Here is a 43,836-nt window from a genome sequence, read left to right as displayed (position 1 = left end):
CAGAGGGGGGTGTGACGGAACGCCATCATCTCAGATCATCATCTCAAAACGCCACCCTGTCGCCACCCTTGAGCGCCAGCATGTCGCGCGCTTCGGTTGGCGTGGCAACCTCCAGCGACAGCCCATCGAGAATGCCACGGATACGGCGCACCTGATCGGCGTTGGATTTCGCCAGCTGGCGGCCGTCATAGAGACTGTCTTCCAGCCCGACCCGGACATTGCCGCCCATCGCCGCCGCGATGGAAATCAGCGGCATCTGCTGGCGGCCGGCGGCGAGCACCGAGAACTGGTAGCTGTCGCCGAACAATTTGTCGGCGATCCGCTTCATGTGGACGAGATTGTCCGGATCGGCGCCGATGCCGCCCAGAATGCCCAGCACGAACTGGATGAACAGCGGTCCCGACACCAGCCCCCGGTCGCGGAAATGCGCCAGCGAATAGAGGTGGCCGACATCATAGCACTCGAATTCGAAGCGCGTGCCGCAGCCCTTGCCCAGCCTCTCCAGCACACCTTCCATATCGGCGAAGGTGTTCTTGAAGATGGTGTCGCGCGTCGCCTCGAGCAGCTTCGGTTCCCACTCGTGCTGCCACTCCCTTGGTTTGTCGAGCATGGGAAACAGCGCGAAATTCATCGAGCCCATGTTGAGCGAGCACATTTCGGGTTCGGCCCTGAGCGGCGCTGCCAGCCGCTGGTCCAGGGTCATCAGCGACGAGCCGCCGGTGGTGATGTTGATCACCGCATCGGTCGCCTGTTTGATGCGCGGCAGGAACTGCATGTAGACGTCCGGGTCGGCGGTCGGGCGGCCATCGCTCGGGTCACGGGCGTGCAGATGCAGGATCGAGGCGCCGGCTTCCGCCGCGGCGATCGCCTCCGCTGCGATCTGGTCCGGCGTCACCGGCAGATAGGGCGACATTGACGGCGTGTGCACCGAGCCGGTGACGGCGCAGGTGATGATGACTTTTCTCAGGCCCATTTTTTACCCCTGGCCTTCGACCGGCAGGTCGAGTTCGGAGGCCAGAACCTCCAGCGAGTCGCCGATGATGGCGACGATCTCGCCGACCTGTTCCCTGGTGACGATCATCGGCGGCGCGACCATGAAATTGTCGCCGTCGACGCCGCCCTTGACCCTGCGGCCATAGATGATCAGCCCGCGTTCATAGGCGAGGTCGAGCAGCCTTTGCGTGGCCTTCTTGTTCTGGTCGATCGGCCTCAGTGTCTCGGGATCGGCGACCATCTGGGCGCCGGTGAGCAGGCCCTTGCCGCGCACGTCGGCGATGAATGGAAACCGCTTCGCCAGCCTCTTCAGCCCGTCCATCAGCACGTCGCCCATGGCAGCCGCATTGGCGATCAGATCGAGCCGGTCCATTTCACCGAGCACCGCGAGCCCGGCGGCGCAGGCCAGCGGGTTGCCGGCATAGGTGTGGCCGTGCTGGAAGCCGCCCGCGTCGAGCAGCGGTTGCACCAGCCGCATCGGGGCGGCCAGCGCGCCAAGCGGCGCATAGCCCGAGCCCAGCCCCTTGGACAGAGCGACGATGTCGGGCTTGCAGTTCCAGTGGTCGCCGCCGAGGAATTTTCCGGTGCGGCCGGCCCCGCTCATCACTTCGTCGTGGATGAGCAGGATGCCGTAGCGGTCGCAGATCTCGCGGATGCGTGGATAATAGCTGTCCGGCGCCACAAGCGCTGCGGTCGCAGCACCCCCGATCGGCTCCATGATGAAAGCGACCACGCTGTCCGGGCCTTCGGCCAGGATCTTCTCCTCCAGCATGTCGGCATAGCGGATGCCGCGCTGTTCCATCGAGAGATTGTCGCGGTCGCGCCAGGCGTTCGGCGCCGGCACGCTCGGCATCACCCGCATCATCGGCTCGAACGTTTCGGCCAGCGCGTCGTCGCCAGTGATCGACAGCGAACCCAGCGTGCCGCCATGATAAGAGGGGAAGCGCGTGATCACCTTCCAGCGGCTGGCCTGGCCGGTGGCGACGGCCCATTGCCGCGCCAGCTTGATGCAGGATTCCGTCGCTTCCGAGCCGCCCGAGACGAAGAAGATACGGTCCATGCCTTCCGGCAGCTTGCCGGCAAGTTCCCGCGCAAGCTCCTCGGCCGGCTCGTTCTCGAAATGCAGCCGGTAGGCAAAGGTGGCGCGGTCCATCTGCCGCTTCATGGCATCCAGCACATTGCGGTTGGAATGGCCGATATTGGCGACCATCGGGCCGCTCGAGCCGTCGATGAAGCGGCGGCCGTCCTGCGTCCACATGTAGATGCCTTCGGCGCGGTCGATCAGCGGCCGGCGCAGGCTGGACAGATAGAACAGATGCGACTCTCGCCGGGCGTCAGTGTCTTGCGTGGCGGTCTGGACTTTCGACATGTCAGGACTTTCCGAGGTAACGATCGAGGACATTCTTGGTGACGCGTTCGACCATCGGGTCTTGTCTTAGCAGGCCGGCGACCCATTCGCAGCTTCCGGCATGGAACACCTCGCCCTTGCCGCGCGGGAAATTGACGATCATGCCGTTGCCGCGTTTGACTTTTTCCAGATTGGCGTCGCTCGCCTCGCCAAAAAGCGTTTCGGCGGTGAAGCGGCCGTCCTCGTCGGTGAGGAACTGGTCCTCGATCGGGATATCGGCGCTTTCCTCGACCTGGCTCGCCATGCCGACGGCGAGAACCTGCAGGCCGTCTGGTGCCCCGCTGGTGGCGGTCGGGTAAGGCAGGCCGCCGCGTATCTCGAACTCGAGCCCGTCGACCTCATAGCCATAGACATGGCTGTCGGCGCCGAGCAGGTCGCCATAGTAGATGCCAGTGCCGGCGAAGGCCCAGTGTTCCGGCCGGTAGACCGGAAAGCCGCGCACGCCGCGCGGCGCGCAGCCGCCCCAGCCGGCATAGAGGCCACGGGTCGCATTGAGCCCGAAGGTCGCCGAACCCGGCCGGCCGATTTCCGGCGCTTCCCAGGAATTGGTGGCGCGGGTGACGTCGCCGCCTGGGCGATAGGCCGGGTCTTCGGCACGCGAGCGATATTTGTAGCAGACCTGCCGGCGGCCCTCGTCTTCCAGCCGCGTCTGCCACATGAAATTGCCGGCAAAGCGCGCCGCATGGCCGCCGCGCTCGACATAGGCGTCTACGGCGTCGCGCATCTCCCAAGTCCAGTATTCGTCATGGCCGACGAAGACGGCGCAGTCGTAGCCGTCGAGAATCTCAGGCGAGACATGCAGATCGTGCTGGCTGGCGAGATCGACTTCATAGCCGGCGCGTTCGGCGAAGCGGAAGAAGTGGCTGTCGTAGCTGGCCCAGCCGGACGAAGCGTATTTCTTCGAATGGCCGGTGGCGAGCGCCCATTCCATATGCGGATAGCGCGGCACCGTCTTCGGCGGCACGGCGACTTCCAGCGGGACGCGCGGCGCATCCTTCGGCAGCACGACGAAGCCACGGCACCAGGGGCGTTGCGTCGACACGATGGGCGAATACTGGTTGCGGTCCGGCCCGGTGATGCCCTGGTAATGGTTGGAACCGCCCCAGGTGTTGTAGGCGAGCCAGGTGCCCGTCGCCGCCACCTGCAGCACGCGGCCGGGCTTCTTGCCGGGCTGCGGGCTCACGATGATCAGGTGATGGCAATGGATCGGCTGGCCGTCGTGGCCAGCGGCTGTCAGCGTCACCCGGTAGGCTCCCGACGGCCAATCGGCCCCGACGCGGAGTTCGAAGGACACCTCCCAGCCGCAGCCTTCGGCCGAGCACTGGTCGGGCGTGTCCTGCCAGTGCGCCGCGATGCCCGATTTCTCGAATACTTTTGTCTCGATGCCGCCGTCGCGGACGATCGCCATGTTGAATGCCGGAGCTGTCGAACTGACATGCAACGCCACCGTTTCGCCGGCGCGATAGGAAAACCGGTCGCTGTAGCACCAGATCTCGCCGCGCTCGCCATCCATGCCAGGCCATTCGTAGTAGTGGCCGCGCACCGCGTGGCGGCGCTGCTCCGGCGTCAGTCCGAAATCGGGGAATTCCGTGTTTGGTCTGGTCATGGTCATACTCAGGCGGAAAGGTATTTCTTGAGGAAGGTGCGCGTGCGTTCCTTCTGCGGCGCGCGGAACATGTCGCCGGGCGGGCCTTCCTCGACGACAACGCCGCCATCCATGAACAGCACCCTGTCGGCCACTTCGCCGGCAAAGCGCATCTCATGCGTTACGATGAGCATGGTCATGTGTTCGGCGGCAAGCTGTTTCATCACCGCGTTGACCTCGTCGACCAGTTCCGGGTCGAGCGCCGAGGTGGCTTCGTCGAACAGCATCACCTTGGGCTGCATCGCCAGCGCGCGGGCAATCGCCACACGTTGCTTCTGGCCGCCCGAAAGCCGCGAGGGATAGGCGTCGATCTTGTCGGCGAGCCCGACCTTCGACAAGAGGCTGTGCGCAAGCGCATGGGCGTCACTCCTCGTCATGCCTTTGAGGATGATCGGTCCCATGGAAATGTTCTCGAGCACCGTCAGATGCGGGAACAGATTGAAGTGCTGAAACACCATGCCCATCTGCTGGCGCACCTTGTTGATGTGCCGCTCGAAAGCCTGGCCGTGCAGCTTCTGGTTGACCTGCACGCCATCGAGCCAGACTTCGCCGCTGTTCAGGGATTCCAGATGGTTGATGGAGCGCAGCAGCGTGCTCTTGCCGGAGCCGCTCGGTCCGATGATTGCGACGATCTGCCCTCGGTCGACCGACAGGTCGATACCCTTGAGGACCTCGACCGCGCCGAACGATTTGCGCGCGCCGCGAACCTCGACCATTGGCAGCTGTGTGCTCATCGGGAAGCCTCCACATGTCTTTCGAACAGGCGCAAGGCCGCCTCGAGCACAAGGTTGAGAATGTAGTAGAGCGCCGCGGCCGTGATGTAGAACTCGAACGGGCGGAACGTTTCGCTGATCGCCAGCTGGGCCGAATGGACCAGCTCGGCGATGCCGATGACCGAGACGATGGAGGATTCCTTCAACAGCGCGATCAGGTTGCCGCCGATCGGTGGCGCGGTGTTGCGAATGGCTTGCGGTATCACGACATGGCGCAGCGTCTGCCACTTGCCGAAACCGATGCTGCGCGCGCCTTCCGTCTGGCCGACATCGACGGCCACGATGCCGGCGCGGATGATGTCGGCATTGTAGACGGCAAAATGCAGGCCAAGCCCGACAATGCCGGCGGCAAGGGCAGGGATGTCGATGCCGATCTGCACCAGGCCGAAATAGATCAGGAACAGCTGCAACAGCAGCGGCGTCCCCATGAACACCCACATGAGGGCGCGCACGGGATAGGCGACGATCACCGGGGCATAGAGCACGATGACCGCAAACAGGATGCCGCCGACGAAGCTGAGCGCGCCCGCCGAAACGGTCAGCACCGCGGTCCACCAGGCGCCAATCAACAGAAGGTCCCAGTAGGGCGCGACGACGGTGAAATCCAAACCTTGCATCGTGCTCTCCGGTCAGACGATGGCGAAGCGTTTGTCGAGCAGGTCGACGACCCGCGCGACCGCATAGACCATGATCATGTAGAGCAGGGCTGCAACGCCGAAGATCTCGAACGGCTTGTAGGTGGAGCCGATGAAGCTCTGGGCGGTGTAGGTCAGTTCGACGACTGAAATGGTCGACACCAGTGCTGATCCCTTCAACAAAGCAACCGTGTTGACCCCGAGCGGTCGGATCATCAGCCGCGCCGCCTGCGGCAGCACGACCTTGCGCAGCGTCTGGAAACGGCTGAAGCCGATCGTGCGGGCAGCCTCGGTCTGGCCCCTGTCGACCGCGACCAGCGCGCCACGGATCGATTCTGCCATATAGGCGCCGATGTTGAGGCCGAGGCCAATGACGCCGGCCGCGAACGGCTCCAGATTGATGCCGATCTGTGGGCCGCCGAAATAGAGCACGAAGAGCTGGATCAGGCACGGCGTGCCGCGAAACAGGCTGACATAGAGCGTGCCGATGGTCCGCAGGATTGCCGACCTCGACATCTTTGCGGCCGCGGCCAATGAAGCAACCGCAAGGCCCAGGATCAGGGCCAGCACCGTGATCTCGATCGTCACCAGGGCGGCTTCCACGAAGAACGGGAAGACGCGCTGCATCAAGGAGAAATCCATGAAAGGGTCCAGCAGGAGTGTCGCTCGGCCCCAGACGGCTTTGGCCGCCTGAAGCCAGGAGGGATCAGCGGATGTCGCTGCCGACCCACTTCGTGGAGATCTTTTCGTAGCTGCCATCCGCCAGCATGTCGTCCAGCGCCTTCTGCATGGCGGCCTTGAGCTCCGGATTGTCCTTGCGGATGGCGATGCCGATAGCAACAGCGCCGCCTTCAATGTCGGGCGTGTTGAGCTTGCGGACCTTCTCGCCCGTCTCCTTGACGGCAACCATGACCGGAATGTTGTCGACGACGATGGCATCGACGCGGCCAGCCCTCAACTCCAGCAGCAGTTCCGGCAGGCCCTTGTAGGTGCGGATGTCCCAGCCGCCCTTTTCGCGCGCCCATTTCTCGTGCGTTTCGCCCAGCGTCACGCCAATGGTCTTGCCCTTGAGGTCGTCGAGGCTCTGCACCTTGGACGCCTCGTTGACGAAAACGGCGCGGCCGGCATGGTAGTAAGGCCCGACGAAATCGACCACCTTTTCGCGCTCCGGCGTGATCGTCATCGAGCCGACGACGGTGTCGTATTTGTTGGCGAGCAGGCCGGCGATGATGCCGTCCCAGGCAGTGGTGATGATGGTGCCCTTGACGCCGATGCGCTCAGCGATGGCCTTGCCGATATCGGCGTCGAAGCCGACGACTTCGTTCTGGTCGTTGACGAAGTTGAAGGGCGGATACTGACCGCTCATGGAAATCTTCAGCTCACCGGCCGCCTTGATCTTCTCGAGGTCGTCGGCCCTGGCCGAAACGGCCGTGAAGGTCGACGCAAGCAGCAGGGCCGCAACGGCGATGCCGGAAAATACTCTGTTCATCTGATTTCCTGTCCTCTGGATGGAGCGCAAGGTCTTGTTCTTGGGAGGCGCGGGGATGCTTTCCTGTGTTCAATGATTGCCTTTGCGGCATCATTGCGCAAATAGATAATGGGAATAGGGAGCATAGATATCAGGAATGGCTTTGCCGCGCCCCGAACGACTGGTCTGGGATCTGGACTGGAACCTTCTGCGGACATTCGTCGTCATCGCCGAAGTGAAGAGCATCACCCGCGCCGCCGAGCGGCTGAACCTCAAGCAGCCCAGCGTCAGCAATGCCCTGCGGCGGCTGGAAGACCGGGTCGGCCGGCGGCTGGTCGAGCGCGACGCGACGCGTTTCGAACTGACCGAGGTCGGGCGGCTTCTCTACGAGCAGAGCGTCGAGGTGTTCGGCACCATATCGCAGCTGCCGCTGCTGATGCGCGGCATCAGCGACGACGTCACCGGCCACGTCATGATCGCGACGGCCAGCCATGTCGTCTCGCCATTGTTCGATCAGGCGCTGGCGGAGTTTCACCGCAACTACCCGCGCGCCAGCATCACCATTTCGGTGGCGGCTAGCACCGAAGTCGCCAAGCAGGTCAGGGAGCGGCGTGCCTCTTTCGGCATCTGCCTGGTCAGCCAGCGCGATCCGGCGCTGGAATATGCGATGGTCTACCGCGAGTTCTTCGGCTTCTTCTGTGGGCCGCAACACAGGCTTTACGGGCAAACCGGACTGACGCTGGCCGATCTCCGGGGCGAACCCTCGGTATCGTTCCAGACCGACCATATTTCGGACGCGTTGCGGCCGGTCGCGCTGTTGCGCAGCGAAGCCCGGCTGAACGCCGATGTCGTCGGCGTGTCCTCGAGTCTGGAAGAGGTGCGGCGCATGATCGTCGCAGGGTTGGGCATCGGCCCGCTGCCGTTGCATGTCGCACGGCGCGATGTGGCGGATGGAATGCTGTGGCGGCTGCCGCCCTACGACGCGCCGCCGGCCATCGACATCTTCCTGCTGGTCAACCCCGACAAGGCGATGAACCGCGCCGAGAAGGCGCTGCTGTCCGGGTTGCAAGCGCTGATCGCCGAGACACCGCTCGAGGAGCGCATCTACCAAGGCTGACCGGTCTTATTCGATCAGCAAGGCAGCCGCGCGGTTTCGCATTGCCTCGTCCAACGCCACCGAGGCGCGCGCGGCGAGGTCGAAACGCACGCTGGTCGTCCGGCTCGATGCACGGACGATGCCGTCGAGCGAGCCCGACATCACCTGTTCCAAGGTGATGGAGGTGCGGCCGATCTTCGCGACATGCGAGCGGATGGTGATGAGCGCTCCGGCTTTCGTTTCGTGCCGATAGTCGATTTCGGTGCGCACATCGGCCCATCCGATTTGCGACGCCTGATTATCGTCCTGTCCGGCGATACGGCCGAGAAGCTGGAAGCTGGCATCGTCGAACATCGCCGCGTAGTGACGCACATTCACGTGCCCCATCACATCGCACATCCAGGGATGAGCGACGCCGACAAAGGTGACGAGAGATTTGCTCATGGGGATTTTTGCCTCTGTGGCCATCGACGATCGCGCAGACGCAATATCGAAACTGGCGACGACAGGCAAACGGTCTGCTGTCATGGCATCTTCAGGCCCAGAATGGCCTTCGCGCCTCGTATTCGTTAGCCGCACCCTTGGCCGCCTCCATCAAACGGACTATCTCAGGGGAGGCGGCGTTTCCGCCACGGGGGTCGGCATGCTCAGAGTGCAAAAGGTCAAAGTCGACGAGATCTACGTGCCGACGGCGCGCAAGAAGACGCTGCATCCCGAGACCGTCCGCCATCTGGCCGAGGACATCCTGGAAAACGGCATGAAGACGCCGATCCAGGTCCGCCATGACGGCAAGCGCCATATCCTCGTCGAAGGTCTGCATCGGCTGGAGGCGGCAAAATGGCTCGGCGAGACCGAGATCGAGGCCTATCTGGTGCAAGCCAAGCGCCACTGACGCGTCGACAGAACACCCAGTTTCTCGATCAGATATGCTGCTTTGATAAGCCGAATGCCTCGGCGATTGGCGGAACGCGCCCATCGCTTCGTCATCCACGGGTCTCGGCGACGGAGCTGCGCTCCTGCTTCGCCTGTGGATGACGAAGGTGGGTGACGCCTCGGGCCAATCGAGACGGTGCCGACATTTTTTCGCCGGCGGTGTCGGTTCGTGTTTGATCCGTTCGTCCTTGGGACGGAAGCCAGATCAAACCGACACCCGAGGACACCATCATGACCACCAAGCTCGACATCGCCCCCGCCAATGACCGCGAACTGGTTCTGGCCCGCATCATCGATGCGCCGCGCGAAAACGTCTATCGCTGTTGGACCGACCCGAAACTGGTCACGCAGTGGTTCGCGCCAAAGCCGTGGACGACGCCGCGCGCCGAAATGGATGTGCGCACCGGCGGCTCGAGCCTTGTCGTCATGGCGGGTCCCGACGGCAACGAATTCCCCAACCCTGGTGTTTTCCTCGAAGTCATTCCGGGCAAGAAGATCGTCTTCACCGACGCCTACACCCAGGCGTGGGAGCCGTCGGAAAAGCCGTTCATGACCGGGGTGTTGACCTTCGAGGACGAAGGCAATGGCAAGACCCGCTACATCGCTCGGGTCAGGCACTGGAGCGCCGCCGACCGCGAGCAGCACGAGAAGATGGGTTTCCACGAGGGCTGGGGCCAGTGCACCGACCAGCTCGAAGAGCTCGCCAAAACGCTTTGATCAGCCAAAACGCTTTGATCAGCCAAAACGCCTTGATCAGCAAGACGCTTTGATATCGGCAGGACGAGAGGAGATCGATGTGTCCAAAACCCTGTTTTTCGCAATTTTTGCTTCGGCCGTAGTGCTTCTTGGCTACCCGGGCGCCACCAATGCAGAGGAGACAAAACCTGCCATGACGACAGAAACGAAGACACTGCCGAAACCGGAAAAGTCCGGTCTGCTGCCGATCAACGGCCTGAACTATTACTATGCCATCTACGGCAAGGGCGAGCCGCTGCTTCTGCTGCATGGCGGTCTTGGCACCACGGACATGTTCGCGCCGATCCTGCCCAAGCTTGCCGAGAACCGCACTGTTATCGGCGTCGATCTGCAGGGGCATGGCCGCACGGCGCTCGGCGACCGGCCGTTCAGCGTGGAGGCGATTGGCGACGACATGGCTGATATCGTCAAGGCGCTCGGCTACGACAAGGTCGACGTCATGGGCTATTCGCTGGGCGGTGGCGTCGCCTTCCGCATGGCTGTCCAGCATCCTGAAACGGTGCGCCGGCTTGTCCTGGTCTCGACCGGCTATGCCACGGACGGCTTCTATGACGAGATGCGTCCGCAGCAGGCGCAGGTGAGCGCCGCCGCCGCGTTCATGAAGGACACGCCGATGTACAAATCCTACGTCGCGGTCGCGCCTCATCCTGAGGATTTTCCGAGACTGCTCGACACGCTCGGCAATTTCATGCGTCAGAACCGCGATTACTCCGCCGACGTCGCCAAGCTGAAGATGCCGGTCATGCTGGCCTATGGCGACAGCGACATGTACAAGCCCGAGCACGAGATCAAGTTCTACCAGATGCTCGGTGGCGGCCTGAAGGACGCCGGCTGGATGCGCGAGAACCTGTCGCAGAACCGCCTGGCCATCATTCCCAACCGCACCCACTACGATGTCTTCTTCGCGCCGGAACTGACGGCCGCGGCACTGCCCTTCCTCAACGGCGAGACCAAGGTGAAGACCTGGGACCAAGTGGTCAGTGAGACGGAATGACCGCCTGCCTGCTCCAGCTGGCCGTCTCCCATGAGACGGCCGGCGGTTCTGTTTATGAGGACTTGGCGCGGCGCGGCCACCTGAGATGTTTGATGCCGCTCATCTCGACAAAATTGGTTGCCGCCTCCCATAGATAGTCGCCATAGAGAAACGGCTCGAAGGGCTCAGCGCCCGCCAGCGGCAACGGCGCGATCTCTGCGTCGACGCGCGGTTCGTAGAAGAACGGGATCGAGAAGCGCGCCGTCTTCGGCGCAATCACCCGGTGCCGCGTCGCCCGGACGCGTCCGCCGGTCCAACGCTCCAGCAACTGCCCGAAATTGACCGCCAGCGTACCGTTCGCCGGCGGCACGTCGATCCATTCGCCGGCAAGGGTCTTGGCCTGCAAGCCCTCGACGCCGTCCTGCGCCAGCAAGGTGACGAAGCCGGAATCGGCATGCTCGCGGCCGATGATGGTGCGCGTCTCGCCCTTGTGGACAACTGAAAATTCCGGACCGCTGGTGTCGACCCCGGCATTGGCGTCGCGCAGGGGATAACGGATCAGCCGCAGCGTCGAGATGCCATGCTCGAAATAGGCATCGAAGATCGTTTCCGGCAGGCCAAGCCCGCGGGCGATCGAGCGCATCAGCGCGTTGCCCACCGTCTCCATCGCGCGGTAATAATCCGCTGCCGCCGCGCGCCAGCCGGGCAGGGCGTCTTCGGCCGGCAAGGGTGTCGGCTCGCACAACGGATCGTCGGAAGCCGGGGTACCAGCCGCATCGGCGATATCCGGTCCCATATCGATGCCTTCCTTGTAGGAGACGGCTGTCGGCTGCAGCGGGAACCAGCCGCGATAGACATTCTTTTTCGTGCGGTCGAAATTCCAGCGCAGCAGTCTTTGCTTCTCGGCGTCGGCAAGCGCGAAGATGCGCAGCAATTGTGCGCGTTTGTCCGGCGTCAGCCAGTCGTCGCCGGGAAAGTCCCGGACCGCCATGAAGCCGATCCCGGAGGCCGCAGCCATGATCCGGGCGTCGGTGCGGTCGCGAGCGGGCGACGGCGGTCCGAACAAATCCGCAATGCCGATGGTTTCGATGTCCGGCGTCATGGCTTCAGCTCCACCCGCATCACCATAATCGATGACGTTGTATCAAAGCTTTTCAATTGACCCAATCGGCCCCGCCGCTACCTTGCCGCTTATTCTCTCCACCAATGGATCCGGGCGATGGCAAGATATGAGGGCGGATGCCTGTGCAAGGCGGTGCGCTACCGCACGGACGCGACCCCCATCAACGAACGCGTCTGCCACTGCCGGGTTTGCCAGAAGGCGATCGGTGCCGCCTTCAACGCACGCGTGCTGTTTCGCATCGACGACGTGACGGTCGAGGGGCCACTGGCGACGATAAACTCTTCGCCGGAGCTCAAGCGCGGCTTTTGCCCGAGTTGCGGCACGACGATGTTCTCTCGGCGCGATTCCGCGGGGATCATCGGCATCACCACCGGTTCGCTCGATGACCCCACAGTTTTCAAGCCGCAAATGCGTATTTTCACGGCCTCGAAGCAGCCTTGGCTGGTGCTCGATGACGGCCTGCCGCAGTACGAAGGCGCCCCGCCGCCGAGCTAGTTTTTCCTTCTCCCGCAGGGAGAGAAGGAAGAGCGTAACCATGACCAAAATTTAATCCAAATCAACACGAGATAGCCGGCAAAGCGTCATTGGCGGGCCATCTTTGTCTCCCTATTTAAGGGGCGCGGGCACGGCATTCGAGGAGACGACGGATGAACGACAGCATCAGCACCCTGGACGAGCTTTTGAGCGATCCGATGGTCCTGCTTGTGATGGAGCGCGATCGTGTGCGCCCCGAACAGGTGCGCATGCTGCTCGAACGGGTTCGCCGGCCTTCCGTCGATGAACCTGACGTGCCGCCGGCACATGTGATCGCCAGGGCATGCCAGAAACTCTGGCTCTGCCCATAAATGGTGTTGAGATTAACCGCCTTGCGGTTTTCGCTATGAATCTCAAGCCGGTCCCAAGGTGGGTCGGTTTTGAATCGCGTGCATCCCGGCGCCAGCTTACAAATCCGTAAATTGATTATCCGACCCATGACGATAAGGCTTGCCCGGGATTGACCGATACTGGTCGGTCCGCGCAAGTCCGATCTCTCATGCATGGAATTCAACATTGGCCGACATCTGCACTCAAGGCCTAGACACGGGCTTCGTCGGCCTGGGATTTGTCAAGGTGGCGTTCCTCGGTGTGGTGCAAGGCATCACCGAATTGCTGCCGATTTCCTCGACCGCCCATATGCGCATCGTGCCGGCCGTGCTCGGCTGGCAGGATCCCGGCTCCGCCTTCTCCGCCGCCATGCAACTCGCGGCCCTTGCCGCGGTGGTCAGCTATTTCTGGAGTGACGTCAGGGATATCCTGTTTGGGTCGCTCGACGCGCTGGCGCGACGCGATTTCGCGGACCGGCATTTCAAGCTGGCGCTCTGGATCATATTGGCGACGATCCCGATCGTCATCGCCGGCGTTTCACTGTCGGGCGTGCTCAACGCCTGCAATTCGCCGCTGCGCAGCCTGACGGTGATCGGCTGGGCCTGCATCGCCATGGCGATCCTGCTGGCGCTGGCCGAGATCTTTGCACGCCACCGGCGCAGCATGGGCGAAGCCTCACTGACTGACGCGCTGCTCGTCGGTGTCGCCCAGATCGGCGCACTGATCCCCGGCGTGTCGCGCTCGGGCTCGACGCTGACGGCAGCACTGGGGCTCGGCTTCAAGCGGGCCGAGGCGGCGCGCTTCTCGTTCCTGCTCGGGCTGCCCGCGATCGCGCTTGCCGGCCTCAAGGAGCTTTGGGAACTGCACAAGGTCCATCTCGACGCCCATGGCTGGTCGATCCTCGCCGTCGGGCTGGTCGTCGCATCGATTTCCGCTTTCTTCGCCATATGGGGGCTGATGCGCGTGCTGGAGCGTTTTTCGGCCTGGCCGTTCGTCATCTACCGCGGCCTGCTCGGTGTCGTTCTGCTGCTGAGCGTTGCGATGGGATGGCTCGTTTAGGGCACTTTCACAGTATCGCTTGAAACGGGCTATATCCGTGCCGGATCATCGAACTGGATTCCGGTACGCGCATGGATTTCTTGACCCTTCTGCAATCGGTCCCACTGCTGCTGGCGCTGGCCAAGGGCGCGCTTCCGTCGGTGGCGGCGCTCGGCATGGGGTTTGGCCAGTGGGTTGCCTCGCTGCCGCCATGCCGGGACTTCGTCTTCGAGGCGACCAGCTATCTCGTTTGCGAGGTTGATCCGAAACGATATCAGGTCGAGTTGTTCTGGAAGGATCGGGCGGGCAAGCCGTTTCAGTCGCTGCACAATCTCCATGCCGCGCAGCAGGCGGCCGGGCGCACGATGCTGTTTGGCATCAATGCCGGCATGTATCACCCGAACCTCGATCCGGTCGGTCTCTATATCGAGCATGGCCAGGAAATGGCTGATGTGAAGACGGGATCGGGAAGCGGCAATTTCTCCCTGCAGCCGAACGGCATTTTCTACATGCGCGACGGCAAGGCCGCGGTCCGCGCCACCCGGGATTTTGTGAAAAGGCGTCCGAGCGTCGACTATGCGACGCAATCCGGGCCGATGCTGGTGATCGATGGCCGGTTGCATCCGAAATTCCAGGCCGACAGCACCTCGCGAAAAACTCGCGACGGGGTCGGGGTGCGAAGGGACGGCGTCGCGGTCTTTGCGATTTCGAACGGCACGGTGACCTTCCATGCCTTCGCCCGGCTTTTCCGCGACGCGCTCGGCTGCGACAATGCGCTGTTCCTCGACGGCACGATATCAAGCCTGTTTGCGCCTGCCATCGGCCGCAATGACGACTACTGGAATCTGGGGCCGATGATCGGGGTCTTCAGGAAGAATGGCTAGCGCTCTCTTCCCGGCTCCCGCTTGGCCGTTGCGACCCCGTTCGCCAAGCCTCGCTCCGACTAATAATCTTTGATTCAAACTTTATTGGTAATTTCTCGTTCATAACTGATCCGGTTTGTCCGTTGGCTGTCGTTTTGCCCTCGGTCTGTTGTGTTTTGAGTACAGGTCCAGATGCGGATTCCGGGCGTCGTCAGTTTTTTGATCGCATCGCTATGCCTTGCCGGCTGCTCGTCGACGGCCGGCGTCGACGCGCTGGATTTGCAGAAACCGTCCAACGAGACCACCAGTTCCGTGATACGACCGCCGGCACCGATCGCCGCTGCTCCGGCGGCAAGGGGTAACAGGGCGGCAAGGGCCGAAATGGCTCCCATGTCTGACAACGGTCCGGGGGAAAAAACGCGCCCGTTCGGCTTGGCGGAGGAGGAAGAGACGGCGGTGTTTGCCGCGCCCGATGTGCCTAATCCCCAAGTTCCTGATGTCGGCGGGCTGCCGGTCGAGCCGGCGGCCCTGGTATCGCCGCCGAGGCTCTTGAGCCGCGCGGCGCCTCCGATGCTTGCCGGGCCGGTCACCCGCTATGGTTTTCGCGATGCCAAGCCGATCAATTTCGGCAAGGGTTCGCCCCGCCACCTTGCTGTGCACGGTGTCGACGTCTCGCGCTGGCAGGGCAACGTGAACTGGGACAAGCTGCGCGCCCAGGGTGCCAACTTCGCCTACATCAAGGCGACAGACGGCGGCGACCATCTCGATCCGATGTTCATGAAAAACTGGCGCAATGCCGACGCTGCCGGCCTGAAGCGCGGCGCCTATCACTTCTTCTACTGGTGTCGTACGGCCGGCGAGCAGGCCGACTGGTTCATCCGCAACGTGCCTAGGGTCGAAGGCGCGCTGCCGCCGGTGATCGACGTCGAGTGGAATGGCGAGTCCAGCTGCAAGCGGCGGCCGTCGCGCGAAAAGGTGCTGGAGAAGATGCAGGTGTTCATGGACAAGCTGGAACGCCACTACGGCCAGCGGCCCATCATCTACACCGCGCCTGATTTCTACCGCGACAATCTCAGGGGCGAATTCCTCGATTATCCGTTCTGGGTGCGCGCGGTGGCGCGGCATCCATCCAAGGTTTACCCCGACCGCAAATGGCTGTTCTGGCAGTATTCCGGCTCCGGCCTGTCGCATGGCGTCACCGGCCGCATCGACCTCAACGTCTTCCATGGCGACGAACGGCAATGGCGCGCCTGGGCTGGCGGACGGCAGACCGTCGCCGACGCCGACTGAGACAGCCGTCAGGTCCGGCGTGCTTCGCTCTCCCTGATATCCGCCGTCTGGGCCAGCACCCAGTCGCGGAACACCTTGATCTTCGGCGTGTTGCGGCGGCTTTCCAGGTGTACCAGCCAATAGCCGTCGCCGTCGGAGCCGAGGACTTCGAACGGCTGTATCAACTGGCCTTTTGCCAGAAGGGCGCTGTAGATGTTGCGGGTGAGGATTGCAGCGCCCTGATCGGTCAGTGCCGCCATCGCATCGTAAGCCTGCGAACCCAGCATCGGACCCGCGATGACGCGATCGGGATCGAAGGGCACACCGGCTGCTTCGAACCAGATTTTCCACCAGGGATCGGTCGCGCAGCATAGCGCCACCTTGTAGAGATCCTCGGGGTGGTGGATGCCGCCGACGCTCTCGGCCAGCTTGGGGCTGAGCATTGGCGTGTAGTCCGCCTTGAACAGATAATGCGCTGTCAGGCCGGGCCATTTTCCGGTGCCGGTTCTAATCCCGATATCCATGTCCTCGCGCGTGAAATCGACCAGCCGGGACGATGTATTCACCTTCACGGCAAGATCGGGATGCATCAGCTGGAATGTTCCAAGCCATACGGCCAGCCAGTTCGTTGCGAATGTTTCCATGGTCGTGACGGAAAGCACGCCGGTCGCTCCTCCCTTGGTGGCGACCCACGCATCCGTCAGGGCTGAGAACGCCCCTGTTGCGTGCGGCGCCAACTGCTGCCCGGCCTCGGTCAAGGCGATCTGCCTTGTTTTTCTTATGAAAAGCGGCGTTCCGGCGCGCTCTTCCAGCACCTTGATCTGATAGCTGGCCGCTGACTGGGTCATGCCAAGCTCTTCGGCGGCCTTGGTGAAGCTGCCCAGCCGTGCCGCGGCTTCAAACACCCGGATGGCGCCTAGCGGCGGTAGCTCCCAACTCATGACGCATCAATCCTCCTGATGCATGCTACGCGACGTTCGATTGGAATCCAAGGCTGCAAACAGGCATGCTCCTTTCATCAACTCGAACCCGGAAGGACACGGCAATGACCACGACCCTCTACAACACGCTTCGTCGCCCGATGCTCGATCTCTTCACCGCGCCGTTCAAGCCCCGCTCGCGCCGCCTGCTCGACCACCGTTGCCTGTCGGACCACTTCCTGCGCGATATCGGCATGCTCGACGGCCATGTTCCCAACGGCAGCATCCGCTGAGGCAAGTCTCTTTGACCGACGTAGAATGCAAGGAGGGAAAGATGAGCGTGTCATCGCAGGATCTGGCGAAGAGCCGTCAAACGATCAGTGCTTATGAGGACTATGCGGAACGCTATGATGCAATCGTCAGGCATGTTCCCAACGAGAGGGAGCAGGCGTCGCTAAAGCGCCTCGTGGCGATCGCCGGCACAGGCGGGCGGATTCTGGAAGTCGGGTCGGGACCCGGATACGATGCGGATTTTCTGGAGAGTTTGGGCGTCAAGGTTCGGCGCACCGACGCGACAAAGCGGTTTCTGGAGTTGCAGGCCGCGCGCGGCAAGAACGGCGAACTCCTCGATCTCATCACCGACGATCTCGGCGGCCCTTACGACGCCGTCCTGGCCCTGTGCGTCCTGATCCATGTGCCTCGCGACCAGACCGACCAGGTTCTTGCCAAGATAGCCGGGTCGCTGCGGCCGGGCGGCGTCTTCCTCGTCTCGATGCGCAATGGCGATGGCGAGACATCAGGCGAATATCATACGGTCTACTGGCGCAGGGACGACTTCGCCGCTCGTCTCGAAAGTGCCGGGCTGGTCCTCATCAGGGACGATTTCAACGTCGGCCGCGATCGCGAAGAATGGAACACGTTCCTGGCCGTGAAGCCGTCATGACGCGGCGCGGGCTGTTGCTTCCTTTTCCCAAAACAGGAGGAAGGAAGCGCTCCCGTCACGCCTCGTTGATCATCGCCTCGATATTGTATCCATCCGGATCAAGCACGAAGCAGGCGTAGTAATTCTCCGCATAGTCCGGGCGCGGGCCAGGCGCTCCGTTCTCTTTCGCGCCGGCCTCGAGTGCTGCCCGATAGAATGCATCGACCTCTGCCTTGCTGCCGGCCCGGAAAGCGACATGCAGACGGGTGAGCGGCGGCTTCTCGTCCGTTCGCTGGATCTCGAACAGGCAGCCATTGCCGACATCAAAAGCCCAGAACACGCCCTCTTTGCCAAAGGAAAGGCGATACCCCAAGGGAGCGAAAGCGCGTTCATAGAAGAGCTTGCTCTTCTCCAGGTCGCCCACTTCGATGGTCATGTGATCGATCATGTTGTCTTTCAGAGATGTCCAGCGCGCAGGATGACGGCCGCTGTGGTGGATGCTCAAGAACGGTGGCGGCGTCAAGGGCGGCGATACCCTGGCCCGCGCTCGCTTGGAGGGATATGTTCGTGTCATGGCGATCGATGACTAAGGGGCGCCGCGCGGCGCAATCGGGACTTGTCAGGCAGCTCATCTCCGGGCTTCTCGAATAAACGAGACATTGCCGTCGCCTTGCTGTCTATGTGCAGGCTCCTGCACTCCTGGGGGGAGACGAGTTGGAACTCAAGATTATGCTTGTCGGCTTTGCCTGCGTGGTCGCCGGCATGTTGTCGCTCATCACCTTCCTGAAATGGCGAGAGGTGAAGGCACTCAGCCGCTGGTTGCCGACGCCGGGAAGGATCATGTCCTCGCGCGTCGAGGCCCGTGAAGTGAGACGCTCGGGCGTTGGCTCGGACAGCACTGACACCACCGAAATGCGCAATTTTCCGGCGATCACCTTTGAATACAAGGTCGGCGGCAAGAAATTTCAAAGCTCGCGCTACAGCGTGAAGGAGAATTTGGGGAATTTCGAAGTCAAGGAGACCCTTGCCCAGTTCCCTCGCGGCGCGGAGGTGACTGTCTTCTACAATCCAGCCGATCCGAGCAAAGCCGTGATCGAGCGCACCATGCCGGACGGCGCCTTCAAGTTCATGGTCCAGCTTTCGGCCGGACTGGTGGTCGGCGCGCTGGTGCTGGTGTTTTCCGTCGGCGGTGTGCTGGAGGCGATCGGCCCACATCTGCCCAAGCCGCAGAACCTCGGCGCGGGAGCGCTGCTGCTGTTCATGGGCCTGTTTATCCTGCGCATGGGTTTCGCCCAGAAATCGTTGGCCGAGCAGGCGGCAAAATGGCCGATCGCCGCCGGCCGCATCGATGCCTCGGGCCTGCAGGCGCTGCGAAGCCATTCAGGCTATCGACGCTGGCGCACGGTCTTCAAATCCCGCATCGTCTACACCTATGGCGTCGCCGGCCAGCGCTACAGCGCCGACCGTGTGACCTTCGGCGCCACCGTAACGGCTTCGCTGCCCGACCTCGTTAGCGGCCAGGCACGACAGTATGTCGAGGGCAGCAAGGTCGACGTGCACTATGACCCCGCCAACCCCGCCTCGGCGGTGCTCGAATGCCGGGTGCGCGGGCTCTGGATGCTGTGGGTCTGTTCGGCTGGCTTTCTCGGCGGCGCCGCGTTTCTGGTCGGGCTGTTCTGAGGCGACAGATGCCTTCAGCAGCGGACGAGAGGGCCGCTGTCGAAACCAGGCCAGGTGAACCGCAGCGTGGCGCCATGCCTGACGATATGAATGACGCGCGTGAACGGCTCCTCGAGCGACGGGTCCGACCCGTAGCACTGGCTTGCCTGCACCACCCAGCCGGTGGCCGTCTTGCGAAATATCGCGTGTTCGCAGCCGAGATCGGGAAGCGAAAGCGACGCCTGATCTACGGTGAAGACGGTCTGACGTTGGACGTCGGCGGCCGCACTGCAGTTCAGCCTGTCGCTGGACCATGTGCCGACATAGGGCGTCGCCGCCAGAGCAGGACCAACTGCAAATGCAGACATCGCCATCGTCACAATCAAACGCCGCATCACCAGGCTTTCTCCTTCGGCCATTGCGCTTGACCATACAGACTGTCGGGGTCGGTACAGGATAAGTTTTCATCCAGGAGCCGACAAAAGCAGCCATTCCGGATTTCGCTTATGCTTTCGCGCGGATGATGCGACTGTGTGGGCCGTACTAGGCAACGCTTTCCCAGAGACATTGATGATCATCCGCACACTGGCCTTCGTTTTCCTGGGCCTGCTCGGCCCGATGCAGGCGGCCCTCGCAAAAGACTGTCTGCTGAGCCACGCCACCTATCGCGAACCGCGCTCGGGTGCGGTCATGCAATTTCGGCCGCTCGCCAACGAACCGGCGGCTCTGACGGCGCAGGTGTTTTCGCTGACCGTGCCCAACACCGACACAAGCCTGCCGGCCGACATCACCTGGACCAACGGCAAGAATTCATTTCCGCTCGGCACCATACGCCACGCCTGCACGGACGACGACCGCGAAGCAGGGCTGCAGGATGGCAGCGGACTGTGCAGGATATGGGATGGCCAAGTCTATGCCTTGACCGGCGGCGGCGCCGAGCAGCTGAATTCACGCGAAGCGACACCCGCGCCGAAAGGGCTGCTTTTGCCCGATTTCGGCGTGGCTTTCACCGAATTGACCGATTTCGCCAAGGCCAATCCAGACGGCTCGGCATGGGATGCTTTCACTTTGACAGGATGCAGCGATGAATAGCGCCATGAGATCGATCATCTGGGCCAGCGCCCTGCTTGCATCTGCGGCAGTAATCACCGTGGCTCGCGCTGACGAAGTCGCTCCCTCGCGCCCGCCCATCGACAAATGCGTTTGGGAGAAACTGTCCGATAAGGGTGTCGGGCTGGGCGCCTGGGTGCAGCGCTGCGACTTCGGCTTCCGCCAGATCCACTTCGAATTCGCCGGCAACGCGCTCGCCATCAAATACAGCGATGGCGGCGCGGCCGACCCACTTGTCGAGGTCTTCGACATCATATCAGGCGAAACCGCCGAGGCTGCCTTGCAGCGCCTGTTCCTGCAAAAGACCGACAAGGCTGTCAGCGCCCGCTGCGTGCTGGCGCCTTACACCGAGGGCACAGTGCCCGCCGGTGTCAAACGCTACACATTCAGCCCCGACGCTGCCTACGCGAAAGAACTGAAAGCGGTAGCCGACCCCAACGAGGTTCCGGAGCCGCCTTGCGGCGATTGGGGCGAAATGCCTGACGGCATCCAGTATTTCGAGGTGCCAGCGGGTGAGGGGCGGAAACTGCTGTTTGTCCGTATTGGCCAGGACGAGCCGTTGTTCGACGAGCGGACGTTGCGGGTGTTGCCGTAGGGGCGGGTGGCTCTTCCCTTCTCTCCTTGTGGGAGAAGGTCGATCGGCGCGCAGCGCCGAGACGGATGAGGGGTACGCGACAGAGCACGGCGTGAAAAGGTCAAATGATCTGAAGCACTTAATTCTGCGAAGCAGAGATCCTTCCAACACCCCTCATCCGACCGAGCTTCGCTCGGCCACCTTCTCCCACAAGGGGAGAAGGGGAAGACGCACCTGATCGCGACCCTCAAAGCATTTCGGCCCGATCTTGCGACCGGGCCGATAATGTCGTGTTTTTTGCGTTTCGAATTTCTTAGCTGCACCCGCTCGTGGCGCCGCACGTGTCGCACTTCTCGCAAGTCCCATTCCGCACCATCGTGAAGTTCTGGCACTCGGAGCAGGAATTGCCGGTGTAGCCCTGCAGCAGCGACCTGGCGCGGCGATCGTTGGCGAGTTTCTTGGCTTCGGCCGCCTCAACGGCCGCGGCGTCGGTGAACAGCGCTGCCGTGGCATCGGACGTCGCGGAAGCAGCACCCGCCGCTTCCTCGAAGGCGATGTCCTCGGCCAGATCCTTCGCCCGCTCCTCATAGTCGCGCTTGTAGGCGACCGCTTCGTCGCTGGCCGGTTTCAACGCCAGCACGTTGGAGCCGGAGAAGGCGGTCGGCACTGAGCGGCCAGGGGCGCCCGAGGGTGCTGCAAAGCCTTTCGGATCATTGCCGCTCACCCGCGACACCAGCTTCACCGGCGAGGCGCCACGGGTCAGGCCCTTGGAGACCGCATCCGTCTTGCCTTCGCTGATGCCACGGCCAAGTGCGGTGTTGGAAAAGTCCGACTGGTCGACATGGGCGAGGTCGTTGCGGCCGAGATAGGAAATCGCCAGCTCGCGGAACACGTAGTCGAGGATCGACGTCGCGCTCTTGATGGCGTCATTGCCCTGCACCATGCCGGCCGGCTCGAACTTGGTGAAGGTGAAGGCGTGCACATATTCGTCGAGCGGCACGCCATATTGCAGGCCAAGCGAGATGGCGATGGCGAAGTTGTTGAGAAGGCCACGCAGCGTCGCGCCTTCCTTGTTCATGTCGATGAAGATCTCGCCGAGACGGCCATCGTCATATTCGCCGGTGCGCAGGAAGATGGTGTTGCCACCGATCTTGGCCTTCTGCGTGTAGCCCTTGCGGCGGCCGGGCAGCTTTTCCTGCTCGCGCGACACGCGCTCGATGATGCGCTCAACGATCCGCTCGGTGATCTGTGCCGCACGTGCTGCCGCAGGCGCCGCGATCAGCTGCTCGAGGGCGTCGTCCTCGTCGTCCTCGCCATCGGCGAGCAGCGAGGAATTGAGCGGCTGCGACAGCTTCGAGCCGTCGCGGTAGAGCGCGTTGGCCTTCAGCGCCAGCTTCCACGACAGCATGTAGGCGCCCTTGGCATCTTCCACCGTCGCATCGTTGGGCATGTTGATGGTCTTCGAAATGGCGCCGGAGATGAAGGGCTGCGCCGCCGCCATCATCTGGATGTGGCTGTTGATCGACAGCGAACGCTTGCCGATCTTGCCGCACGGGCTGGCGCAGTCGAACACGGCCAGGTGTTCGGCCTTGAGGAAGGGCGCGCCTTCCAGCGTCATCGCACCGCAGACATGGATGTTGGCGGCCTCGATGTCCTTCCTGGAGAAGCCGAGCGCCGGCAGGATCTCGAACGAGAAATCGTTGAGCTGCTCGTCGGTGAAGCCGAACGTCTCCTTCACCCAGTCGGCGCCGAGCGTCCACTGGTTGAAGACGAACTTGATGTCGAAGGCCGACTTCAAGGCTGCGTTGAGCGCCTCGATCTTGTCGTCGGTAAAACCCTTCGCCTTGAGCGAGCCGGGATTGATCGCAGGCGCCTGGTTGAGATTGCCGTGGCCGACCGCATAGGCCTCCATCTCGCCGATCTGGGCTTCGGAGTAGCCGAGCGTGCGCAGCGCTTCCGGCACGGCGCGGTTGATGATCTTGAAATAGCCGCCGCCGGCCAGCTTCTTGAACTTCACCAGCGCGAAGTCGGGCTCGATGCCGGTGGTGTCGCAATCCATGACCAGGCCGATCGTGCCGGTCGGCGCGATCACGGTTGCCTGCGCATTGCGGTAGCCGTGCTCCTCGCCGAGCTCGATGGCGCGGTCCCAGGCAGCCTTGGCGTGGGTGGCAAGGTCCTGCTGCTTCAGGTCGGAAGCGACCAGCGGCACCGGGTTGACGGCGAGCTTCTCATAGCCCTGCTTCTCGCCATAGGCGGCACGGCGATGGTTGCGCATGACGCGCAGCATGTTCTGTGCGTTACGGTCGTAGTCGGCGAAGGCGCCGAGCTCTGAAGCCATCTCGGCCGAAGTCGCGTAGGCGACACCGGTCATAACAGCGGTGAGGGCGGCGCAGATCGCGCGGCCTTCGTCGGAGTCATAGGGAATGCCAGACGTCATCAGCAGGCCGCCAATATTGGCATAGCCGAGGCCGAGCGTGCGGTATTCGTAGGACTGCTTGGCGATCTCCTTCGACGGGAACTGCGCCATCATGACCGAGATTTCGAGAACGATGGTCCACAGCCGCACTGTGTGCTCGTAGGCAGCGATGTCGATGCTGCCGTCGGCGTTGCGGTAGGGCAGCAGATTGATCGAGGCGAGGTTGCAGGCCGTGTCGTCGAGGAACATGTATTCCGAGCACGGGTTGGACGCCCGGATCGCACCAGCGGAAGCGCAGGTGTGCCAGTCGTTCATCGTCGTGTTGAAGTGCAGGCCCGGATCGGCCGAAGCCCAGGCGGCGTAACCGATCTTTTCCCAGAGGTCGCGAGCCTTCAGCGTCTTCAGCACCTTGCCGTCCTTGCGGGCGGTCAGGTGCCAGTCGGCATCGTCCTCGACTGCGCGCAGGAAATTGTCCTTCAGCGACACCGAATTGTTGGAGTTCTGGCCCGAAACCGTGAGATAGGCATCCGAATCCCAGTCGGTGTCGTAGGTCTTGAACGACATCGACGAATAGCCCTGCTTGGCGAACTGGATGACGCGGTAGATGTAGTTCTCCGGCACGGCGGACTTCTTGGCCGCCTTGATCTCGCGCTTCAGCGCGGTGTTGATGGCCGGGTCGAAGCAGTCGTCGCCATTGCCTTCGCAGTTGACGCAGGCCTTCATGATCGCTTCGAGATGCTTCTTGACGATCTTCGAACCGGTCACCAGCGAGGCGACCTTCTGCTCTTCATTGACCTTCCAGTCGATGAATTCCTCGATATCGGGGTGGTCGGCGTCGACAATGACCATTTTGGCGGCGCGGCGCGTCGTGCCGCCCGACTTGATGGCGCCCGCCGCGCGGTCGCCGATCTTGAGGAAGCTCATCAGGCCGGACGAGCGGCCGCCGCCCGACAGCTTTTCGCCTTCGCCGCGCAGCAGCGAGAAGTTGGAGCCGGTGCCGGAGCCGTATTTGAACAGGCGCGCTTCACGCACCCACAGGTCCATGATGCCGCCCTCGTTGACGAGGTCGTCCTGCACGCCCTGGATGAAGCAGGCATGCGGCTGCGGATGCTCGTAGGAGGACTTCGACTTGGTCAGCTTGCCGGTGAAGGGGTCGACATAGAAGTGGCCCTGGCTCGGACCATCGATGCCATAAGCCCAATGCAGGCCGGTGTTGAACCATTGCGGCGAGTTCGGCGCCACGCGCTGGGTGGCCAGCATATAGGCAAGCTCGTCGCGGAAGGCGCGCGCGTCTTCCTCAGACGCCTTGAAGTAGCCGCCCTTCCAGCCCCAATAGGTCCAGGTGCCGGCCAGCCGGTCGAAGACCTGGCGGGCGTCGATCTCGGAGCCGTAGCGCTCGGCTTCCGGCAGCTTGGCCAGTTCGGCCTCGTCGGCGACGGAGCGCCACAGGAAGGAGGGGACGTCGTTCTCTTCGATCTTCTTCAGGCGCGCGGGGACACCGGCCTTGCGGAAATACTTCTGCGCCAGGATGTCGGCGGCAACCTGGGAGAACTGCGCCGGCACGTCGATATTGTCCAAGCGGAACACCACCGAACCATCCGGATTCTTGATCTCCGAAAGCGCCTTGCGGAATTCGATCTCCGCATAGGCAGATTGTCCTGGCTTGGTGAAACGACGCTCGATGCGCATTGGTCCGGTCCCTTTTGTCTATATATAGCGCTTTTCCCCAGGGATTTCTGCCCCCAATGCGAAACGCGCATGTCCGCCGTCTGCCGGCGTTCGAAAACGGCCGGCTCTCCATTTTGCAGTCTCCGCCGGCCCTGCTGGTCAAACTCCTTGCGAAGTGCCTGTCCAACGCGCCGACGAACCCCGCGGGTCCCTCAAAACTGATTTTTTCCGATTCCCTCGTTCGAGGGAAATTCACACTATCTAGCGTCGAACCTACCTGCAAACACTAAATATAGTATTAACAGACAATTTATTCCAGTCCGACAATTGTCCCTATCGTCCCCAACCGCCCCACAATCCCAACGCTTCCGCCGGCCTCGTAAACAGGCGGAAATGCGAGCAAAAACGCACATAATCCGGGAAAAAGACCGGGCTCAGAACTTTCCGGTCGCACTCTCAACAGGAGCGCATGGCCTATAAAAGGCGACTCGTTTTGCGCCGTCAAGGATTCGTTTGCGTAGCTTTTGTGACCCCAACATCTTGTGTGTCACATATGTGGATAACGGGGATAGAAAGCGGTGCGGCGATCACTATTTGCCGCCGGCAGGCAACGCGTATGCGGCAACGGTCCTGGCAGCTTGAAGGGACTGGAGGGCCGTGGGGCTTCCTGGGCTTCGATTTTCGAAGCGGGAGATGGTCTCACGCCATCTTCGAGGTCCCGGCAGGATCAGCCGTAATGCAGCCGGGGTTTTGGCTCGGTGCTGGTGAACTGCACCCCAATACGGTCATTGCGCCGCCAGCGGACCTCGCACCGATAGGCAATGCCGTCGAGCGGCACATAGAGAAGGAAGCGATCGGGAACCCGGGCTTCGAGCGGTATCTTCAGTTCGGCGCCGCCTTCGTGCTGATTGCGCAGCGTGCAACCGACTTCCGAATTCGAAATCCCGGTGATGATCGAACCGCCCTTGAGCACACGCGGACGATGCTCGCGCCGGGGCTCGTCGGACTCGTTCGGAATCGGATTTGCAGGGTTCGCCATCGATGAAAATACCAGAACTGCCGAATCGTATCTCCGATTCCTTAGCAAAGCATTCACGCCGATGCGCGGCAATGTGTGTCCTGCTTTTGCAAACCAGGCCCGTTTGCAAAGAGCGCGGTGTGGCGGCCCGTCAGGGGAAGCTGTGCGGGTCGGCGCAGAAATAGGCGATGATCTGGCAAAGATCGGGTTCGTTGATCATGCGCACCGCTTCGCCTGAACTGACCCATTTGCGGGTGCGGGAGTGTTTTTCCTTCCAGCGGTCGGCGATCTTGTCGACGTGCAGCGGGAACACCAGGACCTCGCACGGCACTTCTTCGCCGGAATCCAGTACCTTGGCGTAGAAGTAACGGCCGGCTTCGAGATGGGAGACAGTGCCGCGCAGCCCGGCTTCCTCGCCGGCCTCGCGCGCCGCGGCCTCGCAGAGTGGCTCCCTGGCCTCGGGCCAACCCTTGGGCAACACCCAGCGGCCGGTATCGCGGCTGGTGATCAGCATGACCTCGACACCGTTCCCGGTATCGCGCCAGGGCAAGGCGGCAACCTGCAGGCGGCACGGCGCCGTGCCAAAGAGCCGTCGGACCCTTTCGACCAGATGATTGTGCGTCGTTGGCCTCGTCAACATCGGAGAAGCTAGCCCCAGCCTCCAGAATCGTTTGCCGTCTCACGAATCTTACGGCGAATTATGAGCAATAAAAGTAAAAACTTTGATCAGGTTGCTGATTTGCGCCAACAAAGGTCGATTTCACAGGATATCCTGCCCCGCGGATACATCCGCGAAAGCAAATATCGTCGTCAGTGCCGGCTTATCTGGAAAAAAGCGGTTCGTTGCGAATCAGCCGGCGTGGTCGTCGGCGATCGGCTTCTGGTAGGTGAAGCCCATGTCCCACGGGAAATAGATCCAGGTGTCCTGGCTGACTTCGGTGACGAAAGTATCGACCAGCGGCCGGCCTTTCGGCTTGGCGTAGACGGTGGCGAAATGCGCCTTGGGCATCATAGCGCGCACGATGCCCGCCGTCTTGCCGGTGTCGGTGAGGTCGTCGATGATCAGCACGCCGGCGCCGTCTTCGGCCAGCAGGGCAGGGGTGATCTCCTTGAGGACCTGCAACTGCCCCTGGCTGGTATAGTCGTGATAGGAGGCGACGCAGACGGTTTCGATGACGCGGATGCCGAGTTCGCGCGAGATGATCGCCGCCGGGACCAGCCCGCCTCGCGTGATGCAGACGATCGCTTTCCACTGCCCCTTGTTGGCGCCGGCCAGCCGCCAGGCGAGCGCGCGGGCGTCACGATGGAACTGGTCCCAGGAGACCGGAAAGGCTTTTTCGGGAAGGGACATGTCGCGCACTCCACAGCACGCGGGGATCGCGTGAGGACATTTGAAGGATGCGCGCGGAATTAGCCGGAAAGCCTAGGCATTGGCAAGAGCAGGGCCTTGGCAAGGGCAGCCTCGAGCGATCGCTGTGGACGCAAGGCGCGTCGCGTCGAAACGGATTCAGACGACGCGCCTTGCGCCGCGGTTCGCCGCATGTCGTTGTCTCGACCGGGCCACTGTTGAACGACATGCATCCTAACGCGACAGGAAGGCTGCCACCGGCGACGTGCGCAGTACCGTGCGCGTCACGCCGCCGAACAGAAGCTGGCGCAGCCATGAGTGGCTGTAGGCGCCGAGCACCAGCAGATCGGCGCCGGTCTCCGCGATCCTGGTCTGGATGATGTCATCGATCGAATTGCCACCCGAATGCTGCACCGAGACGCTGACGGTGGCGCCGTGGCGCGATAGCGCGGACGCGATTTCGGCGCCGGCGGCTTCCGGGCTGTCGTCGAGCGTTTCAGGGGGGTCGATGATCAATATGTCGGTCTTCTCGGCTTCGATGATGAAGGGCAGTGCGTCGAAAGCGGCGCGCGCCGCTTCCTTGCTGCCGTTCCAGGCGAGCAGCACGTGTTTGAAGGTGGTGATCAGCGGACCCGCATGCGGCACCACCAGCACCGGTCGGCCGGCGTCATAGACCAGCGTGTCGACATCCGCGCTCGGGTCACCGCCCGTTTCGCGCTGCGCCGCTATGATGAGGTCGGCGGCCCGCACGCTCGAAATCCCGGTCAGCGCACTGTCGCCCGAAAAACTCTCCAGGCTTCGCCACTCGAAGGAAAGACCGGAATTCTCGATATGCCTGAGAAACACGGCCTGCAGCTTCTCGGCCCGCTCCCGGTTCATGTCGGCCGAAACCTGCAGGAACTCGGTGTCGGGAAAGCCTGTGGCAGAGGTGTAGGGCACAGGAAGCGTTTCGGCGTGGATGCCGATCAGATGGCTCTGGAACCGGGTGGCGAGCGGAATGGCACAGTCGAGCACCCGCTCCGCGTCCTGCTCGTTCTGCAGAATAGCGACGATGGTTTTGAATCGCATGATGATCCCTCAATCTACGAGCTACCGAACTCGTGCCGAGGAAACGTTGCAGCGCCGTGCTTGGTTCCGGTCCGGACCGGATCAACCGGGATTGTTGGCGAACCCGGCGACCATCGCCTCGACATCGGCGCGGGCGGCGTCAAGCGCCTCCTGGCTGCGGGCGCGCACGACCAGTTCGGTCCAGAACTTGCCGTCGCCATATTTCGGGTAGGAGCCGATGATCGTGTCCGGATGCGCTTTCTGGATGTCGCCCAGTGGCCCGCCGATGAGGCCTTCGCCGAACGGGCAGGGCACGGTTGTCGACAGCATTTTCGTGCCGGCCTTCAGCGTCGGCACGACATTGTCGAGCATGGCCTGGAAAATCGACGGCACACCGGCCATGACATGGACGTTGCCGATGCGGAAGCCGGGCGCAACCGACACCGGATTGTCGATGAGATCGGCGCCGCGCGGCATCCGCGCCATGCGCTTGCGGGCCTCGGTGTATTCGATGCCGCGCGCGGCATAGCTTGCTTCCAGCATCGCATAGGCCTTGGCATCGTATTCGCAAGGCACGCCAAAAGCCTTGGAAATGGAATCGGCCGTGATGTCGTCATGCGTCGGGCCAATGCCGCCGGTGGTGAACACATAGGTGTAGCGGACGCGCACGGCGTTCACCGCGGCAACGATCTCGTCTTCCTCGTCCGGGACGACGCGCACTTCCTTCAGGTCGATGCCGATCGCCGTCATGATGTCGGCGAGATGGCCGATGTTCTTGTCCTTTGTGCGACCGGACAGAATCTCATCGCCGATGACGAGCATGGCGGCGGTCACGATTTCAGGCATGGGAAGCTCCGGCAAGACGGGTCGCCTGAGATAGCGCGGCGCGGCAGCGGCCGCAATGCCGGCCGAGCGGTGAAATAGTCCGTGCCATATGCCGAGATATCCATGGAATGCCCGACAGGCTGCCGCGTGAGAAATCGACTATCGACTGGCGGTCCTCGGGCCACCCGATGCAAGGTTGCAGCGGCACCGGATGCGGCTAAGCTCAACCAGGCTCTGGTCCGGGTGAACAATGCTCCTGTCGATTCTGTCCTGGCTGCTGGTCGTTCTGGTGTTTCTGTCAGTCCTGGGGATCGCCAGTCTGGTGCTGGCGACGCTGTGGATTGCGGCCAAGGCCGAAAGGCTGGTGCCGCCGGTCGGAAAATTCATCGAGATCGACGGCAACCGCATCCACTATGTCGATCAGGGTGAGGGGCGGCCGATCGTCTTCGTGCATGGGCTTGGCGCCCAGCTCCACCATTTCCGCCACACTCTGTTCGGCCGGTTCGGTCCGGGCTACCGGCTGATCGCGCTCGACCGGCCAGGTGCGGGCTATTCGGTGCGCGCCGGCGGCGCCACCGGTCGCCTGCCCGAACAGGCCGGGATCGTGCGACGCTTCATCGAAACCCTGGAGCTGGAAAGGCCGCTGGTGGTCGGTCATTCCCTCGGCGGCGCCATCGCGCTGACCCTTGCCGTAGAGCACCCCGAGGTGATTTCCGGCATCGCCTTGTTGTCGCCATTGACCCACATGGAAGCCGGTGCGCGCGAAAAATTGGGCTCGCTCTATATCCCGTCACGCCTGTGGCGCCGGATCATGAGCTATACCCTGGCGATACCGACGAGCCTCAGATATGCGCGGCCGACAATGGAATTCATCTTCGCACCGCAGGCCTTTCCTGCCGACTACATGGTCGACGGAGGTGGATGGCTGGGGCTGAGGCCAGCTCATTTCTACGCCACGTCCTCCGATGTCGTGGCAGTCGAACAAGATCTCGGCCGCATCGAGCAGCGTTATGGCGAGATCGCCATGCCGTGCGGCATTCTTTTCGGAACGGCCGACCGCGTTATCGATATCCGTACCCACGGCGAGCCCATGCAGAACAAGATCGAAAGGCTTGAGTTCGAATCTGTCGATAGCCTCGGACACATGCCGCAATTCAACGAGCCGGAACGGGTCATTGCGTTCATCAAACGCATTGCGGCCCGTGCTTTCCGATCCGACATCAACCCGGTTTCACAACAATTTCAATGAACCATTCGGCTCATTGGCGGGTTTTACCCGTGTCGCACCCAAGGCGGCCAAGACATGGAGTAATTCAATGTACAGGAAACTTCTCGCAGCATCCGTTCTGACGATCGGTCTCGCCACATCGGCGATGGCACAGTCGTCGGACAACAATCATCAAGACTGGCTCCACCACAACTGGCTTTTCGGCAATGAGGATTCATCGTCTGTGGATACTACCACAACCGGTAGCATCAATGGCGGCAGCTCCAGGCTGAACACCCTCGGCAGCACCGGTGCTGTCGGACCCTGCGCCTCCAACACCGCCGGTCCTGATGCGAATGCTCAGGGGAACGTCAACGACCAGTACTGCGGCAAATAGTCAGCCGCAGGCTTCTGCTGCCGCGAGACGCCCTTCTCTCCGCGGTCGGCTCCCTGACGAAGGGTCAGTCGGAAATCTCTGTCTGCGGCCGGTCCCGGCCGTCGGCCAGTTCCTCATGCCATTTGCCGTCGGCGTCCTCATACTGGATGCCGTCCGTGGCTCCGGCGACCTGCTGCTCGGCCGAGGCGATTTCGGCGGCGCGCAAGGCGTCCTGATGGGTGGGAAACGTCTCCGAGAAGGTCGCTCCGACCTTGTAGGCCCAGCCGCCGTCATGCTCGACGATCTTGTAAGTCAGCTTCGCCATGAAAACCTCCAGTTGAAAGGTCCGTCTGCTCAATGCAGCCGGTCGTCGGGCAGTCTGTCGTCGGGCACCAGCACTTCCGATTCCTTGGCGGCTTCAATCAGTGCCCGGCGCGCATCTGCAGTCGAACGATAACCTTCCAGTACTTTGAGGCAAGTGTCGAGGGCATCACGATGGCGCGGGCCGCGATTGAGCGGCCACACGGTCATCAGGCACTCCGCCGCCTCTTGGGCGCTGCGGATGTGGCGATATTTGCCGACGTGGCCAAGTTCGACGACGACCGGCACTTCAAAAGGTTTGTTGTCCATCATGGCCGCAACGCAAAGCAGCCAATTTGGTTGCAACCATGGCCTTCAGCCTGCGCCCAAAAGTCGCGTCGCGTTTGCGACGCGCCTTAGGTCTTTGTTTGATGCATGTCGTTATCCCAAAACCGGATCCACTTTTGGGTGACATGCACTGATGTCTCAGTAGCCGCAATCGTTGCGCAGCCAGCGTGCGTTTGCCCAGCCGGTCCGGCCGCCGATTTCGACCTGATACCAGTTGCCGCGCCGGTCGAAGATCTCGGTATGATCGCCATTGAATAGCTGGCCGATCATCCGCGACGACGAGTTCGGCCGTGTCCGCACGGCAAGAAAGCCGCTGCCGGTCGCCAGATTGTAGCGGCCGGACAGGCCGTGCACCGTGCCCTCGCAATATTGTGCGCCGGCCGGCGTCGATGTGCCGATCCAAAGTCCGGCCACAACGGTCAGCGCTGCAACCGGCAAGAATGCCCTGAACGACATGGTTTCCTCCCAAGCCCGGCCGCGCCCGCCGCAGCCTCACCCAACGTAACAGGTTGCGAGTAGAATTGAAGCGAAGCCGTGGCAAACTGTCCAGGGCTAAGAGGCAGCACTGCGCCGGTATCCGGAGAACGCGCCGATCAGCCCGCCGCCTTCATCCAGTGCTGCATCGTGGTCACCGAACGGGCAAGCTGTGGCGCCGGCTGGATTGTTTCGCTGAACGTCGCTGCAGCACGCCACCCCCAGCGCGGATCTGCCAGGAAGGCGCGCGCCAGCGCCACCATGTCGGCGCGGCCCTCAGTGAGGATCGCTTCGGCCTGCTTGGGGTCGTCGATCAGGCCGACCGCGCGGGTCGGAATGCCGGCACCCTTGCGCACGGCTTCCGCCAGATGCACCTGGTAACCGGGACCAGTGGGCAATTTCTGCAGCGGTGAATTGCCGCCGCTCGAGCAGCAGAGATAGGCGACACCCAAATCCTTCAGTGCTTTCGCCACTTCGATCGCGTCCTCGACGTCGAAGCCGCCATCGACCCAATCCTTCACCGACAGCCGCGCGCCGAGCATCAGCCTTGGCGTTGCCTTCCGCACCGCCTTGGCGATCTCGACGACCAAACGCATGCGGTTTTCCAGCGAGCCGCCCCAGCGGTCCGTGCGCTGGTTGGACAAGGGCGACAGGAACTGGAAGATCAGATAGCCGTGCGCTGCATGCAGTTCGAGGAAGTCGAAGCCGGCGCGTTCGGCACGCCTTGCCGCCTCGGCGAAGCGTTCGATGAGCTGCAGGATCTCCTCGTCCTCCAGCGCGTGCGGCACGTTCCAGCCGGTGTCGTAGGCGATGGCCGAGGCCGACACGGTCTGCCAGGGATCCTCGTTTGGCTGCAGCGGCCCGCCGCCCTCCCACGGCTTGCGGTTCGAGGCCTTGCGTCCGGCATGGGCAAGCTGGGAGCCGAACTTGGTGCCGGGTGCGGCGACGCGTCTTGCCGCATCCAGCGTCCGGCGGGCGGCGGCTTCATTGTCTTCGGAATAGAGGCCGAGGCAGCCATGCGTGATGCGCCCGCGCCGCTCGACATCGGTCATCTCGACCGTGACCATGCCGGCGCCGGACATGGCGAGGTTCATCCAGTGATAGAGGTGCCAGTCGCTGGCCGAGCCGTCTTCGGCCGAATATTGGCACATCGGCGCGACCGCTATGCGGTTGGGGAAGGCGAGGCCGTCGAGGGTGATCGGCTGGAAAAGCGATGCTGTCATGAAAGAGGCTCCGGGGAGGGTTAGCAGCTATTTAGGCAACCGATTGAGCCTTCGCCAGACACGAGGCGGTGAAACGGCTTCTGGACCAATCACTGACGGCATTGCCGAAACGCCGGTTCGCGGCTACGCCTCGGCCGGGTAGCATGGAGACCATGATGGAAGATCGCATTCGCATCCGTTCGGAAGAGATCCTCTCCGACGACTGGGCCGTCCTGAAGAAGACCGTCCTCGACTACCGCCGGCGTGACGGCGAGTGGGAGACGCAGGTGCGCCAGACCTATGATCGCGGCGACGGCGCAGTGATCCTGCCTTACGATCCCTCGCGTTCGACCGTGCTTCTGGTGCGCCAGTTCCGCTATCCCGCCTACGTCACCGGCCACCGCGAGCCGCTGATCGAGGCCTGCGCCGGGCTGCTCGACGAAAACGATCCGGAAACCTGCATCCGCAAGGAGGCGGAGGAAGAGCTCGGCTACCGGCTGCAGAATGTGGAGCGGCTGTTTTCGCCCTATATGAGCCCGGGCAGCGTCACCGAACGGCTCTGGTTCTTCATCGCCCGCTATTCGCCCGCCGACCGCATCTCGGCCGGCGGCGGCGCGCCGGAAGAGGGCGAGGACATCGAGGTGCTGGAAATGCCGCTCGACGAGGCGCTGGCCGGCATCGCCGACGGCCGCATCATCGATGCCAAGACCATCATCCTGATCCAGCACCTAAAGCTCTATCCGATCGCCGTTTGACCCTCGGCGGCTATCCGGCGCCTTGCCGGCATCGGAGCGCTAGGGACACGGGCGTCATCAAAGCAGGCCATGGACGGCCGCGAGGGCGCTTCTCGAGGACAGAACAGACGAGGCGGGCTGCCGGCTTTGCGTTTTGGGAACCATTTTAGTGCTAGCTAATTGAATCGTGGTTTTGCGAGTCAGGCATGCGTTTGAAGTTCATCAACCGTTCATTGCTGGATTTACGGGAAGAAGAGCACCATGACCCCCATTGATCCGCCGATGGAGCGACGCTCTCACGCTCGTGGGATTGTCCTGAAGGATGCGACGATCATCACGGACGATGCGAAGATCAGTTGCTCCGTTAGAAATCAACACGCTCATGGTGCGGAATTGCGGGTGGACCCCGGCGTCACAATTCCCGACCGTTTCGTCCTGCAAGTGCCTGAAGATGACGCCAGCTATCGAGCTGTGGTGAGGTGGCGAAGGCGTGAGCGCCTTGGCATTCAAATATACTGAGTTGGGAGGTCGCGTGCCTATTCGGAGAAAAGCAACGGAAGCCGGGATTTTTGATCCATCCGAACTGGCCTTGTTGGGGCGCGTTTTTGAGCAACTTAAGCTCAACAACCAATCGACTGAAGCGCGTAGCGCGCTCGCGTCTCGAATCATCGCAAACTACATGGCCGGCGTGACCGACGAGCTGGAGCTGGTTTCGCTTTCCAGGCAGCCCTTGGGCCGCTAGAGCAGTTCACCGTTTCACGGAAACGGCGAACCGCTCTATCTCTTTGTTTTGACGCAATTCCCAAGGGGAAGCGCCATGCGCTTTTCCCGGGAAAACCGTTTCAGACTTTTCCTGGAATTGCTCTGAGGCCGGCAGGACTTCAGTCTTAATTGAGCTATGGCTAATATACATATACGCTGGTCAGTGCGGGGCAAGATCCCAAACCAAGCCGACCCGCAACGGCCCGGCACGACCCCAACGTCCCCCCGACTGCGAGCGTGCCGGGCCGTTTGTTACGAGGCGCGCAGCCGTCCGGCGCGTGTCCCTCGGTTTCGGCCCGTTTGCCGATGATTTTTGATTTTTGAGCAATGCGGCTTCAAAGCCGATAGGCCCGCAAATCACAGCAGTGGTGCGGACGACGGGAATCGAACCCGTACGATCAGAGATCGAGGGATTTTAAGTCCCTTGCGTCTACCAATTCCGCCACGTCCGCAGGCCAGTCCTTTTCAGACGCCAGACACAGGCCGTCAAGTCGTGTTCTTGGGGCCTTGGCCGAACGTGCAAACAGACCGGGCGGCTTGGTGATACTGGCGCGATCACGGAATTATCGGCGCCGCGGGTACTGGTAGGATGCTTGTGTGGTGGATTTGATCCGCCAAGGCCGGCGCCTCTCAGGCCCAACCCATTCCCCCCGCCCACTGGGAGCGTCGGCCGCCCCAATTCCCACCCGAAGTCCGTCCCGGCCTCCAGCGTCACAACAACGGGCTGCTGGTTCAGAATTTGTAGCTCAAATTGATGCCGACCGTGTTCAGCTTCACGTTCTGATCCCGGTCCACAAAGGCATCCGGCACGTCATAGTGCTCGGAGCCGAAATCATAGTAGCGATACTGCGCGCCGACGACGAACTTGTCGGTCAGCGCGTAATCGACGCCCGCCCCGACGGTCCAGCCGACGCTCGTGCGTGAGCCGTCGAACGCCGTCCCGGCGGCTTGCGAGGTTTCGATGCCGGCGAAAGCAATGCCGCCAATGCCGTAGACCAGCACGCGATCCACCGCGTAGCCGGCCTTGGCATTGACCGACCCGAACCACTTGACGTCGGTTCCGAAATTGTTCCCCGGGCCCAGTTCGGCCGTGCCGTTGACCGAGGAATAATTGAGGTCCGCTTCGGCGCCTAGCACCGCCTGGTCGAACTGCCACAGGCCAGCGACATGGCCGCCGACGAAACCGCCGTCAATGTCGGGCGAGATTGAAAACGGCTCGCCTTCTGTCCCTGATATTTCGGATTGGCCCCAGCCATAGCCGGCCTGCAGGCCGGCATAGTAACCTGTCCAGTCGAAGCCGGGCGCGGTCATCGGCACGTCGACCGCCGGGTCGGCTGCGAAAGCCGGCACGGCCAGAGCGGCAAGGAAACCGGCACTTGCGACCATCAGGCGATGCATCGAACTCCCCGAAATGACGATTCAGAAAGATCCTTGCGTCGAGGATAACCACATTCGCCGCAAAACGGAATCCCATTGTTCAACAATCGCAATCCCCCGTTGCCGCGCAGGATCCCTATTTGGCGTCGATGAAGTCCAGCGCCGCCTGGCTATATTCGTCCGGCGCTTGCAGCATGGCGAAATGGCTGGCGTTGGGCAGGATGATCAGCCTCGCGCCCGGGATGACGGAGGCGATGTATTCGGTGTGTTCGCGCTTGATCGCCTCGTCATGGTCGCCGGCGACGATCGCCGTCGGCGTGGTTATCTTGGCGAGCTGGTCCTTGGTCCACGCCGGCTCGCTCTCCCACATATGGCTCATCTGCGCCACGAAGGCGTCATACTGGTCCGGTGTCTTAGACATCTTCTTGTAGTCGCGGCCGGAGCGGTCGATGTAGGCGGCAAAGGTCTTGTTGGTCATCACGCCAGGATCGAGGCCATCGGTGGTTACGTTGGCGGCTTGCGCAAAGAGCCTTGTCAGCCGCTCCGGACGATGCAGCGCGATGTCGATACCGATAATGCCGCCATCGCTCCAGCCGACAAGCGCGGTCTTGTCGATCTTCAGATAGTCGAGCAGCGCCACATAGTCCGACGCCATCAAGTCGTAGCCGTAAGGCTGCTCGGTGCGGGTGGAGCGGCCATGACCACGGCTGTCGGCGACGATCACCTTGTGTGTCTTGGAAAGCGTGGCCACCTGGCTGGCCCAGATGTCGGCGTGTCCGAGGCCGCCATGGATGAGCAGCACCGGGTCGCCCGCGCCGAAAACGGCGTAGTACATCTGGATGCCGTTCACCGGCGCATATCCGCTCTGATCGGGTTTGGGCATGGCCGCCGGCTCCGGCAAGGTCTGCCAACGTTCCTCGGCGGCGGCAAAAGTGCTCGACGCTGCGAACAAGATGACGATGGCGAACGCTTTCCAAAAACGGGTCATGTTTTTCCCTCAAATGGCTCGGTCCGCGGTCAGCATCGCCTTTCAGTCGGAATAGTCAACAAGCTCGGCCTGCCTCCGATGCGGACCGACAGCTCTGGCGGCGCCCGCCTACATTTGCGACACTGGCCGCAACCGAGGAATCGCCGATGACGAAAGCCAAGCCCGCAAGGCCCGCAAAACCCAGACCATGGACCGAGATGGCGACACATCTGGTCGACGTCGCCATGGGGCGGAAGCCCGCTGACCTGGTCGTGCGCAACGGCCGCTGGGTGAATGTTCATTCGGGCGAGATCATCGCCGGCACCGACATCGCCATTGCCGGTGGGCGCTTCGCCTATTGCGGGCCGAACGCTAGCCATGCCATCGGCCAGGGCACCAAGGTGGTCGACGCCGGCGGGCGCTATCTGGTGCCCGGCCTCTGCGACGCGCACATGCATGTCGAAAGCGGCATGGTGACGGTGACCGAATTCTGCCGCGCCGTCATTCCGCATGGCACCACCTCCATGTTCATCGACCCGCACGAGATTGCCAATGTGCTGGGTCTGCCCGGCGTGCGGCTGATGCATGACGAGGCCGTCGCCATGCCCATCAACGTGCATGTGCAGATGCCGTCCTGCGTGCCTTCTGCGCCGGGGCTGGAACATGCCGGCGCCGAGCTGACGGTCGCCGATGTCGCCGAGGCGATGACCTGGGAAAACATCATCGGACTGGGTGAAGTGATGAATTTCCCCGGCGTCGCCGCCAATGATCCTGTCATGTCGGGCGAGATCGCAGCTACCGTGAAAGCGGGGAAAACGGTCGGTGGCCACTATGCCTCGCGCGATCTCGGCCTGCCGTTCCATGGCTATGTCGCCGGCGGCCCCGAGGACGATCATGAGGGCACACGCGCCGAGGATGCCATTGCCCGTGTGCGCCAGGGCATGAAGGCGATGCTGCGGCTGGGCTCGGCCTGGTATGACGTCGCCTCGCAGATCAAGGCGGTGACGGAGAGCGGCATCGATCCGCGCAACTTCATCCTGTGCACCGACGACAGCCATTCCGGCACGCTGGTCCAGGAAGGCCATATGGACCGCGTGGTGCGCCACGCCATCCAACAGGGGTTGAAGCCGGTGACGGCGATCCAGATGGCGACGCTCAACACCGCGCAGCATTTCAAACTGGAGCGCGAGATCGGTTCGATTGCGCCGGGGCGGCTGGCCGACCTGCTGATCGTCTCGGATCTCGCCGCAATGACCATCGACGAGGTCTATGCACGCGGCGTCAGGCTGGCCAAGGGCGGCAAGCTCGAAATCGACATTCCGGCCTATGATTACCCCCGGACGGCGAAGAACACCGTCAAGCTCGGCAAAAAGCTCAAGGCTGGCGACTTCGACATCGTCGCCCCCAAGGGCGCCAACGAGGTGCGGGTGCGCGTCATCGGCGTCATCGAGAATCAGGCGCCGACGCGGGCACTGGAGGCCGATCTGCCGGTCGAGGACGGACTGGTCGCCATGGATCGCCGCAACGACATCTGCCAGATCGCGCTGGTCGAGCGCCACCGGGGCACGGGCGGCGTCACCAATGCCTTCGTCTCCGGCTTCGGCTACATGGGCGACTGCGCCTTGGCGTCCAGCGTTGCGCATGATGCCCACCACATCATCTGCGTCGGCACCAACAAGCAGGACATGGCGCTGGCGGTGAACCGGCTGGGCGAGGTCGGTGGCGGCGTCGTGCTGTTCTCCAAGGGCAAGGAACTGGCGCTGGTCGAAATGCCGATCGCCGGCCTGATGTCGGACGAGCGGGCCGAAATCGTCGCGGCCAAGGCCGAGAAACTCACCGAGGCGATGCGCAAGATGGGCTGTTCGCTGAACAACGCCTACATGCAGCACTCGCTGCTGGCGCTGGTCGTCATTCCTGAACTCAGGATTTCCGATGTCGGCCTGATCGACGTGACGACGTTCCAGAAAGTCGACCTGTTCGTCTAGGATTGTTGATATTCAGGCCATGCCGGCCTGCAAGTAGCGATTTTTTGCGCTTCCGGTGCTCACGTACTTAAGTACGCTCCGCTCCGGTTCTCGAAAACCACCACTTTCGGCTCGGCCTGACCCGAATCTCAACAATCCTAGGGTCAATGTCGTCCGCTTGCTCATCCGCCAGTGGCGATGGTCAACACCTTGAACGGCGTGGTGATCACGATCTCGGCGACCGAGCCGACGGCCTTGCCGAGGCCTTGGCCGAGATTGTTGAGCTGTGTCGGGTCGGGTTCGTCCGAGGCGAGGCCCGCCGGTGCCCGCAGCCGGTCGCCGAGCAGTTGCACCAACATCGGGTTGTCGGCGAATTTGGCGTGGTTGAGACGGTCGCCGCCCTTGGCCTGGGAAAGATCGACCACCGACACGCCATAGCTGGCGAGGTCGGCCGCGTTGCCATAGTCGCCGACGCGCGGCTTGTCACCCGAGATCAGGGAGGAGAGCTTGAGAGCCCGGTCATCCGCCGAGAGCAGGATGGCGAACGGCTTGTCGGGCTTGCCGTAACGGATCATCTGCTTCTTGAAGACGTCGACATCGATATCGGGCGAGGCCAGGATGACATAGCCAAGCTTGCCGCCGAGATCGCGATCGCCGGTGATGGCGAGCTGGCGCAGCGCCTCCATCGTCACCCAGGTTCCCATCGAATGGGCGATGATGTCGATGCTCTTGACCCGTGTCTTGGCGAGCATCCTGAGTGTCGCTTCGAGGTCGTCGCGCGCCGCGTTGGCGCTTTCCTTGTCGTAGATGTAACCCGTGGTCTTGCCGCTCGAAGCCCATGAGAACAGCACCGGCGTACCGGGATACTTGGTGTCGTGGGCGATCTGCGTCAGCCGGTAGATGCCGTCATCGAAGCCATTGTTGAAGCCGTGCACGAAAACCAGCGCACGGTCGCCGCGCATGGCGATGTCGGCGCCGACCGCCTTGGCGAATTGCGGCGCGCCTTCGTAGAAGGTGACGTCCTTGGCGGTGAAGTCTTTGGCCGGATTGCTGTTTGCGGATCCCTTGGCCCGCTCGATGGCGCCGACCTGATGGCTTTTCGGAACGGTAACGTCGACACGGGCAAAGCTTGTGGTCAGCGAGCGATCGCCATCATACACCTGTCGCGGATCCTTGGTTGCCCTCTGGCGTGTCGTGGCGACGAAGATCTCATGCGTGGCCGCGATGTCGGAAGCGGGCACCGCGACCGTTGTCCTGTTGAGCAGGTCATGCGTGTTCTGGCCGGCGCAGCCGGTGACAGCGAGCGCGAACGCAACGACGAGGTAACTCTTCGAACGCACGGTCACACGCCGGCTCCCGCAAAGGGGGACGTCAAACGCATGACGTCATTGGCTATTCCGATAAAGCCAGAGGCCGGTGCGGTCCAGTTCAAAGTGAGTCCATACGTCCGCGATGGTGAACAGGCACGGCGAAAACCGCGGGACCGCATCTATTGCCCGAGCAGGCCGATGCGATCCGTCACGTCACGGTCGCTGGCAAAGCCGTCATCCTCGCGCAACCGCTGGCCGATCATCTTCACCAGCGTCGGATTGTCGGCGAATTTCGTATGGTTGAAGCTGTCGCTTCCCTTGACCTGGGAGAGGTCGACGACCGTCACGCCGTAGGAGGCAAGATCGGCGGCATCCTTGTAGTCGCCGACGCGCGGCCGCGAACCGGCGATCAGGCCGGAGAGCCTGAGCGCCCGATCGTCGTCGGACAACAGCAGGATGAACGGCTTGTCGGGCTTGCCATAGCGCCGCATCTGGCTCTTGAACACGTCGACATCGATGTCGGGCGAGGCCAGCACCACGTCGCCGAGCTTGCCGCCGAGATCGCGGTCGCCGGTGATGGCCATCTGGCGCAGCGTTTCCATGGTGACCCAGGTTCCGAGCGAATGCGCGACGATGTCGATGCGCCGTGCGCCCGACTGCTCCAGCATCCTGAGCGTCACTTCCAGCTGATCGCGGGCAGCACTGGCGCTTTCCTTGTCATAGACATAATCGGTGGTCCTGGCGCCCGATGCCCAGGAAAACAGCACAGGCGTGCCGGGATAGCCGGAATCATGGACGATCTGGGTCAGGCGATAGACGGCGGCGTCGAAGCCGGTGTTGTAGCCATGCACGAAGACCATGACGCGGCCGCCACGCGCCGCGATGTCGGCGTTGAGCGCGCTGGAGAATTTCGGCTGTGTATCGTAGCCGACGACCTCGGAAGCCATGAAATATTTCGCCGGGTCGTCCGACTTGCCGCGCGAGCGCCGCTCGATCTGGCCGGTCTTGTGGAGCCCCGGAACGGTGACGTTGACGCGGGCGTAGTTCAGCGTGGCCGAGCGCTCGCCGTCGAAAACCTTGTTGGGATCGTCGGACTTCTTGCGCGTCGTGGCGATGAAGATGCTGTGATTGCCCGCGATCTCCGTCACCGGAGCGGACACCATGGCGCTACCCAGCAGTTCTTGTGTTTGCTGGTCGGCGCAGCCGGCGACGAACAAGGCTAGGACAACGGTAAAGATCTTCTTCAAAGGCACGCCTGAAATTCCAACTCCGGCCGAAAGGCCTGTCTACCCCCCGCGACACCTCCCGGACAGGGAGAGTGCGGCAGAACTAAGTCGTGTCCAGTCGAAATGTGATCTCCGCCCGGTTACAGCCATCGCACTGTTGCGCGAAAGCCAAAATGGCGGAAGAAACGCCTGCGTGGTGGCGCAATGAGCGGCATCACCGTCAGCTCGCCGATTCCGGCAAGGACATGAATTTCAGGCCGCTCGATGCGGCGGGCATGAACAAACGCCTCCAAGTGTTTGCAAGGGTTTTACGAATGCCCGTTACGGGAGAGCATGAATGGCCGGACAATGGCGTCGCGAGGACGGATATGCAATAGGCTGAGCCGGCTGCGCGAATGCCGGGCGCGCCACAAACAGCCGGTGCGCGGCCGAACATGATAGAGGTCCGCAGACGACATGCGGCGCGAGGTGGTTTTGCGATGAACAGTTTCTCTTCCCGTGTCGCTGCCGCCGCCACCGCGATCCGCCAGATCTTCCCGGAAACGCCGCTGCAGGAAAACGACTATCTGTCGAAAAAGACCGGCGCGCGGGTTCTACTCAAGCGCGAGGACCTGTCGCCGGTGCGCTCCTACAAGATCCGCGGCGCCTTCAACTTCTTCCGCAAGACGCTGGCGGCCGGCAACGAGGCCGAACTGTTCGTGTGTGCTTCCGCCGGCAACCATGCGCAAGGCTTTGCTTTCGTCTGCCGCCATTTCGGCAAGAAGGGTGTGGTGTTCATGCCGGTGACGACGCCGCAGCAGAAGATCGACAAGACCAGGTTGTTCGGCGGTGATTTCGTCGAGATCAGACTGGTCGGCGACTTTTTCGACGACTGCTATCGCGCCGCCTTCGAATTCACCGAAAGCTCCGGCGCCCATATGGTGCCGCCCTTCGACCACAAGGACATCATCGAGGGGCAGGCGACCGTCGCCTATGAGATATCAGACCAGATGCCGGGCGCCCGCATGCCCGATATCATCATGCTGCCGGTGGGCGGTGGCGGGCTTGCCGCCGGCGTCACCCACTATTTCGCCGATCAGGGCCGGGAAGCACGCTTCGTCTTCTGCGAGCCGGCCGGCGCGCCGAGCCTGCGCGAGAGCCTCGCTGCGGGAAAACGGCTCAAACTCGCCAAGGTCGACAATTTCGTCGATGGCGCGGCGGTGGCAGAGATCGGCCGCGAGCCGTTGCGGCATCTCAAGGATTTTCCGGCCGACACGGTGCGGCTGATCCCGGAAAACCGGCTCTGCGCCACCATGATCGAGATGCTCAACGTCGAAGGCGTCGTGCTGGAGCCGGCCGGCGCGCTGGCGATCGATGCGCTCAAGGATTTCTCCAGGAAGGAGATCAGGGGCAAGACCATCGTCGCCGTGGTTTCGGGCGGCAATTTCGATTTCGAGCGACTGCCGGACGTCAAGGAGCGGGCGCTGCGCTTCGAGGGGCTGAAGAAATACTTTATCATCCGCTTTCCGCAGCGGCCGGGCGCGCTGCGCGACTTCCTCGAAATGCTCGGGCCTGACGACGACATCGCCCGTTTCGAATATCTGAAGAAATCGGCGCGCAATTTCGGTTCGGTGCTGATCGGCATCGAAACCAAGGACCGCCGCAATTTCGATCTGCTCAAGGCGAATTTCGAGGCCGAGGGCGTCCAGTATCAGGACATCACCGACAACGAGACATTGGCCGGGTTCATCATATGAGCGGTGCCGGAAAAATCTTTGTCGCGCTGTTTTCCGGCGTCAATGTCGGCGGCAACCGCATCGTCAAGATGGCGGAGTTGCGGTCGTTCTTCGAGGATCTCGGCTTTTCCGATGTCGCCACCTATGTGCAGAGCGGCAATGCCGTGTTCCGGGCTGACAAGGGCGACGCGGCGACGCTGACGAAACAGATCGAAGCAGCCTTCGAGAAGAAATGGGGTTTTTATTCGCGCATCATGGTGCGCGATCTCTCATGGTTCGAGCGGTTGGTGAGCGAAAATCCCTATCCGGAAGTTGCCGCGGACCACACGAAGCTGCACGCTTATGTGCTGGAGCGCGAGCCGACCGCCGACGAGGTGGCGCGGCTGGCCGAAAAGTGCACCGGCCCCGAACGCTTCGAGATCAAGGGCGATGTGCTCTACCTCAGCGCGCCTGACGGGCTGGGCAAATCGGTATTTGCCGGGCTCATCCCGCGCACGCTGAAAGTGCCGGGCACCGCGCGCAACTGGCGC

The 43,836-nt window shown here is 62.5% G+C and carries 49 protein-coding genes and 1 tRNA gene; 23 read left to right on the top strand and 27 right to left on the bottom strand.

The window, feature by feature from the left end; translation table 11 throughout:
• Positions 1–43: 43 nt before the first annotated feature.
• The 7 genes from kce to FCU66_RS16690 all read right to left on the bottom strand — a co-directional run bounded on the left by kce (position 44) and on the right by FCU66_RS16690 (position 6,943).
• The gene (gene kce, locus FCU66_RS16720; RefSeq protein ID WP_136617380.1) at positions 44–973 is read right to left on the bottom strand and encodes a 3,5-dioxohexanoate:acetyl-CoA acetone transferase; all 930 of its coding nucleotides are present in this window, start codon (positions 971–973) and stop codon (positions 44–46) included.
• Positions 974–976: 3 nt separating this feature from the next.
• Positions 977–2,362, bottom strand: a complete 1,386-nt coding sequence (locus FCU66_RS16715; protein ID WP_136617381.1) for an aminotransferase family protein — start codon at positions 2,360–2,362, stop codon at positions 977–979.
• A 1-nt stretch (position 2,363) separates the two neighbouring features.
• Positions 2,364–4,007, bottom strand: coding sequence for a N,N-dimethylformamidase beta subunit family domain-containing protein (locus FCU66_RS16710; protein ID WP_136617382.1), 1,644 nt, complete (start codon positions 4,005–4,007; stop codon positions 2,364–2,366).
• An 8-nt stretch (positions 4,008–4,015) separates the two neighbouring features.
• Positions 4,016–4,780, bottom strand: coding sequence for an amino acid ABC transporter ATP-binding protein (locus FCU66_RS16705; RefSeq protein ID WP_136617383.1), 765 nt, complete (start codon positions 4,778–4,780; stop codon positions 4,016–4,018).
• Positions 4,777–5,436, bottom strand: a complete 660-nt coding sequence (locus FCU66_RS16700; RefSeq protein ID WP_136617384.1) for an amino acid ABC transporter permease — start codon at positions 5,434–5,436, stop codon at positions 4,777–4,779. Before FCU66_RS16700 ends, FCU66_RS16705 begins: the two co-directional genes overlap by 4 nt.
• A gap of 12 nt (positions 5,437–5,448) precedes the next feature.
• A complete protein-coding gene (locus tag FCU66_RS16695; RefSeq protein ID WP_136617385.1) occupies positions 5,449–6,096 on the bottom strand; it encodes an amino acid ABC transporter permease in 648 nt (215 codons plus the stop codon).
• A 64-nt stretch (positions 6,097–6,160) separates the two neighbouring features.
• Positions 6,161–6,943 (bottom strand): ABC transporter substrate-binding protein, encoded by a 783-nt coding sequence (locus FCU66_RS16690; RefSeq protein ID WP_136617386.1) that lies wholly within the window; start codon positions 6,941–6,943, stop codon positions 6,161–6,163.
• A gap of 136 nt (positions 6,944–7,079) precedes the next feature.
• On the opposite strand from FCU66_RS16690, the gene FCU66_RS16685 reads away from it, so the two are divergent.
• Complete coding sequence (locus FCU66_RS16685; RefSeq protein ID WP_136617387.1) at positions 7,080–8,039, top strand: LysR family transcriptional regulator; 960 nt, start codon at positions 7,080–7,082, stop codon at positions 8,037–8,039.
• A gap of 6 nt (positions 8,040–8,045) precedes the next feature.
• Here FCU66_RS16685 and FCU66_RS16680 read toward each other — a convergent pair whose 3' ends face one another.
• The gene (locus FCU66_RS16680; RefSeq protein ID WP_136617388.1) at positions 8,046–8,462 is read right to left on the bottom strand and encodes an acyl-CoA thioesterase; all 417 of its coding nucleotides are present in this window, start codon (positions 8,460–8,462) and stop codon (positions 8,046–8,048) included.
• Positions 8,463–8,661: 199 nt separating this feature from the next.
• Here FCU66_RS16680 and FCU66_RS16675 point away from each other — a divergent pair, with 199 nt between their 5' ends.
• The 3 genes from FCU66_RS16675 to FCU66_RS16665 all read left to right on the top strand — a co-directional run bounded on the left by FCU66_RS16675 (position 8,662) and on the right by FCU66_RS16665 (position 10,701).
• Positions 8,662–8,910 (top strand): ParB N-terminal domain-containing protein, encoded by a 249-nt coding sequence (locus tag FCU66_RS16675; protein ID WP_013532091.1) that lies wholly within the window; start codon positions 8,662–8,664, stop codon positions 8,908–8,910.
• Between the two features lie 272 nt (positions 8,911–9,182).
• Positions 9,183–9,668 carry an SRPBCC family protein gene (locus FCU66_RS16670; protein WP_136617389.1) on the top strand — a complete coding sequence of 162 codons (486 nt, stop codon included), beginning with the start codon at positions 9,183–9,185 and terminating at the stop codon, positions 9,666–9,668.
• Between the two features lie 79 nt (positions 9,669–9,747).
• Positions 9,748–10,701 carry an alpha/beta fold hydrolase gene (locus FCU66_RS16665; protein WP_136617390.1) on the top strand — a complete coding sequence of 318 codons (954 nt, stop codon included), beginning with the start codon at positions 9,748–9,750 and terminating at the stop codon, positions 10,699–10,701.
• Between the two features lie 52 nt (positions 10,702–10,753).
• Here FCU66_RS16665 and FCU66_RS16660 read toward each other — a convergent pair whose 3' ends face one another.
• Positions 10,754–11,782: an isopenicillin N synthase family dioxygenase gene (locus FCU66_RS16660; protein ID WP_136617391.1), complete on the bottom strand. Its 1,029-nt coding sequence runs from the start codon at positions 11,780–11,782 to the stop codon at positions 10,754–10,756.
• A 117-nt stretch (positions 11,783–11,899) separates the two neighbouring features.
• Between FCU66_RS16660 and FCU66_RS16655 the strand changes: the two genes are divergently transcribed.
• From FCU66_RS16655 to FCU66_RS16635, 5 genes are all read left to right on the top strand, one after another.
• Positions 11,900–12,298: a GFA family protein gene (locus FCU66_RS16655; RefSeq protein WP_136617392.1), complete on the top strand. Its 399-nt coding sequence runs from the start codon at positions 11,900–11,902 to the stop codon at positions 12,296–12,298.
• A 152-nt stretch (positions 12,299–12,450) separates the two neighbouring features.
• The gene (locus FCU66_RS16650; protein WP_136617393.1) at positions 12,451–12,648 is read left to right on the top strand and encodes a hypothetical protein; all 198 of its coding nucleotides are present in this window, start codon (positions 12,451–12,453) and stop codon (positions 12,646–12,648) included.
• Positions 12,649–12,853: 205 nt separating this feature from the next.
• Complete coding sequence (locus FCU66_RS16645; protein ID WP_136617394.1) at positions 12,854–13,726, top strand: undecaprenyl-diphosphate phosphatase; 873 nt, start codon at positions 12,854–12,856, stop codon at positions 13,724–13,726.
• Positions 13,727–13,797: 71 nt separating this feature from the next.
• On the top strand, positions 13,798–14,589 hold the full coding sequence (locus FCU66_RS16640) for a phosphodiester glycosidase family protein (protein ID WP_136617395.1): 792 nt from the start codon (positions 13,798–13,800) through the stop codon (positions 14,587–14,589).
• Between the two features lie 171 nt (positions 14,590–14,760).
• A complete protein-coding gene (locus FCU66_RS16635) occupies positions 14,761–15,858 on the top strand; it encodes a glycoside hydrolase family 25 protein (RefSeq protein ID WP_136617396.1) in 1,098 nt (365 codons plus the stop codon).
• 8 nt (positions 15,859–15,866) lie between these two features.
• On the opposite strand, the gene FCU66_RS16630 is transcribed toward FCU66_RS16635, so the two are convergent.
• On the bottom strand, positions 15,867–16,778 hold the full coding sequence (locus FCU66_RS16630; RefSeq protein ID WP_136617397.1) for a LysR substrate-binding domain-containing protein: 912 nt from the start codon (positions 16,776–16,778) through the stop codon (positions 15,867–15,869).
• Between the two features lie 104 nt (positions 16,779–16,882).
• On the opposite strand from FCU66_RS16630, the gene FCU66_RS41160 reads away from it, so the two are divergent.
• Positions 16,883–17,050 (top strand): hypothetical protein, encoded by a 168-nt coding sequence (locus FCU66_RS41160; protein ID WP_168991825.1) that lies wholly within the window; start codon positions 16,883–16,885, stop codon positions 17,048–17,050.
• Positions 17,051–17,091: 41 nt separating this feature from the next.
• Positions 17,092–17,700, top strand: coding sequence for a class I SAM-dependent DNA methyltransferase (locus FCU66_RS16625; RefSeq protein WP_136617398.1), 609 nt, complete (start codon positions 17,092–17,094; stop codon positions 17,698–17,700).
• Positions 17,701–17,755: 55 nt separating this feature from the next.
• Here the strand turns inward: FCU66_RS16625 and FCU66_RS16620 are convergent, their stop codons facing one another.
• The gene (locus FCU66_RS16620; RefSeq protein WP_136617412.1) at positions 17,756–18,127 is read right to left on the bottom strand and encodes a VOC family protein; all 372 of its coding nucleotides are present in this window, start codon (positions 18,125–18,127) and stop codon (positions 17,756–17,758) included.
• Positions 18,128–18,393: 266 nt separating this feature from the next.
• Here FCU66_RS16620 and FCU66_RS16615 point away from each other — a divergent pair, with 266 nt between their 5' ends.
• Positions 18,394–19,359 carry a DUF3592 domain-containing protein gene (locus tag FCU66_RS16615; protein ID WP_246093925.1) on the top strand — a complete coding sequence of 322 codons (966 nt, stop codon included), beginning with the start codon at positions 18,394–18,396 and terminating at the stop codon, positions 19,357–19,359.
• Positions 19,360–19,373: 14 nt separating this feature from the next.
• Here the strand turns inward: FCU66_RS16615 and FCU66_RS16610 are convergent, their stop codons facing one another.
• Positions 19,374–19,733 (bottom strand): hypothetical protein, encoded by a 360-nt coding sequence (locus FCU66_RS16610; RefSeq protein ID WP_136617399.1) that lies wholly within the window; start codon positions 19,731–19,733, stop codon positions 19,374–19,376.
• 175 nt (positions 19,734–19,908) lie between these two features.
• Between FCU66_RS16610 and FCU66_RS16605 the strand changes: the two genes are divergently transcribed.
• Complete coding sequence (locus tag FCU66_RS16605) at positions 19,909–20,430, top strand: hypothetical protein (protein WP_136617400.1); 522 nt, start codon at positions 19,909–19,911, stop codon at positions 20,428–20,430.
• Complete coding sequence (locus FCU66_RS16600) at positions 20,423–21,043, top strand: hypothetical protein (RefSeq protein WP_136617401.1); 621 nt, start codon at positions 20,423–20,425, stop codon at positions 21,041–21,043. The genes FCU66_RS16605 and FCU66_RS16600 overlap by 8 nt, the downstream gene beginning before the upstream one ends.
• Before the next feature lie 292 nt (positions 21,044–21,335).
• Here FCU66_RS16600 and FCU66_RS16595 read toward each other — a convergent pair whose 3' ends face one another.
• The 6 genes from FCU66_RS16595 to FCU66_RS16570 all read right to left on the bottom strand — a co-directional run bounded on the left by FCU66_RS16595 (position 21,336) and on the right by FCU66_RS16570 (position 29,365).
• Positions 21,336–25,127, bottom strand: coding sequence for a vitamin B12-dependent ribonucleotide reductase (locus FCU66_RS16595; protein WP_136617402.1), 3,792 nt, complete (start codon positions 25,125–25,127; stop codon positions 21,336–21,338).
• 706 nt (positions 25,128–25,833) lie between these two features.
• Positions 25,834–26,145, bottom strand: coding sequence for a PilZ domain-containing protein (locus FCU66_RS16590; protein WP_136617414.1), 312 nt, complete (start codon positions 26,143–26,145; stop codon positions 25,834–25,836).
• 130 nt (positions 26,146–26,275) lie between these two features.
• Entirely contained in the window at positions 26,276–26,764 is a 489-nt protein-coding gene (locus FCU66_RS16585; RefSeq protein WP_136617403.1) for an NUDIX hydrolase, read from the bottom strand.
• A 210-nt stretch (positions 26,765–26,974) separates the two neighbouring features.
• Positions 26,975–27,475, bottom strand: coding sequence for a xanthine phosphoribosyltransferase (gene gpt / locus FCU66_RS16580; RefSeq protein ID WP_057145797.1), 501 nt, complete (start codon positions 27,473–27,475; stop codon positions 26,975–26,977).
• A gap of 231 nt (positions 27,476–27,706) precedes the next feature.
• Positions 27,707–28,540: a universal stress protein gene (locus tag FCU66_RS16575; protein WP_136617404.1), complete on the bottom strand. Its 834-nt coding sequence runs from the start codon at positions 28,538–28,540 to the stop codon at positions 27,707–27,709.
• Positions 28,541–28,621: 81 nt separating this feature from the next.
• Entirely contained in the window at positions 28,622–29,365 is a 744-nt protein-coding gene (locus tag FCU66_RS16570; protein WP_136617405.1) for a competence/damage-inducible protein A, read from the bottom strand.
• A gap of 229 nt (positions 29,366–29,594) precedes the next feature.
• On the opposite strand from FCU66_RS16570, the gene FCU66_RS16565 reads away from it, so the two are divergent.
• Both FCU66_RS16565 and FCU66_RS16560 read left to right on the top strand, forming a co-directional pair.
• Positions 29,595–30,593 (top strand): alpha/beta fold hydrolase, encoded by a 999-nt coding sequence (locus tag FCU66_RS16565; RefSeq protein ID WP_136617406.1) that lies wholly within the window; start codon positions 29,595–29,597, stop codon positions 30,591–30,593.
• 67 nt (positions 30,594–30,660) lie between these two features.
• Entirely contained in the window at positions 30,661–30,948 is a 288-nt protein-coding gene (locus FCU66_RS16560; RefSeq protein ID WP_136617407.1) for a hypothetical protein, read from the top strand.
• Between the two features lie 64 nt (positions 30,949–31,012).
• On the opposite strand, the gene FCU66_RS16555 is transcribed toward FCU66_RS16560, so the two are convergent.
• From FCU66_RS16555 to FCU66_RS16540, 4 genes are all read right to left on the bottom strand, one after another.
• Positions 31,013–31,252: a DUF2188 domain-containing protein gene (locus FCU66_RS16555; RefSeq protein ID WP_136617408.1), complete on the bottom strand. Its 240-nt coding sequence runs from the start codon at positions 31,250–31,252 to the stop codon at positions 31,013–31,015.
• A 29-nt stretch (positions 31,253–31,281) separates the two neighbouring features.
• Entirely contained in the window at positions 31,282–31,560 is a 279-nt protein-coding gene (locus FCU66_RS16550) for a DUF982 domain-containing protein (RefSeq protein WP_013532012.1), read from the bottom strand.
• Positions 31,561–31,713: 153 nt separating this feature from the next.
• Positions 31,714–32,031 carry an SH3 domain-containing protein gene (locus FCU66_RS16545; protein ID WP_109671740.1) on the bottom strand — a complete coding sequence of 106 codons (318 nt, stop codon included), beginning with the start codon at positions 32,029–32,031 and terminating at the stop codon, positions 31,714–31,716.
• A 137-nt stretch (positions 32,032–32,168) separates the two neighbouring features.
• The gene (locus FCU66_RS16540) at positions 32,169–33,272 is read right to left on the bottom strand and encodes an NADH:flavin oxidoreductase/NADH oxidase (RefSeq protein WP_136617409.1); all 1,104 of its coding nucleotides are present in this window, start codon (positions 33,270–33,272) and stop codon (positions 32,169–32,171) included.
• A gap of 155 nt (positions 33,273–33,427) precedes the next feature.
• Between FCU66_RS16540 and FCU66_RS16535 the strand changes: the two genes are divergently transcribed.
• The 3 genes from FCU66_RS16535 (at position 33,428) to FCU66_RS16525 (ending at position 34,727) form a co-directional block, all read left to right on the top strand.
• On the top strand, positions 33,428–34,006 hold the full coding sequence (locus FCU66_RS16535) for an NUDIX domain-containing protein (protein WP_136617410.1): 579 nt from the start codon (positions 33,428–33,430) through the stop codon (positions 34,004–34,006).
• A gap of 240 nt (positions 34,007–34,246) precedes the next feature.
• Positions 34,247–34,504, top strand: a complete 258-nt coding sequence (locus tag FCU66_RS41940; RefSeq protein ID WP_136617411.1) for a PilZ domain-containing protein — start codon at positions 34,247–34,249, stop codon at positions 34,502–34,504.
• A gap of 13 nt (positions 34,505–34,517) precedes the next feature.
• Positions 34,518–34,727: a hypothetical protein gene (locus FCU66_RS16525; protein WP_136617415.1), complete on the top strand. Its 210-nt coding sequence runs from the start codon at positions 34,518–34,520 to the stop codon at positions 34,725–34,727.
• Between the two features lie 386 nt (positions 34,728–35,113).
• On the opposite strand, the gene FCU66_RS16520 is transcribed toward FCU66_RS16525, so the two are convergent.
• The 3 genes from FCU66_RS16520 to FCU66_RS16510 all read right to left on the bottom strand — a co-directional run bounded on the left by FCU66_RS16520 (position 35,114) and on the right by FCU66_RS16510 (position 37,112).
• Positions 35,114–35,199 (bottom strand) — tRNA-Leu (locus FCU66_RS16520).
• 280 nt (positions 35,200–35,479) lie between these two features.
• Positions 35,480–36,145, bottom strand: a complete 666-nt coding sequence (locus FCU66_RS16515; RefSeq protein WP_136622422.1) for an outer membrane protein — start codon at positions 36,143–36,145, stop codon at positions 35,480–35,482.
• Positions 36,146–36,260: 115 nt separating this feature from the next.
• Positions 36,261–37,112 carry an alpha/beta fold hydrolase gene (locus tag FCU66_RS16510; protein ID WP_136622421.1) on the bottom strand — a complete coding sequence of 284 codons (852 nt, stop codon included), beginning with the start codon at positions 37,110–37,112 and terminating at the stop codon, positions 36,261–36,263.
• A 146-nt stretch (positions 37,113–37,258) separates the two neighbouring features.
• On the opposite strand from FCU66_RS16510, the gene ade reads away from it, so the two are divergent.
• The gene (gene ade / locus FCU66_RS16505; RefSeq protein ID WP_136622420.1) at positions 37,259–39,076 is read left to right on the top strand and encodes an adenine deaminase; all 1,818 of its coding nucleotides are present in this window, start codon (positions 37,259–37,261) and stop codon (positions 39,074–39,076) included.
• Between the two features lie 161 nt (positions 39,077–39,237).
• Here ade and FCU66_RS16500 read toward each other — a convergent pair whose 3' ends face one another.
• Together FCU66_RS16500 and FCU66_RS16495 are read right to left on the bottom strand one after the other, a co-directional pair.
• Complete coding sequence (locus tag FCU66_RS16500; RefSeq protein WP_136622419.1) at positions 39,238–40,401, bottom strand: alpha/beta hydrolase; 1,164 nt, start codon at positions 40,399–40,401, stop codon at positions 39,238–39,240.
• Positions 40,402–40,544: 143 nt separating this feature from the next.
• Complete coding sequence (locus FCU66_RS16495; RefSeq protein WP_136622418.1) at positions 40,545–41,618, bottom strand: alpha/beta hydrolase; 1,074 nt, start codon at positions 41,616–41,618, stop codon at positions 40,545–40,547.
• Positions 41,619–41,764: 146 nt separating this feature from the next.
• Here FCU66_RS16495 and FCU66_RS16490 point away from each other — a divergent pair, with 146 nt between their 5' ends.
• From FCU66_RS16490 to FCU66_RS16480, 3 genes are all read left to right on the top strand, one after another.
• Positions 41,765–41,968 carry a hypothetical protein gene (locus FCU66_RS16490; RefSeq protein WP_136622417.1) on the top strand — a complete coding sequence of 68 codons (204 nt, stop codon included), beginning with the start codon at positions 41,765–41,767 and terminating at the stop codon, positions 41,966–41,968.
• Between the two features lie 102 nt (positions 41,969–42,070).
• Positions 42,071–43,327 carry a threonine ammonia-lyase IlvA gene (ilvA, locus tag FCU66_RS16485; RefSeq protein ID WP_136622416.1) on the top strand — a complete coding sequence of 419 codons (1,257 nt, stop codon included), beginning with the start codon at positions 42,071–42,073 and terminating at the stop codon, positions 43,325–43,327.
• Positions 43,324–43,836, top strand: a 513-nt coding sequence (locus FCU66_RS16480) for a DUF1697 domain-containing protein (protein WP_136625422.1), incomplete at its 3' end; no start/stop codon positions are given. The genes ilvA and FCU66_RS16480, both read left to right, overlap by 4 nt.

Origin of the sequence: Mesorhizobium norvegicum (assembly GCF_004919685.1) — a bacterium.
GTDB lineage: Bacteria > Pseudomonadota > Alphaproteobacteria > Rhizobiales > Rhizobiaceae > Mesorhizobium > Mesorhizobium norvegicum.
The sequence above is the reverse complement of the archived record's forward strand: the minus strand, read 5'-3'. Positions and strand labels throughout refer to the sequence as shown.

What these genes read in the sequence shown, in the direction of transcription:
- FCU66_RS16575 (WP_136617404.1), bottom strand. Translation starts at nt 28,540, where the DNA reads ATGCGATTCAAAACCATCGTCGCTATTCTGCAGAACGAGCAGGACGCG.
- FCU66_RS16610 (WP_136617399.1), bottom strand. Translation starts at nt 19,733, where the DNA reads ATGCGGCGTTTGATTGTGACGATGGCGATGTCTGCATTTGCAGTTGGT.
- FCU66_RS16705 (WP_136617383.1), bottom strand. Translation starts at nt 4,780, where the DNA reads ATGAGCACACAGCTGCCAATGGTCGAGGTTCGCGGCGCGCGCAAATCG.
- kce (WP_136617380.1), bottom strand. Translation starts at nt 973, where the DNA reads ATGGGCCTGAGAAAAGTCATCATCACCTGCGCCGTCACCGGCTCGGTG.
- FCU66_RS16555 (WP_136617408.1), bottom strand. Translation starts at nt 31,252, where the DNA reads ATGGCGAAGCTGACTTACAAGATCGTCGAGCATGACGGCGGCTGGGCC.
- FCU66_RS16590 (WP_136617414.1), bottom strand. Translation starts at nt 26,145, where the DNA reads ATGGCGAACCCTGCAAATCCGATTCCGAACGAGTCCGACGAGCCCCGG.
- FCU66_RS16535 (WP_136617410.1), top strand. Translation starts at nt 33,428, where the DNA reads ATGGAAGATCGCATTCGCATCCGTTCGGAAGAGATCCTCTCCGACGAC.
- ade (WP_136622420.1), top strand. Translation starts at nt 37,259, where the DNA reads ATGACGAAAGCCAAGCCCGCAAGGCCCGCAAAACCCAGACCATGGACC.
- ilvA (WP_136622416.1), top strand. Translation starts at nt 42,071, where the DNA reads ATGAACAGTTTCTCTTCCCGTGTCGCTGCCGCCGCCACCGCGATCCGC.
- FCU66_RS16585 (WP_136617403.1), bottom strand. Translation starts at nt 26,764, where the DNA reads ATGTTGACGAGGCCAACGACGCACAATCATCTGGTCGAAAGGGTCCGA.
- FCU66_RS16670 (WP_136617389.1), top strand. Translation starts at nt 9,183, where the DNA reads ATGACCACCAAGCTCGACATCGCCCCCGCCAATGACCGCGAACTGGTT.
- FCU66_RS16715 (WP_136617381.1), bottom strand. Translation starts at nt 2,362, where the DNA reads ATGTCGAAAGTCCAGACCGCCACGCAAGACACTGACGCCCGGCGAGAG.
- FCU66_RS16640 (WP_136617395.1), top strand. Translation starts at nt 13,798, where the DNA reads ATGGATTTCTTGACCCTTCTGCAATCGGTCCCACTGCTGCTGGCGCTG.
- gpt (WP_057145797.1), bottom strand. Translation starts at nt 27,475, where the DNA reads ATGTCCCTTCCCGAAAAAGCCTTTCCGGTCTCCTGGGACCAGTTCCAT.
- FCU66_RS16695 (WP_136617385.1), bottom strand. Translation starts at nt 6,096, where the DNA reads ATGGATTTCTCCTTGATGCAGCGCGTCTTCCCGTTCTTCGTGGAAGCC.
- FCU66_RS41160 (WP_168991825.1), top strand. Translation starts at nt 16,883, where the DNA reads ATGACCACGACCCTCTACAACACGCTTCGTCGCCCGATGCTCGATCTC.
- FCU66_RS16545 (WP_109671740.1), bottom strand. Translation starts at nt 32,031, where the DNA reads ATGTCGTTCAGGGCATTCTTGCCGGTTGCAGCGCTGACCGTTGTGGCC.
- FCU66_RS16675 (WP_013532091.1), top strand. Translation starts at nt 8,662, where the DNA reads ATGCTCAGAGTGCAAAAGGTCAAAGTCGACGAGATCTACGTGCCGACG.
- FCU66_RS41940 (WP_136617411.1), top strand. Translation starts at nt 34,247, where the DNA reads ATGACCCCCATTGATCCGCCGATGGAGCGACGCTCTCACGCTCGTGGG.
- FCU66_RS16685 (WP_136617387.1), top strand. Translation starts at nt 7,080, where the DNA reads ATGGCTTTGCCGCGCCCCGAACGACTGGTCTGGGATCTGGACTGGAAC.
- FCU66_RS16650 (WP_136617393.1), top strand. Translation starts at nt 12,451, where the DNA reads ATGAACGACAGCATCAGCACCCTGGACGAGCTTTTGAGCGATCCGATG.
- FCU66_RS16710 (WP_136617382.1), bottom strand. Translation starts at nt 4,007, where the DNA reads ATGACCAGACCAAACACGGAATTCCCCGATTTCGGACTGACGCCGGAG.
- FCU66_RS16565 (WP_136617406.1), top strand. Translation starts at nt 29,595, where the DNA reads ATGCTCCTGTCGATTCTGTCCTGGCTGCTGGTCGTTCTGGTGTTTCTG.
- FCU66_RS16600 (WP_136617401.1), top strand. Translation starts at nt 20,423, where the DNA reads ATGAATAGCGCCATGAGATCGATCATCTGGGCCAGCGCCCTGCTTGCA.
- FCU66_RS16620 (WP_136617412.1), bottom strand. Translation starts at nt 18,127, where the DNA reads ATGATCGATCACATGACCATCGAAGTGGGCGACCTGGAGAAGAGCAAG.
- FCU66_RS16570 (WP_136617405.1), bottom strand. Translation starts at nt 29,365, where the DNA reads ATGCCTGAAATCGTGACCGCCGCCATGCTCGTCATCGGCGATGAGATT.
- FCU66_RS16560 (WP_136617407.1), top strand. Translation starts at nt 30,661, where the DNA reads ATGTACAGGAAACTTCTCGCAGCATCCGTTCTGACGATCGGTCTCGCC.
- FCU66_RS16605 (WP_136617400.1), top strand. Translation starts at nt 19,909, where the DNA reads ATGATCATCCGCACACTGGCCTTCGTTTTCCTGGGCCTGCTCGGCCCG.
- FCU66_RS16630 (WP_136617397.1), bottom strand. Translation starts at nt 16,778, where the DNA reads ATGAGTTGGGAGCTACCGCCGCTAGGCGCCATCCGGGTGTTTGAAGCC.
- FCU66_RS16540 (WP_136617409.1), bottom strand. Translation starts at nt 33,272, where the DNA reads ATGACAGCATCGCTTTTCCAGCCGATCACCCTCGACGGCCTCGCCTTC.
- FCU66_RS16660 (WP_136617391.1), bottom strand. Translation starts at nt 11,782, where the DNA reads ATGACGCCGGACATCGAAACCATCGGCATTGCGGATTTGTTCGGACCG.
- FCU66_RS16515 (WP_136622422.1), bottom strand. Translation starts at nt 36,145, where the DNA reads ATGCATCGCCTGATGGTCGCAAGTGCCGGTTTCCTTGCCGCTCTGGCC.
- FCU66_RS16595 (WP_136617402.1), bottom strand. Translation starts at nt 25,127, where the DNA reads ATGCGCATCGAGCGTCGTTTCACCAAGCCAGGACAATCTGCCTATGCG.
- FCU66_RS16510 (WP_136622421.1), bottom strand. Translation starts at nt 37,112, where the DNA reads ATGACCCGTTTTTGGAAAGCGTTCGCCATCGTCATCTTGTTCGCAGCG.
- FCU66_RS16655 (WP_136617392.1), top strand. Translation starts at nt 11,900, where the DNA reads ATGGCAAGATATGAGGGCGGATGCCTGTGCAAGGCGGTGCGCTACCGC.
- FCU66_RS16680 (WP_136617388.1), bottom strand. Translation starts at nt 8,462, where the DNA reads ATGAGCAAATCTCTCGTCACCTTTGTCGGCGTCGCTCATCCCTGGATG.
- FCU66_RS16625 (WP_136617398.1), top strand. Translation starts at nt 17,092, where the DNA reads ATGAGCGTGTCATCGCAGGATCTGGCGAAGAGCCGTCAAACGATCAGT.
- FCU66_RS16690 (WP_136617386.1), bottom strand. Translation starts at nt 6,943, where the DNA reads ATGAACAGAGTATTTTCCGGCATCGCCGTTGCGGCCCTGCTGCTTGCG.
- FCU66_RS16635 (WP_136617396.1), top strand. Translation starts at nt 14,761, where the DNA reads ATGCGGATTCCGGGCGTCGTCAGTTTTTTGATCGCATCGCTATGCCTT.
- FCU66_RS16490 (WP_136622417.1), top strand. Translation starts at nt 41,765, where the DNA reads ATGGCGGAAGAAACGCCTGCGTGGTGGCGCAATGAGCGGCATCACCGT.
- FCU66_RS16700 (WP_136617384.1), bottom strand. Translation starts at nt 5,436, where the DNA reads ATGCAAGGTTTGGATTTCACCGTCGTCGCGCCCTACTGGGACCTTCTG.
- FCU66_RS16550 (WP_013532012.1), bottom strand. Translation starts at nt 31,560, where the DNA reads ATGATGGACAACAAACCTTTTGAAGTGCCGGTCGTCGTCGAACTTGGC.